We start from the raw sequence: 57671 nt of genomic DNA, 5'->3' as shown, positions 1-57671 counted from the left end.
GGCACTTGTTGCTGCCCCGGTAGAATAAACCGGTGATGCAATCCCCCCTTCCTGTGCGCGACGGCGTCAACGCCACCCGTCTGCGCCTCCCGGACGAGGGGCCTTGGGACACCGCAATGGACTACATGATGCACCGCTGGGGCCATATCGATCCCCAAGGCATCGAGGACAGGTTCGACGCCGGCGAAATCGTCGGCGAAGGCGGCGCGCCCCTTAACCGCGGCACCCCCCTCGAAGAACACACTTTCATTTGGTACTACCGCACCCTCCCGCCGGAGACCCGGATGCCTGTGGAGATCAACATCCTGCACCAGGACGAGCACCTCCTGGTCGTCGACAAGCCCCACTTCTTGCCGACCACCCCGGGCGGGACCTACATCCAGGAATCCGCGCTCGTCCGGCTCCGGAACCAGCTCGACTTGCCGGACCTCATCCCGATGCACCGGCTCGACCGCATGACCGCCGGGGTGTTGCTGCTCTCCACCAACCCGGAGACCCGCGGCAAGTACCAGGTGCTCTTCGAAAAACGGCAGGTGCAAAAGGAGTACGAGTGCGTCTCGGCCGCGGCACCCGCCGCAGGCTTTCCCGCCGTCGGGTTCCCCGCCGTCGTACGCAATCGCATGACCAAATCCCGCAGCTACCTTCTCGCCGAAGTCATCGACGGCGAACCCAACGCTGAAACCCGCATTGAGCTGCTGAGAACGTTCGACGGCGGCACTCATGACGGCGGTGTGGCTCGCCGAGCGCTGTACCGCCTTGAGCCCCACACCGGCAAGACCCACCAGCTCCGCGTGCACATGGCTTCGCTCGGGCTGGGAATCGTCAACGACGCGTTCTACCCCGAACTGCTGGACAAGGCCCCGGACGACTACTCCAAGCCGCTGCAGTTGCTCGCCCGTGGCATCCGATTCGTTGACCCCATCAGCAAGCAGCCCGTGGAATACCGCAGCCGCCTCGAGTTAAGCGAAGCCCACCCCGCCTGACGCTCGCTCACCAATGGGGGCTTTCCCCGGGACGCTCGCTCACCTATGACGGCTTTCCCCGGGACGCCCGCTCACCTATGACGGCTTTCCCCGGGACGCCCGCTCACCAATGACGGCTTTCCCCGGGACGCCCGCTCACCAATGACGGCTTTCCCCTGGACGCCCGCCCACCAAGATTGAGGAACATGTCCACCTTGAGGTCATGTCTGCGGGAGGGCTGGGCAAAAGGGCCACATACGTGAGCGAGCGTCCGGCCAAACACCCACATACGTGAGCGAGCGTCGGGGGACGAGCGTCGAGCGCGGGTTTCCGGCGGCGGGGCGCCGAAACAACGGTCCGGTTCCCCGTCGCGAACCGGCCCGGGCGTATATGCTCAGTTTTGCCGGCTCGCTGACCGCGGGCGGTGTTCGATCTCGCGCAAAGGAACCACATGGCCCACGCTGAAAACGAAGTCTCGATCAACCGCACCGCAAACGACATCTACGCCTTCCTGGCAGACGGGCTGAACAATATGCTGTGGCGTCCGACTGTCAAGACTGTCGCGCTCGCAAGCGGGGAAGCAGGCGACAAGGGTGCCGTGTACTCCCAGACGATGGCTGGCCCTGGAGGCCGCACGATCGCCGGCGACTACGAGATCATCGCAGCCCAGCCGGGCAAACGACTGGATTTCCAGGTCATTGCCGGCCCCGCCCGCCCAACAGGGTCCTTCACTCTGGACGAGAACAACGGCGGAACCACCGTACGCTTTGCCTTGGATCTCCAGCCCAAGGGCTTCATGAAGCTCATGGGCTCAATGATCACCAAGACCATGGAGTCAGAAGTCGGACAGCTCGGGCAGTTGAAGTCCGTGCTTGAGGCGCAGTCCGCCTGAGGCAACGCCGCCCGCGGGCTTCCCTCACCCTTCAGAAGCCGCGAACACGCTCCGGAACACGTCCGTCGTCTCGGCGCTGAACAGCACAAATTCGACGAGTTCCGGCCCGCTGGAGCTTTCGGCGCCGACCCGGCTGACGGCGTCGAGCGCTACTGTGGCGACCTCGCGCGCGTCCCAACCGTAGACCCCAGCGCTGATTGCGGGAAACGCGACGGAACTCGCCCCGAGGGACGCTGCCACTTTCAGGCTTTCGCGGAAACAAGACGCCAGCAGTTCCGGATCGTTCTGGCCTGCATGCCGGTTGGGACCCACGGTGTGGATCACCCATCGGGCAGGCAATTTGAACCCGGGGGTGGCCACGGCTTGGCCCACCGGCAGTCCGTGCGGGTATCGCTCGCGCACCTCCATGCACGCGGCCAGGAGCTCCCGGCCCGCGGCGCGGTGGATCGCGCCGTCCACTCCGCCGCCGCCCATCAACGACGAGTTGGCAGCGTTGACGATCGCATCGACGTCGCGCGCGGTAATGTCACCTTGCAGGATTTCGAGCCGCATGGCGCCAGTCTTGCACGACACTCCGGCCGATGCACCAAAGTGGGGTAATTTGTGCCCATGGACATCACCACGGCCGGAGGCTGGGGAGCCGCGATCTATGTCTGGATCATCCCCATGGTGGTGGGCGACGCGATCTTCCCGCCCATCCCGTCCGAGATGCTCGTGATCACGGGTGGCGCGCTGGCCGCGGAGGGCCGGGTCAACCTGTGGCTGGTGGGTTTGATGGCCGCCGTCGCCTCCTGGCTGGGCGACATCATCGTTTTCCAGCTCTTCAAGCGCCGCTTGGGGCATATCCTGGACCGCTGGGCCTGGGGCCGCAGGGTCCATCAGGGCATCCACAAGGCCATCGCCAGGGCCGGGCGCTCCTCGACGTATGGCGCGATCATAGGCGCCCGGTTCATCCCTGGTGGGCGGCTTGCTGCGTCGGCCGCTTCCGGGATCGCCGAGGTTTCCTCCCGCGGTTTCAGCCTCTGCGCTGGCTTGGGCGGGCTGTTGTGGGCCACGTGGCAAACCGGTCTGGGTTACTTTGCGGGCTCGACGACGAAGCTTCCGTTCTGGGCGAGCTCACTGATCGGCGTCGGCGTGGGGCTGCTGATCGGCGTCGTGGTGGGCGTGATCGTCACTCGTCGCCGGGGCGACCGCTCGCCGGTGGACGAGCCAGGCGAACCGCCGCGCCTTTAGGCGCCCTTTCGGCAGGCAGCGCCGTCACGCCGAGCGGCTTTTTACGGTACCGTCCGTCGTTGTGCCGCGAATTTCAGGGGATGTACGCCGTGGACGTCCGCGAAAAGCTGCCGGGCGCGACGCGTTCCCCGACGTCGGGCTCAAACCGGCGACCATTTCCCCCGTTTGCGGCGCAGCACGTAAAGGTTCCCAGTGAGCGCTACGCGTTCGACGGCGTCGCGCATCATGGCTGCCGACGCGCGGGCCTCGCTGTTCTCACCCGGATAATCGCGCGGCTCCACCAGGAAGCGGAGGCTGATCTGGGCGACGCCGCCAACAATGTCCAGCTGATTGGATTCGACATGATGACGGGTTTCCAAGGCCTCGAGCGCAGCGGCCATTACGGACTCCGGCGGATTGCCTGGCTTGAGCCCGGTGATCTTCAACTTGGTCTGGAACGACGGCATCCATCAACCCTAAACGCTCTCTCACATGAGGCGCTCCTGCCGCACGCTCGCTCACATGATGTGAGCGAGCGTTTCCAAAAACACCCCTATATGTGAGCGCGCATCGTAAGGGAAGGAAGGGGGATGCAGAGGTTATCCCGTATTGCGGAGGCCGGCGGCCACGCCGTTGACGGTGATGAGCATGGCCCTCTGGAGGCGTTCGTCGATCTCGGCGCCGGAAATGGAGGCTTCGCGGACGCGGCGCAACAGCTCCACCTGCAGGTAACTGATGGGGTCGAGGTATTGGTCGCGGATTTCGAGGGAACGCTTGAGCGTCGGCTGGGCTTCCAGGAGCTCGGTTTCCCCGCTCAGGAGTTCCACTTCGGCAACCGTGAGATCGTACTCCGTGCGGATGGCCTTGAACAGGTGGTGCAGCTCTTCCGGAACGAGCGAAGACACGTAGTGCCCGGCAATGTCCATGTCCGTTTTGGCGAGGGTCATCTCGACGTTGGAAATCACGGACTGGAAGAAGTGCCAGCGCTTCATCATCTCCGCAAGCTCGGCGGTGTTGCCTGCCTCGCGGGCGGCCTTCAGTCCTGAGCCCACACCGAACCAACCCGGAACGATCTGCCGAGACTGGGTCCAACCGAACACCCACGGGATGGCCCGAAGACCGCCCAGTCCGGCGCCGGAATCGGGGCGCTTGGAGGGACGCGAGCCGATGTTCAGGGATCCGAGTTGCTCCACCGGCGTCGAGGCCAGGAAGTACGCGGGCAGGTCCGGATCGTCGATCAGCGAACGGTACTGGGCAAACGCGGCGTCGGAAATGATCTCCATGACGTGGCCGTAGCGTTCGCGCTCGTCGTCGGACGTGCGCGGGGTGCGGTGCAGCGCCGAACCCTGCATCACGGCGGCCAGGGAGAGCTCCAGGTTTTCGCGGGCTAGCTCCGGCAGGGAGTACTTGTCCGAGATGACTTCGCCTTGCTCGGTGAACTTGATGGCGCCTTCGAGCACTCCGTTGGGCTGGGCCATGATGGCGTCGTAGGTCGGTCCGCCGCCACGGCCCACGGAACCGCCGCGGCCATGGAACAAGCGGACGTTCACGCCGTGCTTGGCGGCGACGTCGCGCAGCTTGCGCTGGGTCTTATGGATCTCCCACTGGCTGGTCATCACGCCGGATTCCTTGTTGGAGTCCGAGTATCCCAGCATGATCTCCTGGACATCCCCACGCAGCCGTACGAGCGAACGATAGGACGGGTCGGAGAGCAGCAGGTCCACGATTTCGGCCGAAGCGCGCAGCTCCTCCACAGTCTCCAGGAGCGGAGCGAAGCCGATCTTGGCATACGGAGCCGCGCCGAATAGCTCGATCAGTCCAGCTTCGCGGGCCAACACCGCGGCGGCCAGGACATCGTCCGCGCCGCGTGTCATGGAGATGATGTAGGTTTCGACGACGTCCGGTCCGTACGTCTGGAGGGCGTGCCGGATGCTGCGGAAGACGTCGTAGGTGCGGTCGCCGTCGCCGTCGAGCTTGATGGGGTGGCCGGACAGCGGGCGGCGCGAAGCCAGCTCCGCGCTCAGCCGCTCGAAGCGCTCGGCGCGGCTCAACTCTCCGTAGGGAGTTCCGACGCCGATCCGGTCCACGAGCTGCCCGACGGCGTCGTGGTGGTAGTCGGCATGTTCACGGATGTCGAGGGTCGCCAAGTGCAGCCCAAACGAAGCGATCGCGCGGCGGACCCGGGCCAGCGCGCCGTCGGCCACGAGGACAGCCGAGTGCTTCCGCAGCGAGGCTTCCAGCAGCTCGAGCTCGGCCAGCAGCTCCGAGGTTGAGGCGTAGTCACGGCCGGCTTCGTGGTATTTGGACGCAGCCACACGGCGGCCGGTGTTGATCAGCTTGGCCTTGATGCAGGTCAGTTTGAGGCGGTAGGGCTCCTGCGCGTTCAGCTCCAGGATGCGCTTGTCCAAGCCGGGCAGGTTCTTGAGGTCGACGGCGATCGAGTCCAGGAGGTCCTCTTCCGCGTCCACCAGGGCCGTTGAGTTGGAGAGGACGGAGATCAGTTCGTCGATCATCGAGATGCTGATCCGCACGGCGTGCTGGTTCTGCAACTGCAGGATCTCGCGCGTGACGGAAGCGGTGACGTTCGGGTTGCCGTCCCGGTCTCCGCCGATCCAGGAACCGAAGCGGATGGGGGCGTTGTGCGCCGGCAGCACCACGCCGTGCTCGCCCAGCAGTTCGGAGAGGTCCGTGAGCATTTCCGGCATGGCATCGGTCAGGATGCTGCTCAGGTAGTAGATGGCGTTGCGGGCCTCGTCCACGGGAGTGGGGCGGACTTGGCGCAGTTCGTCGGTCTGCCACATCTGATCGATGATCTCGGCGAGCTGGCGGTCTTGTCGACGACGGGCTGCCGTGCCCTCAACAGTGGATTCTGCCAGGACGTCCGAGAGCTTGCGGATCTTGTCGAGCACCGAACGGCGGGAGGCTTCGGTGGGGTGCGCGGTGAAAATAGGACGAACATCCAGCTCATTGACGACGTCCTGCAGGGCCTGTGTTCCGGCCTCGTCGGCGATCTCGGCCACGGCTTTGGCCAGCCAGCCGTCCTTTTCCTGGCGGGTGCGCAGTCCGCGGACGCGGTGCACTTGCTCGGCGGCGTTGGCGAGGTGGAAATAGAAGGCGAAGGCGCGGACCAGCTCAGTGGCTTCCCCAAGGGGCAATGAGGCGAGCAACTCCCGGACCTGGGCGACGACGTCGTGCGCGCTCCACGGACCTGTGGCGTCGGCGCCGCCGCGGGCGGCTTCCTTGGATTCCTTCGTGAGCAGGCGCACCTGCTCGACGAGCTGTAGCAACTCGGGGCCGTGCTGGCGGACCAACGACTCCCCGAGAAGCGTGGAGACGCGGCGGACATCGGCCCGCAGTTCCGCGGCAAGGTCCGTGCTGAGATGTGCAGTGTCAACCATGAAACATACCTTCTGGCGTTGGGTGTGGCCCGTACACTGCGCTGGATACTGTGAGCCGGATTACTAATATTCCTAGGGAATCTTACCCGCAGCTCTTGAGGGGGTGGCAATCCGTCTCAAATGTTGTCGCTGCGTCCGCCTTGGCCGCCCAACTGACTCGCAGTTGATGTCGTTATCAGCCCTCAGAACGACATCTAATGCGAGTCAGTTGGGTTCCGGGAATGGTGGTGACGGGTGCATGGTTAAGCCAACGAACACCGCCCAAGCCGCTGGAGGAACCATGAGCGCAATAGCCCCCGCAAGCAACGCCCAGCTGGAACGCTGGCAGCGTTTCCGCAACGGCCGCAATGCCGCGCTTGCCGCGGACCACGGCTGGCTGACCCTCACCTCCTTCCAGTGGCTCGAATCCGCACCCGCTGCCGTCGAGCTCGTCCCGGGGCTCTGGTCAACGGACGGCACGACGGCGACACTCGCCGCGAGCGCGGCGGACGGGCTCACGCTCGTGGAGACGGGAGCTCCTGTGGACGGCACGATTTCGGCTACCCTCCAGGATGAGGAATCGCTCATGTGGGTGCAGTTCGGCGGCGCGGATGGCACGGAGGTGGTGGTCGAGCTGGCCATGCGCGCGGACAAGTATGCCATCCGCACCAGGGACAACTCCTCGCCGGTGTTGACGGAGTTCGACGCCGTTCCCACCTACGCATACAACCCGGACTGGGTGCTCGAAGGCCGCTTCGAGGAATACCCCGAACCGGTGGATGTTCCGATCGGGACAGCCAACCCCTTGGTGGACGGGGTGCACCGATCCGTCGGCGAGGTGGTTTTCCGGGCGCCGGGCCTCCCCCACGAGATCCGCCTGCACGCCGAGGCAGAGAAGCTCGGAGCCCTCACCATCACTTTCCACGACGAAACGAACGGCAACACCACGGACGAATGGCGCAAGCTGGCCGTCTCGCGCCCCAGGCATGACGGTTCCGTGGTGCTCGACTTCAACCGCGCCATCAACTACCCCAGTGCCTTCACTCCGTACGGAACGTGCCCTATGCCGGTGTCAGGAAACTCGATCGACGTGGCGGTAGAAGCCGGGGAAAAGCTGCCGGCAGGGCGGATCGTCTAAAACCAAGGGCGTTACATCTCCTATAAGGCAAGGTACACTCTTCTTGGAAAGCGCTTACCAAGCGCTCCTGGAACGACACCGACGTCAGCAACCCCGCCCCCGGGGATAGATGAGGAGAGCCATGGGCACCCTGTCCACGCCCGTCCCGGCAGAACGCAAACAGCCCAGCCATGAAGCAAGCCGGGTGGCCCTTGTGGGGGTCCACGGCTTCGGCGCGCACCACCTGCAGAACCTCGAAAGGCTCCAGGCCAACGGCGTCGTGCGCCTTGTTGCCGTAGCGGATCCGAATCCGCCTACCCCCGGCGCCCTCCCGCCCGGAACTGCTGTATTCAGCAACCTGGACGAACTCCTGGCCGGAACCCCAGCACTGGACCTGGTTATCGTGGCCACACCCATCCAGACGCATGCGCAGCTCGCCCTCGCAACGCTCCCCCACGCAGACCTTTACCTCGAAAAACCTCCAGTCGCTTCCCTCGCCGACTTCAATCGTTTGCAGGAAGCCGCCACCGCGGCCGGCAGGAGCGTCCAGGTCGGTTTCCAGAGCCTCGGATCCCGGGCCCTGCTGGCCATTGAGGAACTGCTTGCGGCGGGAGAGATCGGCACGCTTCTGGGCATCTCGGCCACCGGGCGTTGGGTGCGCGACCGCGCCTATTACAAGCGCTCCCGCTGGGCGGGCAAACGCAGCCTGGACGGCGTCGACGTCGTCGACGGGGTAGCAACCAACCCGCTGGCACACGCCATCGCCACCGCGCTGAGGATCGCGGGGGCGCGGACGGTGGAGGATCTTGCCTCTGTGGAAACAGACCTGTATCGCGCCAATGACATCGAATCGGACGACACCTCCGTGATCCGGATCCGCACTGCCGCGGGCCTCCCCATCACGTGTGCGCTCACCCTATGCGCCGCCGAATCCGTGGAACCGTACATCACCTTGCAGGGGAGCGAGGGCACGGCGGTTTTCCACTACACCGAAGACCGCCTCACGGTCAGCTCTGCCACCGGGAAACGCGAGACGGTTTACACCCGGGTGGACCTCACCGAGGACTTGCTGGAGCAGCGTCATCAGCTGCGCTCCGTGGAGGGCCTTGCAACCGGCGCGCCGCTGATCAGTCCGCTCGCGGACAGCGGCGCCTTCATGCAGGTCTTGGAGGCCATCCGCACCGCGGAATCTCCCGCACTGATCCCCGGGCAGTACATCACTTGGGAGGGCGAAGGCGACGCTGCGCGTGCCGTGGTCAACGGAATCGAAGACGCCCTGGAACGCTCGACGGCGGCGCACGCCACCTTCAGCGAACTCGGCGTGCCGTGGGCGCGGCCTGCCGGGGCGGACGTCGAAAGGCCTGTTTTGAGCCTGCCCGACGGCGGCCTACCGGGCGACGGCGGCCTGCCGGGCGCCGCTGCGAATGAAACCGACCAGGCCGCTGTCGTCTTGGCAACCCTGCAGAGCGGTGCCGGCCTTGCCGAGCGGCTCTCCCCGCGTCCCTATCTGCACCCGGTCCGAACACTCGCCGGTGTCACGGTCACCGATCACCTCCCGGCGGACCACCCCTGGCACCTGGGCGCGGGATTCTCGTTGCAGGACGTGAACGGCAGCAATTTCTGGGGCGGCAGGACGTACACGCGCTCTGCAGGCCGATACGAAGAACGGCAAGACCACGGCCGCATCATCGAACGTTCCGCACTGTCCGGGGCAGGCCTGCTGGAGCAGGAACTGAGCTGGCAGGCACCGAACGGTACTGAGTTGCTCCGCGAACGCCGCACCTCCCGCTCCCTGCTGGTTGACCGCCGCACGTGGCAACTCGAGCTACGAACGGGACTGACCGCCGTCGTCGACTCCTCGCTGGGCGGCCCCGGCTCCAACGGCGCCCTCGGAAGCGGCTACGGCGGCTTCTTCTGGCGTTTGCCTGCGTGCACCGAAGCTGAAGTCTTCACGCCGGAAGGTCGCGGTGAACCCGAAGTCCACGGCTCAGCGTCGCCGTGGCTGGCCTGGGCCGCGGACTTCCCCGAAGGCCCCGCCACTCTGGTGTTCGCCGCCCCGGCTGAGGCGCAGGATCCCTGGTTCGTGCGGATGGCGGACTACCCCGCAGTGGGTTCGGCCCTCGCCTGGGACCGGCCAGTGGAGCTTGCCGCGGGCGACTCCTTGGTCCGCACCTTCACCGTATGGATCGTCGACGCCAAGCTGTCTCCGGCCGAGGTCGCCGAGCTGATAGACGGCCGGGTCTCCGCCGTAGGATAGGCATGCAGAAAGGCGGGGCACAGTTCAGTTCAAACTGGTGCCCCGCCTTTTTGCGTTGGGTGTTTACGCGTACGGCAGCACGAGTTCCGCGTAGCGCTGCTTCATGGTTTCCAGGACCGAGTCGCCGTCGGCATCCCAGATGTCCTGGTTGAAGATTTCCACTTCGATGTCGCCCGTGTAACCCGCGTCGCGCACCCAGGTGCCGATCGTCGCGAAGTCGATCACGCCGTCGCCCATCATGCCGCGGGAGAGCAGGGCGTCGGCGGCGATGGGGAGGTTGAAATCGCACACCTGGTAAGAGGCGATCCGGCTTTCCCGGCCGGCCCGCGCGATCTGCTGCTCCAGTTCCGGATCCCACCAGACGTGGAAGGTGTCGACGGCGACGCCGACTGCCCTTGCGTCGTACGGTGCGGCGAGGTCGAGTGCCTGGCGAAGCGTGGAAATAAGCGCCCGGTCTGCCGCGTACATCGGGTGCAACGGCTCAAGGACCAGACGGACGCCGTGCTCGACGGCGAAGGGCACCAGGTCCTCGAGGCGATCGGCCACGCGCTGGCGGGCCGCCACGACGTCCTTCTCCCCCGGCGTGAGCCCGCCGACCACCAGGAAGAGCTCCTGCGTATCCAGCGTCACGGCTTCCAGGATGGCCGCCCGGTTGTCCGCCAGCGCGGCCGCCTGCCCTTCGGCGTCGGCCGCGGTGAGGAAACCTCCCCGGCAGAGGGACGAGACGCGAAGTCCGGCGTCCTTGATCAGCTTGGCGGCCTTGTCCAAGCCGGTGTCGGCGACGATGTCCCGCCACGGCCCGATCGCCGGAATTCCGGCCCGGACGCAACCGTCCACTGCCTGGGCCAGCGTCCATTTCTTCGTGGTGGCAGTGTTCAAGGAAAGCCTGTTCAGTGACAATCTTGAAAAGTCCGACAGTCGCGAAAAGTTGCTCATGCGCCCACTCCGTTGATGCGAAGGTAATCGGACATCCGGAAAGCGGCCAGCGCGGGATCGCGCAGGAGCCCGGCCTGGTCGGCGAGTTCGAACGTGCGTGCCAGGTGGACCACCGAGCGGCCGGAATGCAGTCCGCCGACCATCTGGAATCCGGCCTGCTTGCCATTCAGCCACGACATGAACGCGATCCCGGTCTTGTAGTAGAAGGTCGGCGCGCTGAAGATGTGCTTGCCCAGTTCGCGGGTGGAGTCCAGGATGGCCCGCGCGTCCGCAGCGTCGCCGGCGTCGTACTTCTGCAACGCTACCGACGCCGCAGGGTAGATCGCGGCGAAGATGCCCAGCAGCGCGTCCGAGTGACGGGTCCCGTCGCCGGCGATCAGTTCGGGGTAGTTGAAATCGTCGCCGGTGTAGAGGCGGACGCCTACGGGAAGCGCTGCGCGCAGGGCAACTTCATGCGAAGCGTCGAGCAGCGAGACCTTCACTCCGTCCACTTTGTCCACGTGATCGCGGATGAGGCCAAGGAAGGTTTCGGTTGCTTTGGAAACGTCGCCCGAGCCCCAATAGCCGGCCAATGCGGGGTCAAACATGGTCCCGAGCCAGTGCAGGATGACGGGCTGGTCCACTTCGCTCAGGAGCGTGGAGTAGACGTGCAGGTAGTCCTCCGGGCTGGCTGCCACTTTGGCCAGCGCCCGGGACGCCATGATGATGACCTTCGGTCCGGCTTCACTCACGACGGCGATCTGCTCGCGGTACGCGTCCAGCACGGCTTTGATGCCGGCGGGACCATCGGGAACAGAGTCGAGGTCCAGCTGGTCGGTGCCGGCTCCGCAGGACACGAGGTCCTGGACGGTCTTGCCGGCGGTGGCCGCATTGCCGGACGCCACCACAGAGGCCGCTTCGACGCCGGTTCGCTTGATGAGCTGCTGCGTTGCGGCCCAGTCCAGGCCCATGCCGCGCTGGGCGGTATCCATGGCGTCGGCAACACCCAGGCCGTAGGACCACAGCTCGTGCCGGTACGCCATCGTGGCATCCCAGTCCAAGTGCGCCGGGGCGCCCGGGGTGTTATCGGCCGTCGCTTCCGGAATCACGTGCGCGGCGGCGTAGGCGCGCCTGGACGTCAGCGGCGCCGTCGGCCTGGCCCACGACGTGGCCGGCTGCAACTTGTAAAGGCGGGTCCCGCCGTCGTGGTTTGGGAGGAGAAGGGAAGTCATCAGAGCACAATCTCCGGGATATCGATGGTGCGGCGCTCGTCGTTGGACTGCAGGCCGAGCTCGGCGAGCTGCACGCCGCGGGCTGCGGAAAGCAGGCCGAAGCGGTGTTCCCTGCCGGCGACGACGTCGCGCAGGAATTCTTCCCACTGCAGCTTGAACCCGTTGTCCAGATCGGCGTTGGCGGGGACTTCCTGCCACTGGCTGCGGAAGGACTCCGTGACGGGCAGGTCCGGGTTCCACACGGGCTTGGGCGTGTGGGCGCGCTGCTGCGCAACGCATTTGTTCAAGCCCGCGACGGCGGAACCGTGCGTGCCGTCGATCTGGAACTCCACGAGTTCGTCGCGGTAGACGCGGACGGCCCAGGAGGAATTGATCTGGCCGACGACGTCGTCACCGCCCGGGGTTTCGAGCTCGAAAATGCCGTAGGAGGCATCGTCGGCCGTGGCCCTGTATTCCTTGCCCTGTTCGTCCCAGCGGGCCGGGATGTGGGTGGCGGTCTTGGCGTTGACGCTCTTGACCTTGCCGATGATGCCTTCCAGGACATAGTTCCAGTGGCAGAACATGTCCGTTGTCATGCCGCCGCCGTCTTCCTTGCGGTAGTTCCAGGATGGGCGCTGCGCTGCCTGGACGTCGCCTTCGAACACCCAGTAGCCGAACTCGCCGCGGATGGAGAGGATGCGGCCGAAGAAGCCTTCGTCCACCAAGCGGCGCAGCTTGACCAGGCCCGGCAGGTAAAGCTTGTCGTGCACCACGCCCGCTGTCACGCCGGATTCCTTGCCGATCCGGGCCAGCTCGATGGCTTCTTCCAGCGTCTCCGCCGTCGGCTTTTCAGTGAAAATGTGTTTCCCGGCGCGCATTGCCTTCTTCAGCGTTGCCGCGCGGAGGCTGGTCATCGACGCATCGAAAACGACGTCCACCGTGGGGTCGTTGATGACTGCGTCGAGGTCGGTGGACCACTCGGAGACTTTGTGGAGTTCGGCGAGTTCGCGGATTTTCGCTTCGTTGCGGCCCACCAGGATCGGTTCAACCTGGACGCGGGTGCCGTCTGCCAAGGTGAAGCCGCCGGCGTCCCGGATGGGGAGGATGGAACGCAGCAGGTGCTGGCGGTAGCCCATCCGGCCGGTGATGCCGTTCATGGCGATGCGGATCGTCTTTGTTTCGTAGCCCATGAGTCCTCTTCAATGGAAAGTAAATGAAGTGGGAAAGCGCATTCCCAATGCATTCATGATGACACGCGACTCCAGGTCTGGCAATCGCTTTCCCGAGGCTGGTTAGGACTGCAATAATCGGATGTTGCTGAAAGTGCCCGAGACTGAGGCTTTTGAAGAGGAGTTGTCCGTGACTGCAAGCACGCTGTCCGAAGTGGCCAAACTGGCCGGCGTCTCCCCCGCCACGGCCTCCAGGGTGCTCAATGGCTCTGCCAGGACGCCCGCACCGGAGATCGCCGAGCGCGTCCGGCAGGCGGCCGACACCCTCGGCTACATCGCGAATGCCCAGGCCCAGGGCCTCGCAAAAGCGCGCTCCGGGCTGATCGGGCTGATTGTGCACGACATCGCCGACCCATATTTTTCCGCCATAGCGCAAGGCGTCCAGGCCGCGGCGCGGCAAGAGCGCCGGATGGTGCTCCTCGCCACAACCAACGGCACACCCGCCGAGGAGAAGGAAGCTGTCGCCGCCTTCGCTGCACGGCGGGCCGAGTCGATCGTCATCGCAGGATCGCGCTCAACACGTTCCGAGGACGCCCGCGCGAACACCGACCTAGCCGCCGAATTGGACCGCTACTGCCGCAACGGCGGGCGCGTGGGCGTCGTCGGGCAGGCGATTCTGGGCGTCGCCGAAACGGACAGCTACCGCACCATCGCTGTCCCCAACGAGCAACTTGCGCGGGACCTGGCGCGGGATCTGGCGCGTACCCACAAAGGGCCGTTCGTCATTGTGGCCGGGCCGGAGGGGCTGACCACTTCGGATGAGCGCGTCATGGGATTCCAACGAGGCTTGTCCGACGCCGGCCAGCCCGCCGCGGATATTGTGCACGTTGCGTTCAACCGGAACGGCGGTTTCGACGCCGGCATTGAACTGGCCTGGCGGATCAAGGCGTCCGACCGATCGGCGCCGGATCAACGCTTGTGCATTTTCGGCACGAACGATGTCATGGCTATCGGCGTGGCCGCCGCGTTGAGGGACCAGGGGCTCAGGGTCCCCCACGACGCAAGTCTCGCAGGGTTCGACGACATCGAATGGCTCCGGGACTTCCGGCCAGCGCTCTCCACCGTGAGCCTGCCGCTGGAAGAAATCGGACGGCTTGCAACTATGGCGACCCTTTCCAACGACAACGGCGGTGCGGCCGCCGTCGTCGGGAGCGTCACCCTCCGCAGGAGCACGGGTTCGCCCTAGCTCCCTGGGTTCGGGGCGGCTCCATCGATGACCCGATCACGCCGGGCCGAGAGTCCGCCGGTGTGACCGGCACAACAATTTCCCCTTGACAGCGGGGCCGCAGGGGTGTCTCATGGAAAGCGCTTACCAGTTGGGAAAGCGCATACCAAGCGGAAGTTCAAACCGATTCTTGCGATGGCGCCGCCCTCCTACTGGAAACCAGACCCAAAGACGGGAAGGCCCTTCCAGTGGCCCAAAACGACTTGTCCAAAGGAGGACAATATGAAGATCGACGCGAGCACGCAGCGAAGTTCAACCGGACCGCGACCGTCCAGCACCACGAGGAAAGCGGCAGCCAGCGGCTGGATCGGCAGCGCCCTTGAGTACTACGACTGGTTCATCTACGCGCAGGCCGCAGCGCTCGTCTTCCCGGGCGTCTTCTTCCCCGCTGGAAACCCGACCGTTGCACTGATCGCTTCGCTCGGCACATACGCCGTGGGCTATGTGGCTCGCCCGATTGGTGCGTTCGTCCTCGGACAATGGGGCGACAAGCACGGCCGGAAGAACGTCCTGGTCCTGGCCATGTTGATGATGGGCGCGTCGACCTTCGCCGTCGCTTTGTTGCCGACTTATGGCCAGGTCGGGCTTCTGGCCCCCGTCCTCCTGGTTGCCGTCCGGCTCATCCAGGGCTTCGCGGTGGCCGGCGAGCTGAGCGGCGCCAGCGCCATGATCGTGGAGCACGCACCCTTCGGTCGTCGGGGCTTCTACGCAAGCTTCGCGCTCCAAGGCACCCAGGCCGGGCAGATCATCGCGGCGGCTGTCTTCCTCCCGCTCTCCGCTGTGCTCTCCAACGATGCGTTCAAATCCTGGGGCTGGCGCATTCCCTTCCTCCTCAGCGCCCTTGTGGTGTTCGCCGGGTACATGATCCGCCGCCGGGTCGAAGAAACACCCATCTTTACTGAAGAAAAGGCGCACCGGGAGATCCCGAAGATGCCGATCGTCCGCGTTCTGCGGGAAAGCGGCGTGGACGTGGTCCGGGCAATCTGCATGACCTTGGTCAACGTCGTCGGCGTCACCGTCGCAGTATTCGGCGCGGCGTACGCCACCCAGCCGGGTTACGGCGTCGGGATGAGTACCACTGTCTACCTCTGGATCCCGGTCCTGGCCAACGTCGTCGCACTCGCCCTTATCCCCTTGTTCGGAGATCTGTCGGATCGGTTCGGCCGCCGGCCGTTGATGATCTTCGGCTCGTTGAGCTCCGGCGTGCTGGCCTACGCCTACCTGTACGCGGTGAGCCAGAACAACGTACTGCTCACGATCGTCCTCTCGATCATCATGTGGGGCACGCTGTACCAGGTCTGGAATGCAACCTTCGCCAGCTTCTTCCAGGAGCTCTTCCCCGCCCGCACCCGCGTCACGGGATTCGCCATCTCGCAGAACATCGGCCTCGTCATCACCGCGTTCCTTCCGAGCATCTTCACGGCAATCGCCCCGCCGGGATCGGCGAATGTCCCGCTCATCATCGGGTCCATCTGCTTCGGAATCTGTGTCATCGGCGCCGTTGCCGCCTGGTCGGCCCGTGAAACCTACCGTATCCCGCTCAACCAACTGGGGACGGCGAACGCGACGCCAGTTGCCCGCGAGGAGTACCGCCAGCTCCGGAGCGGCGCCCGGTAACCCAAGCGATTACGACGGCGAATCGCGGCTTTTGAATGAAACGATTCACAGAAGAGGAGAATCCACATGCGCGTCTGCTTCCGTTCCTCGGTCAAACCCAGCCAGATTCCCGAATATCGACGCCGGCACGCGGCTGTGTGGCCGGAGATGCTCCGTGAACTCAAGGCGGCCGGCTGGAGCAATTATTCGTTGTTCCTGGCCGACGACGGGCTGTTGGTGGGATACGTGGAATGCGACGATTTCGACGCCGCACGTGCGCGAATGGCCTTGACCGATGTGAATGCCCGCTGGCAGGCGGAAATGGCGCTCCTGTTCGAAGACGACGAACGGGCGCCGGACCAAGGCTTCGTCCAACTCACGGAAATCTTCAATCTGGAGGACCAATTGTCCGGAGGCTAAGGCCTCAGACTCAGACCGGGGCTTGTTTCCCATCGCCGCGCTTCAAGCTCCGGCCTGGGAAACAAGCCCCGGTTTGGCGCGCCCCTCGCCCGGAATCGATCCCCAGACCGCGCCCGGCCTCCGGCTCCTGCCCCCGACCGCGCCCCTCAAACGATCGCGGAAACTCCTGCCCCCGACCGCGCCCCTCAAACGATCGCGGAAACTCCTGTCACGGCCCGGCCTACGATGAGCGAGTTGATCTCGAACGATCCTTCGTACGTGTAGATCGCCTCGGCATCGGCAAAGATCTTTGCCATCCGGTAATCGGTCACTATGCCGTTCCCGCCCAGGATGGACCGGCCCATCGCCACGGTTTCGCGCATCCGGGCGCTGCAGTACGCCTTGGCCAGGGCCACTTGGGCCATTTGGGCTCCGCCGTGCCGCACTCCCTTGCTGTCCGTGTAGATATCTTCCTGCAGCTGGGCGATCCGCACCATCATGCCCATGCTGGCCACGGCATTTCCGAGCATGTCCACCAATTGCTGCTGGATCAGCTGGAACTTCGCCAGCGGGCGGCCGAACTGCTGGCGTTCGAGGGCGTACTTCCGGGCGACGTCGAACGCCGCCAACTGCTGTCCCACAGCCTGCCAGGCCACCATGAGCCTGGACCCTCGCAGCAGGTGGTTGGTGTCGGCGAAACTGTTGATCCCGGAAAAGCGATCCGCCTCGGCAATCCGCACGTCCTTGAGGACAATGTCGGCGTTTTGCACGGTGCGCAGGGCGATCTTGTTCTCGATCTTGCTCCGTGTCACCCCGGGCAGCGTGGCGTCCACGATGAAGCCTCGGACGGCGCCGTCAGCTTCGTCCCGGGCCCACACCAGCATGTGATCGCAGAACGTCCCGTTGCCGATCCAGCGCTTGGCGCCGTTCAGCACCCAGTAGTCGCCGCCGTCGTCGGCTCCCCCTGCGACCCGGCGAGCCACCGTCTGCAAGCCGCCGGCCACGTCGGACCCGTGATCCGGTTCCGTGAGCGCAAACGCTCCCGTGGTCCGCAGATTGGAGGCGTCGTCCAGGTAGCGGTCCTGCTGGTCCTTGGAGCCGAACTCGTAGAGCGCCTCGATGAAAAGGTCGTGGTGGACCATGAAGAACGTGGCTATGGAGGTGTCCACGCGGGTCATTTCAGCGATCACCAACCCGGCGAACAGGTTGCTGTAACCGCGGTGCGTCGGGGTGCTCAGGCGAAGCGCGGCGAGCTTGGGCAGGATGTGCGCCGGGAACTCGGCCTTGTCCCACCAGTCCTTGGCATAGGGCGCGATTTCCGCGGCCAGGAATTCCCGGAGCTCGTTGAGCTTGCGCTGTTCCTGCACGCTGAGGAGCGATTCGAAATCGAAAAAATCCGCCGAAGGCAGAGAACCAGCCGGGTGTTCGACGGCGGCCGCCAGCTTGTGCGCCTGGCTCACTTCGGTGCCATCCGGATGGCGCCGTCGAGGCGGATGGTTTCGCCGTTGAGCATGGCGTTTTCCACGATGTGCGCCACGAGGTTGGCGTACTCGGCGGGACGGCCAAGACGTGCGGGGTGCGGTACCTGCTGGCCAAGGGAGAGCTGCGCGTCCTGGGGCAGGCCTGCCAGCATGGGGGTTTCGAAAATGCCCGGTGCGATGGCCATGACACGCACCAGCGAGCGCGCAAATTCACGGGCCAGGGGCAACGTCATCGCGGCCACGGCACCCTTGGACGCGGCGTACGCGGGCTGCCCGATCTGGCCGTCGAAAGCCGCCACGGAGGCCGTGTTGATGATGACGCCGCGTTCCTCCCCGCCGAGTTCGGTAGACGCGGGCTCGTTCCGGGCCATCGCGGCGGCAGCCAGGCGGATCACGTTGAATGTGCCCACGAGGTTGATCTGGATGACCCTGTTGAAGTTCTCGAGTGGGAGCACGCCGTCCTTGCCGAGCACTTTGCCCGGGGTAGCGACGCCGGCGCAGTTGACCAGGATCCGGAGCGGACCCAGCGCGACGGCGGCCTCGACGGCGGCTTGCACTTGCTCTTCATTGGTGACGTCGGCTGGGACGAACACGGCCCTGCCGTCGGCTCCCGAGGCATTGAGTTCGCTGGCGAGAGCCTCACCGGGAGAGGAATGAAGGTCAAGCAGCACTACCGATGCTCCGGCGTCGAGCAATCGCCTTGCTGTTGCGGCCCCCAGTCCCGAAGCCCCGCCGGTTATCAACGCAACTGCGCCCTTGATGTCCATCCATCCTCCTTGATGCAGAACCAAAATCCGTTAATGAATGTTAACTGAATCACTTTGATTGTGCACCGGGGAGGGGCCTGCGGCCAAGCGCGCAGCGTTAGGCTGTCACCATGTCCGCCCCCGACACCCCGCAGGGCACCTCCGGAACACCGGATTGGGCCGCGCGAGCCGACCGCGCCGCACGTTCGGTCACCCGGCATTTCGGACGGCGCCTCCTCTTCCTTCCCGGAACCCACCTCGCGGCGTCGACCCGGCCCTCCAGGCGGTTTCCGTTCCAACCATGGAACTACTGGTGGCAGGCGCACTACGTCGATTGCCTGGTGGACGCCGGGTTGCGCGAACTGGCCTCGGGAGCAAGGTTCGACGGCGGTGATCGCCCGAGCGCGGGCCGGTTGGCTTCACACCTGGTCACCACCATCCGGCTGCGCAACTTCCTGCGCTACGTCAACAGCTACTACGACGACATGGCATGGCTGGCCCTCGCCGCCCTGCGCTTGGACGCCCTGGCCGAAAACGCGCACCAGCCCGGCCGCCCGCGCAACGCCCGCTTGCAGAGAAGACTTTCTCCGCAGTTCGAATCGGCCTCCACCGAACACATGGGCGGCGGCACCTTCTGGAGCACCACACGCGACTTCAAGAACACTCCCGCCACGGGCCCGGTGGCCCTGCACTTCGCACGGACCGGCAACCCGGAGCGGGCCCAACGGCTCCTGGACTGGCTCGACGTCACCCTCTTCGAACCCACCCGGGGCCTATACCTCGACGGCGCTTGGATCAAGGAAGGCAAGCTCGTCCTCGCGGACGAGGTCTACACCTACAACCAGGGCCCAGTGCTCGGTGCCTTGTTGGAGTTGGGTGGAGATGCGAACCTGGCACGCGCGGCCGCCTTGGTGGACTCGGTGGCCGAACATCTGACCGTCTGTGGGCCTGACACTCAGGGGAGGCTCGTTCTTCGCGGTGAAGGCACCGGCGACGGCGGACTCTTCAGCGGAATCCTCGTCCGGTACCTGGCCCTCGCCGCCGGGGACGTTCGCTTGCCCGCGCCCACCCGCGCTACCGCCGGACAACTAGTGCTCGAGACCGCGGAGGCGCTGTGGGCGGGGCGGACCGTGCGCACCGACGCTGCCCGCGGGACGTCCGGAAAGTACGACGACGACTGGCTCATCTTCTCGAAGGAACCACAGCGTCCGGCCGCCGAAACGTACCCGCAGGGCACCGCCGTCGAACTCTCCACCCAACTGCAGGCGTGGATGGTGCTGGAAGCCGCCGCGCGCGTCCGGAAATTGTCAGTGCCGAGGCCTAGTCTGGAGCTGTGAACCCGTCCCCGAGTCCGTTGCCTGTCACCGTGGTCGCTCCGCCGGCGGAATGGTGGCAGATCCTTGGCGCGCTCAGCCCGCTCGCTGTCCTTGTCGCGGCGATCGTTGCCGCAATCGTGGGGCTCCTGTCCCTGCGGCAGAAGGCGCGGTCGGATAACAAGTCCGAGTGGTGGCGCCGTGCACAGTGGGCGCTGGATGCGTCCCTGTCCCGCAGCCGCTCCGAGGCCGAAATGGGCCAGAAGGCCATCGAGATCCTGGGCCGAAGCGAACTCGCGTCGCAGGAGGAACTAGCGCTCCTCAAAGTCGGCACTGAGGATGAACTCCTTGCAGCCGCCACAGCATCCGAAACCCGCGCGCTCGCCCCCTCGCAGCGTCCCGCCTCGGCGAGCGCTGAAGACCGCAAAGTGCGGATCGCCGCAGCAAAGGCCAGGGTCGTGTTGGACCAGCGGCTCGGTGAGGACACTCCGGGCTGGATCGTCGCGCTGTCCGCCGAGAATCCCGAAAAGCCCGAGAACCCCGAGTAGGGCTACTCCGCCTCAGGCGCCGGCTTTTTCTTCTGCGGATACGGAGTCTCCTGCCGTGCCAACATCTCGACAAAACCAGCAATCTTCCTGGCCCGCGTTTCCGGCTTCTTCACCGAGTTGGTCCTGTAAATCAGGGCATAGCGGTTGACCGACGTCAGCACGTCAAACATCGCCTGCGCTTCGGGAACCGCTGCGATTGCCGCGGCAAGGTCCTCCGGAACTTCCGCGTCCGCTTGGCCCACGTAGGCAGATTCCCAACGCCCGTCCGCCTTGGCGCTGTCGACGGCGGCCCATCCGGCCGGGGTCATCTTGCCTTCAGCCTCCAAACGGGCAACATGCCCCACGTTCCGTTTGGACCATGGGCTTTTGGGGCCGCGGCGGGTCATGCGCTGGAAGACGCTCTCGTCGTCGCGCCTTCTGCCCTGGCCGTCGATCCAACCGAAACAAAGGGCCTCATCCAAGGCAGCGGCGTAATCCAGTTCCGTCACGTTGCCTCCCTTCTTGTGCAGCACGAGCCACACGCCAGGGCTATCGGCGCCGTTCATTTCGAGCCAGGAACGCCATTCGGCAGCGTCTTTGACGATCAGTTCTTCAAGTTCAACAGCCATGGCCCCATTCTGGTGCCAGCTAGGCTGTGGCGAAAGCCCACGAGTTGTCCCGGAGGATCCATGCTGCGCGTCCGCCCCATCCAGTTCACGTCCGATGTCGCCGCCTGGAAGCACCTTCTTACGATGCTAGGCCTCGTGTGCATCGAGGACCACGGCGACTGGGTCGAGTTCGACGCAGGCTCGGGCCGGGTGGCCTTGCACCGTACGGCCACTGACTCGCCCGACGACGGCACTACGGTATTCGGCGTCGAGGTCGGGGACCTGGCCGAGTTCGCCCGACGCACCGTTGCGGACGGAACCCGCGCCGAACTCTTCGATGCCGATCACGGGCAGGCCGTGCGTATTACCGCCCGGGACGGCTTCGCGTTCCTTGCCGATAAGGCGAGCAGCCGCACCACCAGCCCCGAAGCGGATCCGGACCTCGCCGTCGTCGGGACATGGCTCACGCCGGATGTGCCCGGGGCTGCACAGGAGTTGCGCAACATCGGCGCGCGGTCGCGGCAGGTGTCCTCGAAGTTCGCGGATTTCAGCACGAGGAACGGCGGCATCCTGCTGGTTCGGGAGTCTTCGGAGCCGGCTGGGGGAGGCCTCTCTTTCGAGTACGACGGCGACCTCGCAGCTCTGGAGGCCCGGCTCGCCGCCGCAGGACTCTCCGCCGCCCGGACCGGCTCGATACTCACGATCCAGGCCCCGCGCGGCGGGACCATCAGTGTGGCCGGGCCTGCATAGCCGAACGCCCGCTCACCTTCCCCCAACGCCCGCTCACCTATATCGGTCTTTCCCCCAACGCCCGCTCACCTATATCGGTCTTTCCCCCAACGCTCGCTCACCTATATCGGTCTTTTCCCCAACGCTCGCTCAGATCATCTGCAGAAGGGATCCCGATATTGGCCACATACGTGAGCGAGCGTCGCCCGATTGGACGATATAGGTGAGCGGGCGTTTGGCTAGTCCTCCAGCGCTCCGTTGCAGAGCCGGTTGACCACTTCGGTGAGCATCGCCAGGCCAGCTACGATGTCCTCGTCCTTGGTGTATTCGTGCTCGTTGTGGGAGATGCCGTCCACGCTGGGAACAAAGAGCATTACCGTGGGAACGATGTCCTTCATGTTGATGGAATCGTGCCCGGCCAAAGTCATGACTTCCTTGTTGGACAGCCCCAGATCGGCGGCCACCTTGGCGGCGAGTTCCACCCCCTCGGGCTGGTAAGGAGTGACCGGCCACGAGTGCGAATGGTGTTGTTCCACCGAAACGTTGGCCAGCCCCTCGATTTCCGCAATGCGTTCGTGCAGCAGGGCATCGGCTTGGGCGAGTACGGATTCGTCCGCACTGCGCAGGTCCAGCAGCAAGTTGACCCGGGATGGCACCACAACGGGCGAATTCGGGTAGACGTTCAGCTGTCCCACCGAAGTGTGCAACGCTCCGGGGAAGCGGTTGGCGATGTCCCGTGCGGCAACCACCAGCATCGAGGCTCCCAGCAGGGCGTCCTTGCGGTCCGCGATGACTGTGGAGCCCGTGTGTGCCTGCTCGCCGTGGACCACGAATTCGTACTTGTTGGCTGCCCAGTTGGACGACACCAGGCCGATCGTGATGCCTTCCCGTTCCATGCTGCGGCCCTGTTCGATGTGGATCTCCGCGCAGTATGCCGCCTCGGGTCCGTCGAATGAACCACGGCAAGCGATGGCGTCCAGGGCGTCCTGCACGGAAATCCCAGCGGCATCCGTGGTGGCCAACGCCGCCTCCAGCGGGAGCTTTCCGGTGTACACGGAAGACCCCATCATCGAGGGCTTGAAGCGGCTGCCTTCCTCGTTGAACCAGTTCACGACGGCGACGTTGAACTTGGGTGCCTCAGCTCCGGGCGCGTTCCACTTGTCAACCAGCCGGAAGGCCGCATGCACGGCGGCCAGGACACCATAGGCACCGTCATAACGTCCCGCCGTCGGCTGGGAATCCATGTGCGAGCCAACCACAACGAACGGAGCTCCCGGCACGGCCTCATAGAGACCCCATTGGTTGCCGACACGGTCGAAACGGACGGTGAAGCCGCGGGCTTCGAGCAAGCCGGTGAGCCAGTGGCGCTGTTCGCCGTCGGGCTGGCTGGCGGCCTGCCGGTCCACGCCGCCGTTTGCGGTGGCGCCGAACGCGCTCATGGTGTGGAAGTCGTGGACGAAGGCCGTGTCCTGGGCGGTGAAGCTGGTGGTGGACGTCATTGGTTCCCCTATGAACTGTGTTGAATCTATGAACTGTGTTGGAGCGAGGTCAAAGTGTTGTGCGTGAAACGGCCGCCGACGGCCGTGGCCAGGACTTCCAACTCCGCGATTCTGTGGGCGCGGAGCGGTGAGCCGGACAGGACGGTGAAATCGGCAAGCTTGCCCGGAGCCAGTGAGCCCTTCACGGCCGACATTCCCGTGGCCGCGGCCGCTCCCGTTGTGTAGGCGGCTAGCGCCTCATGCGGACTGAGCCGCTCGGACGGGTTGCCGAACACCGCGCCGGTCGAGGTTCTCCGGTCCACGAAGGCCTGCATGCCGCGCAGAACGTTTCCGTCCGCAACGGGACGGTCGGAGCTTCCGGCCAGCGTCACTCCTGCGGACAGGAACGACGACGCGCGGTAGGCCCAGCGCAGTCGCTCCGGACCGAGCGACGCGGCCATGCTGTCGCCGCCGTCGTGGAAGAAGCTGGACTGAGGAGTCACTGCGATCCCCGCCGCGGCGAGCCGCCGGAGCTGTTCCGGTCTGGTCATGGAGGCGTGCTCGATCCGGTTCGGCATGCTGCGCGGGCCGTAGGTGGCGTCGCAATCCGCAAGAATGTCGATCGCGAGGTCAACGGCCCGGTCTCCGATGGCGTGCGCCGCTATGGACCATCCCGAGGCATAGGCAGCCTCGATCCGTTCCCGCAGGAGAGCGGGTTCGGCTTGGAAGTAGCCCGTGTTGCCGGTGTTGTCCTTCTGCCCGTGGCTGCAGAATTCGTGGCTGACCGCGGCGGTTTCGCCGAGGAGCGAGCCGTCAAGGAAAACCTTGGCCGGGCCAAGGGAGAGGTACTCGTTGCCGAAGCCGCTCGTGATGCCCAGGTCCAAGCCTGCCGCAGCGGGACCGTCGCCCGGACCGTCGTCGCCATGGCCGTCAACCCGGTGCAAAACGTCCAGCACGGGCATGACCTGGGCGCGGGCGTGGAGCCTTCCGTTGGCGGCTGCCCGCTGGTATGCCGCGATTTCCACCGGGCTGTGGCCAATCCAGCCGCCGCCCACGCCCGCCTCGGTGAAGCTGGTGATGCCTTCGGAGGCGTAGTGCCGCGTGGCCCGCTCCAACGCCGCCGCGATCTGATCGATCGAGTACGGCAGGATCAGCTGCTGGATCAGTGCCTGTGCCGTTTCCTGCACGAGTCCCGTGGGCCTCCCCGCGGAGTCGCGGACGATCACGCCGCCGTCGGGATCTGCGTACGACGGCGATTCGGCACCAGCCAGCCGCAGTGCGGCTGAGTTGACCACGGCCATGTGCCCGGAGTTGTGCCGCATGAACAGCGGCCGCTCCCCCGTGATGCGGTCAAGTTCGCGGATGTCCGGGAACTCGCCGCCGTGCCGCTGCTGGCTGAAGCCCGTGGCCATGAGCCAAGACTCCGCCTTGACGCCAGCGCCGGCGTCGGTCCCGGAAGCCGGGCCGGCAGCTTCCAACAGCCCGTACAACTCCTCCAGCCCCCGCGCCTTCGACACATCCAGCTCGGCCAGGCCCAGCCCGAACCACGTGGTGTGGCAATGTGCGTCAATGAAGCCGGGCGTGACGGTGGCGCCCCCGAGATCGAGGATCTCTGCGGCGGCAAGGTCATCCACGTCTTCATCGAGTCCCACCACGAGGCCCCGCCAAACTCCCAGCGAGCGGGCGCTGGGACGGTCCGGGTCCATGGTGATGATGTCCGCGTTGCGCAGCAGCAGGTCGAGTTTCATACCAATGGCCTAGCGGTGCGAGGTGGTGACGGACTTGATCCGGGTGTAGTCCTCCAGCCCGAAGACGGAGAGGTCCTTGCCCGTGCCGGAGTGCTTGAAACCACCATGCGGCGCCTCGGCCGGAATGACCTGATGGCAATTGATCCACACCGCGCCGAAGTCGAGCTCATTGGACACGCGAGTGACCACGCCGTGGTTGTTGGACCAAACGCTGGAGGCCAGGGCGTACTTCGTCCCGTTGGCCAGCTCAAGCGCCTCCTCTTCGGTGGAGAAAGGCTGGACCGTGACCACGGGGCCGAAGATCTCGTCGCACACCACCTCGTCAGTCTGGAAGACGCCGTCGATCACTGTCGGTTCGAAGTAGTACCCGGCCCCGGTGCGCTTGCCGCCCGACAGGACGGTGGCGTTCGCCGGAAGCCGGGTCATGAAGCCTTCCACGCGCTCAAGCTGCCCGGCACTGTTCAGCGGCCCGAGATCCGAGGCGTCATCCCCGAGGGTCAGCGCGGTGGCCGCAGCGCCGAGGGCCTTGGCGAACTCGTCGTGAATGTCCTCGTGAACCAGCACCCGGGTCACGGCTGTGCAGTCCTGGCCCGCGTTGAAGAACGCGCTCAGCGCAATTTCCTGCGCTGTGCGGGCGATATCAACGTCGGCGAAAACGATCGCCGGCGCCTTTCCGCCAAGCTCCAAGTGGACATCCTTCAGCGTCTTGGACGCAGCGGACATGACTTGGGCGCCCGCCCGGGTGGAACCAGTGATGGACACCATCTCCGGGATCTCGTGGTCCACCATCGCGGCACCGGCTTCACGGCCTCCGCAGACGATGTTCACGACGCCGGCCGGGTATACCTCCTGGGCCAGCTCGCCCAGGATCACGGTGGACCAGGGGGTGGTGTCCGCGGGCTTCAAAACCAGCGTGTTTCCCGCCGCCAGCGCCGGCCCGATCTTCCAGATGGCCATCATGAACGGGTAGTTCCACGGAGTAATCTGCGCGACCACACCCAGCGGTTCGCGTCGGATGGTGGACGTGAAGCCCTGCACGTACTCTGTGGACGCGGTGCCGGACACGACGCGGCAAGCTCCGGCGAAGAAGCGCAATTGGTCGGCGCCGCGCAGGATCTCCAGTTCGCGGGTCACGGCCCGCGGCTTGCCCGTGCACGCCACCTCGGCGTCCAGAAGCCGGTCCACGTTGGCTTCGATGAGGTCAGCGAGCCGCAACAGCAGCGCCTGGCGCTCGCCCGGCGTCGTGCGCTTGTAGCTCTTGAAAGCGGCGGCAGCGGACTGGAAGGCGAGGTCGACGGCGACTGCGTCACTATCCGGGGCCGTGCCGATCTGGATACCTCTCCGGGGATCGAAGAAGGGCAGGCTCGCCGGGGCGTCCATCGCTTGGCCGTTGATGATGTTCTTGAGCGTGATCACGTGAGGCTCCAGTCAGTTGCTCTTGGGGGAACGGGTGGTGGGGTCCTGCGGGAGGTGCAATACGGCCGGGAGGCCGGAGTCGACCGCGCGGCGGAACGCTGCAGCGAAGTCCTCCGCCCTGTCCACGCGCTCGCCGTAGCCGCCGTAGGAGCGGGCCAGGGCCGCGAAGTCCGGATTGGTCATGTGCGTGCCGGACGGGCGGCCCGGGTAGTGGGCTTCCTGGTGCTCGCGGATGGTGGCGAAGATGCCGTTGTCCACCACCAGTACGACGAACTGCGCGCCGTGGCCCATCGCCGTCGCGATTTCCTGGCCGTTCATCATGAAGCAGCCGTCGCCGGCCACCGAGATGACCTGTCGGCCAGGGTAGGCCAGGGACGCAGCAACGGCGGCCGGGATTCCCATGCCCATGGCTCCGTTGCGCGGAGCGGCCAGGGAGTTGGCGCTGTTGTGCTTCAGGTAGCGGGCAGGCCACAGGGCGTGGTTGCCCGCACCGAAGGTGAGGACGGCATCGTCGTCCATTTCTTGCTTGAGGATCTCCATGACGACGCCGAGATCCACTGTGTTTGTGTCCGCTCCGTGGACGCCGTCAGGTTGGGCCGAGGAGAACTTGAGGTAATTTGCCCGGGCATCCTGGAACCAGCCTGCGGCGGGCCGCACGGCCGATTCCGTGTCCGCGATGGCCAGAGAGGACGCCGAGACGTCGGCGGTCATGTGCTGGTCCACCCGGCCGAAGTGGCCGAGGAGGTCAGGATCCGGGTTGATCACGACTGTGGCGGCATTAAGGCCGCGGGTATAGCCGTCGGAGAGGACGTCGCCGCGGACGCAACCGAGGAAAATGAGCAGGTCGGCGTCGTCCAGGAGCGCCGCGGTGGCGTCGCTGCGGCCGTAGCCCAAGAAGCCTGCGTAGGACTCGCTGCTGTGCGGGACGGCGTCGTAGGCGCGGAAATCGGCCACGACCGGAATGCTGTGGCGTGCCGCCCAGGCGGCTAGCGCGTCCCCGGATTCCTGTGTCCAACCTTCGCCACCCACCACAATGAGCGGCTTGGCGGCTCCGGCGAGACGCGTTTCCAGTTCGGCCAAGGCCGAGGCTGAGGGACCGGGACGGGCGACCCTGCGCGGCTCCACGGTGCCTTCATCAATAGTGTGCACCAGCACATCCTCGGGCAGCCCGATCACTACGGGACCAGGACGTCCGCTGAGCGACGTGAAGATCGCGTCGTCCACCACGCGGGCGGCGGAAGCGGCGTCGTCGAGAGTCACGACCTTCTTGGCGGTGCTGCCGAACCAGGCGTTGATGTCGAATTCCTGGAAGGATTCACGTCCGCGGTCAGCCACGGGGATGAGGCCCACGAACAGGATCATGGGCGTGGCGTCCTGGTGCGCCGTATGGATAGCGATGAAAGCGTTGGCTGCGCCGGGGCCGCGCGTCACCATGGCGACGCCGGGGAGTTCCGTGAGGCGGCCTTCGGCCAGCGCCATGAAACCTGCTCCGCCTTCATGGCGGGTGACGATGGTCTCGATCGAGGAGTCGTGGAGTCCGTCCAGGACGTCCAGGTAGCTCTCGCCAGGGACGCCGTAGACCCGCTTGATGCCTGCGCGTTCAAGCTGCTCGACGATGAGGTGGCCTGCTGTAGTGGTGCTCAATGCTTCATTCCTTCTTCTTTGATGCTCAAGCCGGGCAGGAAGATGCCGGACAGAGCGGTCAGTACGGAAACAATCAGGAGAATGATGGCGCCCGGCCAATATGAGTTGCCGTTGGCGGCCACAAGCGCCGTGGCGATCAGCGGCACGAAGCCGGAGATGACGCCGGCGGTATTGGAAGTGATGGCGACGCCGGTGTAGCGGACCTTGGTGGCGAACAATGCCGTCAGTGCCGTGCCCGAGACGGCATACGGAATTGACAGGACGGCAACGCCGATCATCATGCCGACGACCACCAGGACGGGGTTGCGGCTGTCAATGGCAAGGAAGACGGGCACCGCAACGATGGCCGAGGCCACGCCACCCCACAAGATGACTTTGCTGGCACCGAACTTTTCGCCCATTCTGCCAGCCCAGACCAAGGCCCCGATTTCGAGTGCGGCCGCGAGGAGCGTGCCCAGGAGAAGCAGCTCGGACGGCAGTTTCAGGACCTTGGTGCCGTAGAAGACCACGAAACTGGTAATGAGGTAGAAGCCGCCGATGCCGAGCAGCGCCGAGCACATGCCCACCAGGATTTGGCGCCAGCTGTTCTTCAGCACGCCGCGGATGGGGGCATGCTCGGTCTCGCCGGATTCCATGAGTGCCTCGAATTCAGGCGACTCGCTGAGCCTGCTGCGGATCCACATGGAGATGGCCAGGAGCGGGATTGCTGCAATGAACGGGATGCGCCAGCCCCACGCATCGAAGTTGTTCTGGCCCACCAGGAAGAGCATGCCGAAGAAGCCTCCCGAGGACAGGATGGTCCCGATCGGAGAGCCGATCTGCGGCAGCGCCGCGTAGCGGGCGCGCTTGGCAACCGGGGCGTTTTCGACGGCGATGATCACCGCGCCACTCCATTCGCCACCGACGGCGAGCCCCTGGACGATCCGCAGGGCCACCAGGAGGATGGGGGCGGCCAGGCCAATGGTCATGTAGTTCGGCAGCAAGCCGATCAGGCCAGTGACGACGCCGATTCCGACGATGGTGACCATGAGGATCTTCTTGCGGCCCACTTTGTCGCCGAGGGCGCCGAAGATGAATCCACCAATGGGACGTGCGACGAACCCGACGGCGAGGGTGGCGAAGGAGCCCATCGCCGCCACAAACGGATCCTGCGAGACGAAGAATTGGGCGTTGAACACCAGGGCGGCTGCGGTGGTGAAGAGGAAGAAGTCATACCACTCCAACGCCGTGCCTACGAGGGCGGCGAGGGCGACCTTCCTGGTAACCCTCTCATCGACTGTGCGGGGCATCCCGGGAGTCAGATCCGCGGGGGCGCTGCCTGCGCTGCTGGCCATGATTACTCCAAAAGATTCGAACTATGCCGTGAAAACCGGGGAACTGCCGGTTGTGATTGGTCTCACTCGGCAGTGACTACTCCCATAGTGCCAGTAGATCCGCCCAAAAAGACTAGCTCTGTGCCACGGAATATTGGCCATAGAATGTGTAAATGCACAATGTAGAGAATGCCGGCGACGCCGCGCGATGGGGTGAGCTCGTGGAAGGGCTGCACGGGCGGCTGGAGGAACTAGTCGAGCTCTTCGTGACACGTGTCCAGGAGATCCCCGAATATGCCGACAATAGGGTGAGCCTCCCGGAACTGCGGAACACGGCACGTGAAACTTTCCGGCGCCTCATAGACGGACTGCGGGACGAGAGGTTCCGCCATTCGAACTCCCACGGCAGCCAGGATTCACTGGCGCGCTTCTCTTCGGAACTGGGCGCCAAACGGGCCCGTGCCGGAATTTCGCCCGAGGCCCTGATTTCAGCCGTGCGCCTCGATTTCAGCATTCTCTGGGCAGATCTCCTGCAAATCTCCGACACGGAGGACGCAGTGCTCCTGACATCCCATGTAGACCAGGTGTGGCGCGTGGTCGATGAGTTTGCCACCCAAACCCACTCGAGCTATTCGAGCGAACGGGTCCGCATGGCCCAGGAGGAATCGAACATCCGCCGGGAGTTCATCGCCCGGTTGTTCAGCAAGTCCGAGCTATCGGCAGACACCATCAGCCAGGCCGCGGCAGCCCTGGTCACGGACCCGGAAGCAAGGTTCTCCATCGTCGCCGCGAGTGGGGACGCGGCTTCCAAACTACGGACTATTGCCACCCAAGGGGGCTGGCTCCAACCGTCCCAACGCCTCTACGTCCACGAATTCGGCGGCAGCACCTACGTGTTCTGGGCGTTGCCCCGAGCCCAGGGCGCCGGGTCCGGATCCGGCGGCACCGCCCGGGCATATGGCGCAAGCTACAGCGGCGCAGCCCGGCAAGACGAAGGACCCGCCTACATTCCAGCTGCCATCACTGGAATACCTTGCGGTTATGTCGAGGGATTTTCCGGTCTGCGCGCCCTGCCCTCCGCAGCGCGGACGGCGGAGCGCCTCGCTTTGCTGCTCCAGCCCGCGGACCGAGGTCCATTGACCGCCGCAGCAGCGTGGGCCCGGCTCGCCAAGCAGCAACTTCAGGACGCGGGCCTGGACCTCTGGGCCGATCTTGAGTCCGCCCTTGCGGAGTGCCGCGACGGCGAGCGCGAGCGACTGACCGAGACGGTGCGCAATTTCCTCCACACGGGCAACATCACCACCACGGCGCAGGAATTGTTTTGCCACCGCAACACCATCCTCAACCGGCTCAACCGTTTCCAGGAGCTCACGGGCATCGATCTGGCCGTGCCGGCGCAAGCGGCCCGGCTGGTAGTGGCCTGGGCCTGAGGCCTGACGACTGCAAACAGAGGAGAGCGGCCGTTGTGTGAACACACATTTTCTGCCGTTTTTTGCTGGAAATTCAGCCATTGAAGTGTGGTACGCAACACAGGATAGTTATCTGCATCCTCACCCGGGCACTCGCCCCCACACTCATCTGGAGCTTCTCATGGCCCAAACGGTAAATGCCGCCTCCGCGTCCGCAGCCAGGCTTGACCTGGCCAAGATGCGCAAAATTGCCCTCGCCAGCGTCATCGGCACCACTGTCGAGTGGTACGACCTGTTCGTGTTCGGAACAGCCTCCGCCTTGGTGTTCAACAAGATCTTCTTCCCCAGCTTCGACCCGATCGTCGGCACCATGCTGGCCTTCGGCACTTTCGCCTCCGCCTACATTGCCCGCATGGTGGGCGCCATCATCTTTGGCCACTTCGGTGACCGGCTCGGCCGCAAATCCATGCTCCTGATCTCCTTGCTGACCATGGGCGCGGCAACTTTCGCCATCGGCTTGCTGCCTGACTACAACAGCATCGGCATCATGGCGCCGCTGTTGCTGCTCTTGCTGCGCGTCATCCAAGGCCTGGCATTGGGCGGCGAATGGGGCGGCGCGGTACTCATGACCGTTGAGCATGCTCCCTCCGCCCGCCGTGGCTTCTACGGCTCCCTCGTCCAGGTTGGCGTTCCTGCTGGCACCCTGATCGCCAACGTCGCGTTCCTCATTGTCGCTTCCACCGTCAGCTCGGACGCGCTGCTCAGCTGGGGTTGGCGCATCCCGTTCCTGGCATCCTGCCTGCTGGTGGCTGTCGGCATCTACATCCGCCTCCACATCGAGGAAACCCCGTCATTCCAGGCCGTCAAGACCGCCGGTGCCAAGGCAAAAATGCCCTTTGCCGCCCTCATGGCCAAGTACTGGAAGCAAGTTGTCCTCGGCGGCATCGCCACCCTGTCTACCGGCAGCACCTTCACTCTGTTGGTTGCCTCCGGCGTTTCCTACGGCAAGAAGGACCTCGGCCACTCGGAGAGCCTCATGCTCTGGGTTGTCCTGGCTTCCTGCGCACTATGCTTTGTGCTCATCCCCTTCTTCGGAAAGCTCTCGGACAAGTACGGCCGCAAGCCGATCATCTACGCCGGCGTTGCAGCGGAGGCTCTCTTCGCCTTCCCAATGTTCTGGCTCATGGACACCAAGTCCGTACCCCTGCTGTTCGTCGCCTACCTCGGAATGATGACGGCCTTCGCAGCCAACTATGGTCCTATCGCCACGTTCCTGGCCGAACTCTTCGGTTCCAAGGTCCGCTACTCGGGATTGTCCGTGGCCTACATGCTCTCCGGTCTCCTCGGAAGCGCCGCTACCCCGTTCATCACCACCTGGCTCCTGGGCCTGACGCACCAGAGCTCCTCCATTGCCTGGTACATCACAGCCGCTGCCTTGATCTCCCTGGCTGCGCTGTTCGTCCTGACGGAAACCCGTCACGGCAACATCGACGCCGTCGACGAGGCCCCCGTGGATGCAGTGGAAGCGGCCGCGAAATGAGCGATTCCCTACCGACTAACGCGGCCGAGATCACCGCGAATCCGCCCAGCACCTCGCTGACAGGGATCACACGGCTCGCCCAGATCCCTGGCCAGGCGGCCGCCGTCGGGCCTTTCTCCCACGCGGTCATCGCCAACGGTTTCGTCTTCACCTCCGGACAGATCCCGGCCATCACGGGCCTGGATGACCAAGCGGAGACCTTCGAAGGGCAAGTCCGGCAGACCATCGAAAACCTGCGTGCGGTATTGGAAGCAGCCGGTTCCAGCCTGGCACACGTGGTCAAGGTCAACACCTACTTGACCAGCAAGGACCAACTCGACGAGTACAACCGCGTCTACACGGAGTACTTCGGCTCGGCGAAGCCCGCGCGCACTTCGGTGTGCGTGAGCCTCTGGGGAGTCTCCCTTGAGATTGAGTGCGTGGCGGTGCTCGCATGAGCCAGGCTTCCACGGCGGAGCTTCTGTCCTCGGCAGGCCTGTTGGCCCGGCTTGCCGAGGTCAGCTACCCCACTATCGGTCACTTCCTGGAGGACGGATTTGTCGATCCGGCCATCCAATCGTTGCTGGACCCCTCGCTGACGGAGGACGGGTTCGACGCCGTCAAGATCGCCGGCCCCGCCGTCACCGTCCGGATCGTCGACAACGACGCCATCGCCATGAACCGCGCGCTGCTCGCCCTGACTCCGGGCAGCGTGCTGGTGGTGGACATGTCCGGCGACCACCGCCATGCACCGGTGGGGGCCGTCACGGCCGCCGCGGCGAAAGCGCAAGGCGCCGCCGGCGTCGTCGTGGATGGTGTGGCGACCGATCTGCTGGAACTGCGGCAGACGGCGCTCCCCGTCTTTGCCCGCGGTACCTCGTCCCTCACCACGAAGCGCGTCTACGGCACTGGTTCTGCCGTGAACGTACCGGTCAGTTTCGGCGGCGTCACAGTCAATCCCGGTGATTTGGTGCTCGCGGACAGCAACGGCGTTCTGGTGCTGAGCGCAGAAGCCGCCAGCGCCGTCGTGGACCGGGCCGCAGCCTCGGATGCTGCCGAACCGGCAATCCTGGCCCGCATCGCCTCCGGCGATTCGCTCGACGCAATCCTGGCTCTCTGATTCGTACGGCATGGAACGCGATCGGATGGGGTAGAACTTAACCATGAGTGTTCGTACCCCTGACCCCTACTCCGGCTGGCTTTCCGATGAAGACCTCTTCGAAGCCCGCGGCCGCCTCCCCATGGTTTACGTGGAGGCGGTTCCCGTGCGTCTGGATCCGCTCGGATTCGTCAACGAGGTAGGAACCCTGCTGCAGGGCGATGCCGACGGCACCATGGTCCGCTCCTTCGTGTCCGGCCGCGTGCTGTACCGCGAAACCATCCGGGCCGCGCTGTTGCGGCACATGGAAAAGGACCTCGGGCCGCTGGCCTTCCCCCAGTTGCCCGTCAGTCCCGTGCCGTTCACGGTGGCCGAGTACTTCCCGGCGCCGTCGCAGACCGGCTTCACGGACGACCGCCAACACGCCGTGTCCCTTGTCTACGTGATCCCCGTGACAGGCGAGTGCGAACCGCGCCAGGACGCGCTTGAGCTGACGTGGATGACTCCGCAGGAAATCCTCAGCGACGACGTGCAGCAGGAATTCAGCGGCGGCCGCGGCAATCTGGTACGCCAGGCTTTGGCCTTCGCCGGCGTCGGCCAGTAGCCAGCGCGGTCAGTAGCCACCTCCCCGATTTGCTCGGTGGGGTTTTATAGACTGTTGGGCGGACCCCAAGAGAACCAAAGGACTTCCGATGACTCACAGCCCAGCCGACCAGCAATACCGTGAAAAGCAGGCTGGGGCCCTGCAAATCGGGGACTACCTGTACCTCCCCGGGGATGGTCCCGCGGAGGAAATCACGCACATCGAGCTCCAACACGACGACTTTGGCGCGCCCGCACTCATCCTGGTGACCACGCTCGACGGCGGGAACGTGCGGATCGCGATCGGGTCCAGCGTTCCGGTGGGCGAAGCGGCTGTCATTTCCGACGACGTCGACACGCTGGCGGAGGAAGATCCAGCCCCGGCGGCGGAGCCGATTCCCGGCGGCGAGCCCGACGGCGGTACCCCGGACGGCGCCAGCTCCACCGGCGGCGACGAGCCCGCAGAAGCCGTTCCCGCCGTCGTCGTACCTCCTTTGCCCACGGTGGCACCGACTGTCAGCGGACCTCTTGTGCCCTCGGCGACGCCGGATCCCGCGCAGCTCGCACTGATCCCCGAACCGACAGACTCGCCCGAGGACGTCGTGGCCGCCGCTGCCGAAGCGCACCCCGGCAGGAACGGCGTCGCGGTGTTGAGTGAACGCCTCGTGAAGGGCATCAATACGAAGTCGGGAAGCTGCCTGCGGGATCTGAGCGACCTGGCCCACGATCTTTTCATCGAGCTGCGGGATCCGGACCACGCCCTCGCGGTGGCCGATATTCTCAACGTGCTCCCCTACGACGGAAACCGCGACCGGTGGATGTCCGTTGAGCGTTCCCTGGCCCTTTCCAGCTTCATTTGCCGTGAGCTCGGCCAAACGGAACGCGGGGAAGTCTACGATCAACTCCTGCAAGCGCCGGACACTGTGGAGACAGACCCTTTCAAGGCCCGGATCGCCGCCAAGGTCCGGCAGCGCGGGCTCAATGAACCGAACCTGTACGACAAGGAAATCTTCCGCTCCATCGACAACGGCAACCGAGACGCCGAGCGTGAATGGCGGCTGCTCCGGCTCGAAACCCTGCTGTTCCTGCGCTCGCACGGCGGCTCGAACACCCTTGGCGTAGGTGAACTCGATCACCGGATCGCGAACGAACTCGAGGCCGTGCGGGCCTAGGCGCTATCGGAGGATTCCGCAAGACCTGTCGCGTTCGCTCCAGCGGCGGTAGATTCGGGCCATGACGAACAATCTGAGCGTTGTTGTTAATGCCGACGCGCAGCAAGTTTGGACTTCGCTGCGCGAACCGTCGCTCGTGGCTCAATGGCACGGCTGGGAGGCCGATGAGCTTGGCGACGAAATCAACCAAATCTACTTCAGTACCGCCGTGGTCGAGGGTCCCGACCACACAAGCCTCACGGTAAACGGCGGGGACGTCTTCGAACTCACCCCGGTCAGCGGAGGCACCGAGGTCCGCGTGACGAGGGCTGCCTTGGACCACGATTCCGAATGGGCCGCGTGGGACGAGGACATCACCCAAGGCTGGCTGACCTTCCTGCACCAACTCCGGTTCGCCCTGGAACGGCATCCGCACGGGCACCGGCGCACGCATTTTGTCTCCCTGCCCGGCGGTAGCGGCTCAGGGATCCAGAAACTCGGCTTGGCCGACGTCCCGGCTCCTGGGGAGGAATACTCGCTCACGCTCCCCACGGGCGAGGCCCTCTCCGGCAAGGTCTGGTTCCGCAGCAACCACCAAGTGGGCCTCACCGTGCATAGTTACGCGGAACACGGTGACGGGCTGCTGATTGTGGCTGACCAGCCGGTGATTCCGGAGAAGAGGCCCGACGGCGGCACTATCGTGATCGCTTCGACCTACGACCTGGGTGCCGCCAGCCTCGACTCGATCCGCTCCCGCTGGGACGGCTGGAAGGCTGAGAACTACCCCACAGAGGTGCATTCGCACTGACGATTCACGCTCAGGGGCTGGCAGACTGTAACGGTGCCAGCCGATTCTTCCCTGCCTCGTTCCGGGTCTAGCTCCGAGTCCGATCCTTCCGCACTCGCGGCTGCCCAGCAGTCCGCGTTTTCCTTCGAGGTGGGTGCGAGGCTCAGCGAAACGCGCCCGTCGTCGGGCCTTTTGAACGCCGACGGCGGCAGCCGTCACGGCGGCGGAGGCGAGTTCCTGGGCCGCACCGGAACCATCACCACGCCCCACGGGGAGATCCAGACGCCGGCATTCATCGCCGTCGGGACCAAAGCGACGGTCAAAGCCGTGCTGCCCGAATCCATGAAGGAGCTCGGCGCGCAGGCTCTGCTGGCCAACGCCTACCACCTGTATCTGCAGCCGGGACCGGAGATCCTGGACGCGGCCGGAGGGCTCGGGGCGTTCATGAACTGGGACGGGCCGACGTTCACGGACTCAGGCGGATTCCAAGTGATGAGCCTCGGTTCGGGGTTCAAAAAGGTCATCGACATGACATCCGTGGACACTTCAGGGCCTGACGACGCCGTGGCCCCAGGCAAGGAGCGGCTGGCGCACGTGGACGAAGACGGCGTCTGGTTCAAGTCGCATTTGAACGGGGACCGGCACCGTTTCTCGCCGGAGATCTCCATGCGGGTGCAGCACCAGATCGGCGCCGACATCATGTTCGCCTTCGACGAGCTGACCACCCTGCAGAACTCCCGCGGCTACCAAGAGGAATCACTGGAGCGCACGCGTCGCTGGGCCGAGCGCTGCGTGGTGGAGCATGAGCGCCTGACGGCTTCCCGGGTGGGCAAGCCCTATCAAGCCTTGTTCGGCGTCATCCAGGGGGCGCAGTACGAGGACCTACGCCGCAAGGCCTGCCGGGACCTGGGCGGGATGCCCTTCGATGGTTTCGGCATCGGCGGCGCCCTGGAGAAGGAGAACCTCGGCACCATTGTGCGTTGGTGCAACGAGGAACTTCCCGAGAACAAACCCCGCCACCTCCTGGGCATCTCCGAGCCGGACGACATCTTCACGGCCATCGAAAACGGCGCCGACACCTTCGATTGCGTCTCCCCCACCCGTGTGGCCCGCAACTCGGCCTTTTACACTCCGTCCGGTCGGTACAACCTGTCCGGGGCACGCTACAAATCGGATTTCGGACCCTTGCAGGATGGTTGCGATTGCTACACCTGCGCCAACTATTCGCGCGCGTACATCCACCACCTGTACAAGGCCCATGAGATGGTCTCGGCCACGCTCATCTCCATCCACAACGAACGCTTCGTGGTGAAGATGGTGGACGACGCCCGCTTGGCCATCGAATCCGGGGACTTCTTCGAGTTCAAGGCCGAGACCTTGGGGCAGTACTACTCGTAGCTTCCCGTCCGCCGGGCCCGCCGAGCTCGCCGAGCTCGCCGGAACGGTGCCGGTTCGCCGGAGTCTTCGGGCGAACCGGCACCGTTCCAGCGACCCCACGTTTTCCACATAGGCGAGCAGGTGGCTTCCGCGGGCCACGGCCTCCAGCGAGGCTGGATCAATGACGCGTTCCCAGCCACCTTCGCCCCCGGAAAAGGGCAACCTTTGGCGCACCGATCAACTCCACGCGCACGGGCTCAATTCCCGTGCAATCCAGCTCTTGGTGCGTCGCGGCAAGCTTGTCCGGCTACGGTACGGCTGCTATATCCGGGCCGCGCTCTGGGAGAAGCAATCCGCTTGGCTCCGAAGCACCCAACGAATCTACGCGCATGCGCATGGAACGCTCACGACGTCGGCGGGAGACTTCGTATACAGCCACACCTCGGCGGCGCGGCTGCACCGCCTCTTCCTCTGGAATGTCGACGACGTCATCCACATACTGCTGCGGGTCCGGCCGTCCAGCGAGCGCCTTGGCAAGGAGTCCGCGGTCACACCAGGCCTTTCGATGAGAGGGACGTTGTGACAATCGGGAACTTGCGGGTCACGTCCTTGGAGCGGACAGTGGTGGATTGCGCCATGCTACTCAGCTACAAGCAGGCGCTGGTGCTCATGGACCACGGACTCAGGCTTGGCGCTGATCGTGCGGTTTTGCAGGCCATGGCCGACGCGTTGGATGGCCGACGCGGTGTCAGGAACCTTCGAAAGGCCCTCGTCAACGCTGATGCACGATCCGAGTCGGCCGGCGAAACCTTGTGCCGAGAACTCATCTCGCGGCTGAAGTTGCCGATGCCTGAACCGCAGGTTGAGGTGCAGAGCCGGGCAGGTCGGCATCGGCTCGACTTTGCCTGGCGGCAGGCAAAGGTCGCTTTGGAATTCGATGGCGAGATCAAGTACTTCGATTTCAAGCCAACAGCCGAGGTGATTTTCCAGGAGCGGCGCCGGGAGAAGGCCCTTAGCGAGGACGGTTGGCGCTTCGTCCGCGTGGAGTGGAAGCACCTCTTTCGCGAGCAGGAATTCAAGAGCCGGATACTGAACGCCCTCCGTCGTTAGCCTGCCGCCGTCGGCCGCCAAGCCGCGCCCGCCGTCGAGATCGCCGGAACGCGCCCCGGTCGCCGAAAGGCTCCGGCGAGCCGGCACCGTTCCGGCGAGCTCGCGATCCGGGAGACCTCAGGGGCGGTCCGCCATCGTCACGCCGATCACCAGGAGCACCACATTGAGCACGACGGCGGGTACCACCAGCAGTTCGGGGGCGTTGAACAGCATGCCCAAAGCCAGGGGCACCAAGGCGAAGAGGCTCAGCACGTAGCCCCGGATCCGGGTTCCCAGCATGGCGGGTCCGCTCCGTCCAAGCTGCATCAAGTACACCAGCTTGGTCAGGTCTTCCTGCTGGCGGAAGGCTCGCCGCAGCATTCCCGCGCCCAAACCGCCGCCCGCCGCCGCGCCCAGGACGAGGAGCTCCACCCGGAAGCCGCCAGCCAGCACGAAGAATCCGGCAGCCGCCGTCGTCCACAACCCCATCAGCATGACCGGCAGCGCGACGTGGACCCAGCGCGAGGCCGTCCTGGAAATCGGGAGAAGGGCATCGAGGCTGGGGGCCATGCGCAACTGCCAAAGGGGACCGGCCGCCGCTGTGGAAGAGAAGATCGCAGCGGCCAGCAGTACGGGAAGCAGGATGATCGGTGAATCGAACGTCCGGACCAGCCCGGTCAAGGGGACGACAGCGAGACCCAGGCCCCAGCGCCACAGCCGGCCGGGTTGTCGGGCGAGCACGGTTGCCTCCGCATGGAAGAGTGCGCCCGCTGCGGTGCGGGGCGTGCCCGGGAGCTTCACCCGGCTCCGCTTGCCGCCGCTGGAAAGCGAGGCGCTGAGCTCTCCGGTGTCCATGAGTGTCAGCGCAGCCTGGACATGTCCCCTCGCGGATCCTGCCTTGAGCAGCGATGTCGTGCGGACGCTGGAGAGCTTGTTTCGCATGCCGAGCGCCGCGGCAATCAAGGCGCCAGCAGGGGCGACGGCGAAGATCCAGTTGCCCTGCAGCGTCCCGAACAGCATCGCGCCGAGTGCCCCCGAAGCAGTCGCCAGGAGCCACGAGGTTGCCCGGCCTTGCTGTCGAGCCGGACGCAGGGCCGGCCTCTGGGGCCGGGCAGATGCTGCCATCCGCGTCTGGGCGAACGCGGCCAGCGCGAGAATAGCCGCGCCGGTCAGTGCTCCGGCCAGGACCCGCCCGGCGAAGACCACCGCGTCCGAGCCGCTGATGACTGCTACTGGAATCGTGGTGAGGGCCCCGACGACGGCGGAAGCCCAGACTGCCCGTCGCAGGCCCCGGGCTAGAAGGGGTTCGCGGTTGATAGCAAGCGAGTACCACCAGTGCCGCTGATTCGCCGTGATAGCCAGCGGCCCGAGCCTGGCCGACACCCAAAAGGCCGCCAGACCCAAGAGCCCGAACCCGGCCACTAGACCATATTCAACAGGGACGACACCGTAGCTGGCCGAAATCAGGTGGCCGCCGAAGCCGTGCTCTGCTGCGGCAGTGAGGCCGTTGAGGAGGCCTGTCGCGTAGATCAGGCCGACGCCGAACGTCAGGAACTGGATGTACAGCTCGTTGAGCCTGGAGAGCAAGGACTGGCCGCGCGGGCGAATGACCCTGCGTGTGGCACGCTCGGGGTCGAAGTCCACGAACTCCGGATGCGCTACGGCAGCAGTGGACATGCTCACCGGCGAATCCTCGCCACGGCCTCGTCGGTGCTAACCACGCGCGCACCGCCGTCGTCGACTATTACCGCCCGGGTACACGCCGCTTGGGCGACGTCCGCATCGTGCGTGACCATGACGACGGCGGCACTCTTCTTGGCGGTCCGGGCGATCCGCTGCGCGAGCAGGCCTCGCATGCGGGTATCGAGCCGCTGCTCGGGTTCGTCCAGGACCAGCAGATCGAAGGGCCGGATGAACGCCGAGGCCAGGAGGAGCTTGCGGCGCTGCCCGGAGGAAAGCTGATCGGGAAACGCATCCGCCGCCGTTTGAAGCTCGAAGAAGTCGATCTCTCCCTCCACGGCCGCATCGGGGTTGGCGAGGCCATGCCCACGGGCCACCAAGGAAAGGTGCTCACGCACCGTGAGCGAATCGAAGTAGGCATCCTCATCCAGCAGCACCGAGACCTTGCTGCGGAAGAGGGCCGAGCGGTCGTCCGGCATCAAGCCAAGAACATGGGCATCGCCCTCGATGGCGGCCTGCGCGCCAATCATGGTGCGCAGCAAAGTGGACTTGCCGGCACCGTTTTCGCCCACCATCCCGAGTACCTGCCCGGAGAAAACCTCGACGTCGAGGGGCCCACACACTGCATGGTCGCCATAGCCTGCAACAAGATTCTCGGCCGTGAGCACGGCGTTTCCCAGCTTCATCCTCTGAAACTACCGGACTTCCCTGCGGTTCCCCTGAGCCGACAATGCCCGCTCACATATACGGCGTTCCGGGCCAACGCTCGCTCACATACATCGTGTCCCGGGCCAACGCCCGCTCACATACATCGCGTCCCGGCCCAACGCTCGCTCACACCCAGTAGCTGGGCTCGCGCTTCTTGATCCAGCCAATGACCAAGGACGTCACCGGCACAAGGATGTATTGGACACCGACCTTGTACACAAAGCCAACCAGCACGTAATTGACGAAGCTTCCGGAGTCCGTAATGCCGATGACCGAGGCCGCGATGCTGCAGAAGATGAGCGTGTCCACGAATTCCCCCACCCCGGATGAACCCATGAGCCGAGCCCAGAGGGTTCTCTCACCCGAACGGGCTTTCATCTTGACCAGGATCAGGGAGTTGATGGTCTGACCGGCCAGGAACGCGAGAAGCGAAGCCAGGACGATCTGAGGAACCGGGCCCAGTGCGCCTTCGATGGCAGCCTGCTTGGCGTTGCCGTAATCGTCATTGAAGCCGGGCAGCGCGATGATGATCCAGTAGCAGAGCGATGCGAATGCTGACAGTGCGAACGAAGTGATGATTGCTTTGCGGGCAACCTTGAATCCATAGATCTCGCTCATCACATCGCCAAGAATGTAGGCAAGCGGGAAGAGGAAGAATCCGCCATCAGTGATGATCGGACCGAAGACGACCCCTTTGGCAGCGCCGATGTTGGACAGGATCAGCACGACGGCCATGCATGCCAGCATGATGCCAAAGTATGGGGAGCCTATTGACGCGAAGCGCGGTGCGGGTTTATTCAGGGTCTGGGATTCTGATGCTGACGTCATCGCTTGTCCGTTCGTAGTGGTTCGCGCAGGCGGCCGGAGTTAGCACGGCGCCCCGCTGTATTAGCACTTGTGGAGGACCCGCTTGCAAAACCGCGGAGCCTCCCCCATTCTCGCATCGAGGAATCGATAATTGTCCGGAAAACTCGCCACCGCCCAGAACACTCCATCACATCAAGTGAGCGAGCGTCCCGCCAAAACACCATACAAGTGAGCGAGCGTCGGAGTCGCGCCGAGCCTGCACGGCGCCTCTGGCAGGGCTGCGAGCGCTAAGGCAAGCTTGGTCCAAGACCGGCTGAACAGCAGGGCACGGGACGGAACGGGGGAAGCGCATGGTGGAACATTTTGACACGGTGGACGAATACATCGCGTCGCGCCCTCACGAGGTGCGAACCATCCTCCAGGAGATCCGACGGCGGACCCTGGCGACGGTGCCCGGTGCCGAGGACAGGATCAGTTACGGAATCCCCACGATCACCCTCGACGGCCACTACGTGGTGTATTTCGCGGCCTGGAAGCACCATATTTCCGTCTATCCAGTGCCCGACGGCGACGGGGACTTCGAGCGGGAAATCGCTCCTTTCCGGGCGGCGAAGGGCACGTTGAAGTTCCCTCTGGGGAAGCCGATGCCTTATGAGCTCATCGAAAAAGTGGCGACGCTGCTGGCTGGGCGTGAGCGGCAGCGGGGTGGCTACTGACAATCGGCCTGCGCGGGGGTACGGTACAGCCATGCGCCGCGATGAGCTTGAGCACGCCATCCGGGCCGCTACGGACATCATCCACGGCGACCGGGTGATCGTGATCGGCAGCCAGTCAATTCTGGGATCGTTCACGGAGGACCAGCTACCTGCGGCAATGACCATGTCCGACGCGGTCGACATAGCCCCGTTTTCCGACGACGACGCCGGCACGCTTGCGGACAGCATCGATTCGGCGCTTGGTGAGTGGTCGCCTTTCCACAAGGAGTTCGGCTTCTACGTCCAGGCGGCCGAAAGGGAGACTGCGGTGCTCCCGGCGGATTGGGAGTACCGCCTTGTCGGTGTGCGCAATGAGCGGACCCGGAACAGCACCGGACTTTGCCTGGATCCCTACGATCTCTGCGCGGCGAAGCTCATTGCGGCACGCCCCAAGGACCATGCGTTCGTTCTGGCACTCGTCGAGTCATCCCTCATCGACCGCGCCCGGCTCGTAGACAGAATCAGGCTGATAGACCCATCCGAGCCTCGCCGCGATGCGGCTTTGTCTTGGGCCATGTCCGTTTGACCTGCACCCCGCCAGCCGGCCCCCGCCAAAACCCCGTCCGAATCTGAAGGAGCAAGGTAATGACCAAGGTAGTGGCGTTCATGTCGATGTCCCTCGACGGATACGTGGCGGATCTCGAGGACGGCGTCGACGAGGTCTTCGACTGGTACTTCGCAGGAGACGTCGACGTCCCCACGTTCAACCCGGCCTTTACGTTCCATGTCTCCGAAGCGAGTGCCGAACACCTACGGGCCTTGATGGGCGAGGTGGGCGCAATGCTTACCGGGCGACGCACCTCCGACCGCGCCGACGCTTGGGGCGGCCAGCACCCGTTCGGCGTGCCCGCGTACGTCGTGACTCATCAGATGCCCGAGGGGTGGCCCCGCTCCGATTCCGCGGTGCATTTCGTCACCGACGGGCTGGAAAGCGCTGTCGGGCAGGCAAAGGCGGCGGCTGGCGACAAGATCGTCGGCATGCACGGGCCGGACACCATTCGGCAGTGCCTCGACGCCGGTCTACTCGACGAGATCCGCGTCGACCTGGTTCCGCTGCTGCTCGGATCCGGTATCCGGCTTTTCGATCGCATCGAGAACGCGCCGGTCACTTTGGGCAACCCGACCGTCGTCGAGGGCGTGGGCGTCACTCACTTGAGCTATCCGGTCCTCAACTCGTAGCCCCTTGGCGGCGTCGGCGTCACGCCGGACGGGTTTTTGGGTCCGCGTCATGGGCCAAGCCGCGGAATGCCGGGGTGGTCCAACCCGCGGGCCCCCAAAAAGGTGCGTGGCGTGACGCGTCCACCCAAGCCCCTGCACAAAAACTACCCCGAGTGCGCCTCCAGGAACGCGTACACCTCGGTCTCGTCGACGCCGGGGAACGCACCCGGCGGCATGGCGGCCAGCAGGTGCGAGTGGGCGCGGGCGGACGGCCAGGCGTTGCCTGCCCAGGATGAAGCCAACGACGCCGGCGGCCGCTTGCAGCAGTTCGGGTCCGGACACGTCGAGGTAGCCCGCGCCGTCGTCTCCCTCCCACGGAACCACTTCACGTGCTGGTACGGCACGCCGATGCTCAGCGAAAATTCCCCCGCAGCCGAGCGCTCGGTTCGGGCCGTGCACCAATAGGTGCCGGAGACGGTGTCGGTGTATTGGCTGTAGGCGCTGAACTTGTCCGGAACGTCGAACACGGCACGCGAAGTCCACGCTTTGCACGCCGGCTGGCCCTCGATGGCGCCGGTATGGTCCTGGGGGAAGGCGACGCCGTCGTTCTCGTAGGCCTTGTAGATGATGCCGCTCTGGTGGGTCTTCTGGAAGTGGGTGGTGATGCCCAGGTGCTTCGTGGCGAGGTTGGTGAAGCGGTGCGCCGCGGTTTCGTAGGAGACGGCGAAGGCGTCCCGGATATCCTCGACGGCGATCTCCTTGGCGGCTTTCGCCTTCTGCAGGAATTCAAGGGTGGCGTGTTCGGGCAGGAGGAGCGCCGCGGCGAAGTAGTTCGTTGCGACGCGCTGCGCCAGGAAGTCGCCGTAGTTCTTGGGCGTTTCGTGGCCAAGGACGTAGTGGCCCAGGGCCTGCAGGAGGACCGAACGGGGATCGTGGTCCTGCCGCTGGCTCTGCGTGAGATAAATTCGGTGATTCTTTAGATCGGTCACTGAACGGGTGGAATGGGGCAGGTCGCCCACGTGGTGAAGCGTGAATCCGAGGTGGTCCGCGATGTCCGCAATGACGTGCTGGCTCAAGGGACCGGTCGTGTATCCAACGCCTTTGAGGACCTTCTGCGCTTCGGCCTCGTACTCCGGAAAATAGTTGCCGCGCTCGCGCATCATGGCACGAAGTTCACCGTTCGCGCGCCGGGCTTCTTCCGGCGTCGCGACCTGCTCGTTGAGCCTGCGCTCAAGCTCCTGCAGGAGACCTATTTGAGACTCCAGCACATCGAGCGGCAGCCGCGCGCTGACGCGGATTTTCGGCAAGTTCAGGGACTCATAGAGGGGCCCGCGCTGGTACCGTTCCAGCTCGATTTCCAGGGCGGCGCGGCGGCTGGGCGGTTCCGCTCCGAGCAGCTGGTCGATGCCCACATTCAAGGCGGCCGCGAGTTGCTTCAACAAACCCAGCTTGGGTTCCCGCTTGCCGTTCTCAATGAGGCTCAGCTGGCTAGGGGCAGTCCCGACGGCGGCGCTCACGTCGTCGAGGGTCAGCCCGGCCTGCTTGCGCAGGTACCGCACGCGGCGGCCCAGGCTGATGACGTCCAGTTCGGCGTCAGAGGCAGAGGACGACGGCGGCGGTACTTCGCGGTTCCAGCTCACAGGTGACATTTCTTGAGGATACGCGAAGAAGTGCATTTCTTTCTATGGTTTTCCCCTAGAAAGTCCCTTGGAAGTACTGAAAAGTAAGAACTACGGAAACCCCGGCCGGCCTGGACTGCAAAGGCGCAGCGAAGATCGGCCGGGGCTACATACACAGCAACACGCCAAAGTAGCGTCAAAGGAGACAGACCATGACCGCAGCATTTGAACCAGGACAGCCCGCCGCTCAGCAGACAGCAACCGAGCAGGCCGCCGCACTGGAGCTCGAATGGGCTGCCAACCCGCGTTGGGAAGGCGTCACCCGCGATTACTCGGCCACCGACGTCGTCCGCCTCCGCGGCCGCGTCTCCGAAGAACACACCCTGGCCAAGCGCGGCTCCGAGAAGCTGTGGAAGCAGCTCAGCGAGGAACACAAGGAAGGCAAGTACACCAACGCCCTCGGTGCGCTGACCGGCAACCAGGCCGTGCAGCAGGTCAAGGCGGGGCTGCGGGCCATCTACCTGTCCGGCTGGCAGGTCGCCGCCGACGCCAACAACTCCGGCCACACCTACCCGGACCAGTCGCTCTACCCGGCCAACTCGGTCCCCACGGTGGTCCGCCGCATCAACAACGCCCTGCTCCGGGCCGACCAGATCGAGTTCTCCGAGGGCATCCAGACCGTTGAGGACTGGCTGGTCCCGATCGTCGCCGACGCCGAAGCCGGCTTCGGCGGACCCCTGAACGCCTACGAACTCATGAAATCCATGATCCAGGCAGGCGCAGCAGGCGTGCACTGGGAAGACCAGCTCGCCTCGGAAAAGAAGTGCGGCCACCTCGGCGGCAAGGTGCTCATCCCCACCCAGCAGCACGTCCGGACCTTGAACGCCGCCCGCCTCGCGGCCGACGTCGCGGGCACCCCTTCGGTGATCATCGCCCGCACCGACGCCGAGGCAGCCACCCTGATCACCTCCGACGTCGACGAGCGCGACCAGGAATTCATCACCGGTGAACGCACGGCGGAGGGCTTCTACAAGGTCCGCAACGGCATCGAACCCTGCATCGCACGTGCCAAGGCCTACGCTCCGTACTCCGACCTCATCTGGATGGAAACGGGCACCCCGGACCTCGAGCTCGCCCGCAAGTTCGCCGAGTCCGTCAAGTCCGAATTTCCGGACCAGATGCTCTCCTACAACTGCTCGCCGTCCTTCAACTGGCGCAAGCACCTGGACGACGCCACCATCGCGAAGTTCCAGCGTGAGCTCGGCGCCATGGGCTTCACCTTCCAGTTCATCACCCTGGCCGGCTTCCATGCCCTGAACTACTCGATGTTCGACCTCGCCCACGGCTACGCCCGCGAGGGCATGAGCGCCTACGTCGAACTCCAGGAAAAGGAATTCGCCTCCGAGTCCCGCGGCTACACCGCAACCAAGCACCAGCGCGAAGTCGGCACCGGCTACTTCGACGACATCGCAACTGCGCTCAACCCGAACGCATCCACCCTGGCCCTGGTGGGATCCACCGAAGAAGGCCAGTTCCACTAAAACTTCCCGTTCGACGGCGAGCTGGTCACCTGCGGACCGGCACCCGCGCAGCCAGCGGTTGGGGCCGGCAAAGGCAATCCTCCGCGTGCTATTCCCCATCCCCGTCCTATGGCCTCGCAAAGCTCGGCCGAGGACGGGGACAGGGCCCCTTTTACGCACGCTTCCGGATCACCTTTCCCGGCCGTTCTGCGCTCGGCGACTCGCGCACCAGGCCGGAGGAGCCGGTATCGCGGCAGCCTGCGTAAAAGGGGCCCTGCGTCCCGGTCCGTCCTCGCTCAGCGAGGTCGAAACCGGGACGTGGGGAATAGCAGGCAGAGCGGTGCCGGTCCGAAGGGCCGGACGCAACCACCGCAGGCACCCAGCCAAAGCCACGCACCGAACCCAGCACCCGCCGTCGAACATTTGCTTCTCTGAGGAGAGATTGAAATGAACAGTTTCACCGACAATTACACGATCAACGGCATCACGCTGACCGCCCAGCCCATCCACCGGCAGAACGAGGTTCTTACTCCGGATGCCTTGGAGTTCGTGGCAACGCTGCACCGCGCGACGGCGGAGCGCCGCCAGGAGCTGATGCAGGCGCGGCACACCCGCCGCGGGCAGATCGCGAGCGGCCAGGATCCGCGGTTCCTCCCGGAGACCGCGGAAATCCGCAACGATCCGAACTGGCGAGTCGCTCCCCCGGCCCCGGGCCTGGAAGACCGCCGCGTGGAGATCACCGGGCCTGTTGACCGGAAGATGACCATCAACGCGCTGAACTCCGGCGCCAAGGTGTGGCTGGCCGACATGGAAGACTCCTCCACCCCCACGTGGCGCAACGTCATCCAGGGCCAGCTGAACCTCACCGATGCCCTGGAACGCCGGATCGACTTCACGTCTCCCGAGGGCAAGGAGTACAAGCTCCGTGCCGCCGAGGATCTGCCGACCATCGTGGTGCGGCCCCGCGGCTGGCACCTGCCGGAGAAGCACATGCTCATCGACGGGAAGCCCGTTGCCGGCGGCGTGGTGGACTTCGGTTTGTTCTTCTTCCACAACGCCCGCCGCCTGCTCGCACAGGGCAAGGGCCCGTACTTCTACCTGCCCAAGATCGAGAACCGCCTCGAAGCGCGCCTCTGGAACGACATCTTCGTCCTGGCCCAGGACCTGCTCGGCATCCCGCAGGGCACCATCCGTGCCACGGTGCTGATCGAGACCATCACCGCGGCATTCGAGATGGAGGAGATCCTCTTCGAGCTGCGCGATCACGCTTCGGGCCTGAACGCCGGCCGCTGGGACTACATCTTCTCCGTGATCAAGAACTTCCGCACCCGGGGCCCCCGCTTCGTGTTGCCGGACCGCGCCCAGGTGTCCATGACCCAGCCGTTCATGCGCTCCTACACCGAGCAACTGGTCCGGGCCTGCCACCGCCGCGGCGCCATGGCGATCGGCGGCATGGCCGCCGCCGTTCCCAACCGCAAGGACGAAGCCGCCAACACGGCAGCGTTCGAGAAGGTCCGCGCGGACAAGACCCGCGAAGCCGGCGACGGCTTCGACGGTTCCTGGGTCGCACACCCGGACCTGGTTCCGGTGTGCCGCGAAGTGTTCGACGGCGTCCTCGGCGACCGTCCGAACCAGCTGGACCGCTCACGCGAGGACGTCACCCCCGACGACCGTGCCCTGATCGACATCGCCTCCACCGAGGGCACCATCACCGAAACCGGCATCCGGAACAACATCGAAGTGGGCATCCGCTACATCGAGTCCTGGCTGCGCGGCAACGGCGCCGTGGCCATCCACAACCTCATGGAAGACGCGGCAACGGCGGAGATCTCCCGTTCGCAGCTGTGGCAGTGGATCTACTCCCACGCAATCACCGACACCGGAGAACTCATCACCCGCGAATGGGTCACCGACTTGCTGGACGAGGAGTTCGCACGCCTTGAACGCTTCGACGACGACCGCTTCAACGATGCCCGCAGCATCTTCGAGGAGGTCACCCTCGCCGAGGAGTTCCCCACCTTCCTGACCATCCCGGCCTATGCCCGCTACCTCACGGAAGCCCGCGAGGAAGCGACCAAGGAAGAACTCGTCGCCGCCTAAACCCCCGCCGCTGGGCTGCCTGCACTCTTCGCAACAAGTGACCCCGATGGCCGGGGAGGCAGCCCAGCGACGGAACCCCTCCATCAACACGCGCGAGCTGGCAGCAGATGACCCCAAGACGCTTGGGAAGGGTCATCTACTGCCAGTTCGCGCGAGGTTAAGGAGACCTAGCGTTGCCGGGCCACCCAGCGCACTGAGAGGGTGGTGCAGACGCAGAACGCGGCGACCGAGCCAAGGATCACCAGGAGCGGCACGGTCCAACTGCCGGAGATACCGTGCACGTAACCGATGATGGTGGGAGCCAGGGCCGCGAAGCAATAACCGACCCCTTGCACGACGGCGGACATCTTGCCTGCCGAGGCTTGGTCGCGGGCGAACTTGATGATGGCGATGAAGATGACCGTGATGCCGCCACCCTGCGCGACTCCGCCCAGGGACGACCACAGCCACCACCAGCCCGGGGCCAGCAACAAGCCCAGGGGCACGGTGAGCCACAAGGCACCCAAGGTGGCCGCCACCGCCGTCGTACTCGCGAAACGGGCGAGCAGCGGTACACCGAGCCCGCCCACAATCGCGAAAATCTGGAAGAGCGACGATCCCGCGCCGGCTTGTGCGGTGCCCATGCCCAGCTCGTCGGCCAGGAAGCTCGGAAGCCACGCGGTCACGCCGTAGTACGAAAATGCCTGGCCGGCGAAGCCGAGCGTCAGGCCAACGGTCAGCCAGCCAACATCGGAGGCGTTGCCGGACCGCGACCCTTCGGCGGCCGGAACGGGTGCCGGAACGAACGCGCTGCGGGCACCGACGGTGGGGATCCAGAACAAGATGGCGGCCAGCGCCAGGAGGGCACTTGCCGCGAGGGCAAGCCGCCAGCCCACGAGTTCGGTGAGCGGGGCGGTGGCCACCGAGGTCAGGAAGGACCCGATGTTCAGCGCCGCCGTGTACACACCCATCGCGGTTGCCTGGCGTCGCGGCACGAAGTCCCGGCGGATGATGAGTGGCACTGCGATGTTGCCGATAGTGATGGCGAGGCCGATGAGGACGGTGCCCACCATGACCGGAACACCACCGCCGCTGGAGCGGATCACGACGCCGGCCAGCACACCCACCAGCGTGAGCATCACCGCGAACTCGGCGCCGAACCTGCGTCCGGCCATCGAAGCCAGCGGCGCGGCGAGCGAGAAGCAGAGCACGGGAATGCCCGTCAGCAGCCCGAGTTCCACGGGCGAGAATCCTAGATCCCGTTTCAGGGAATCCACCACCGGCGCCTCCGCGACGAAGGGTCCCCGCATGTTGAGGGCGATGAGGCCGATGCACGCGAGGATCAGCCAGCCGCGTGGGACCTTGGCGAGGAATTGGCCGGTCATGGAGCGCAGTGAAGGGCGGGGAAAGTAGGCATCACCTTCATTGCTATCACGGCGTGCCGCGGCGGAACGCCATAAGACCCTCGTCAGCCGGTTGCTTGGAGCGTGGCTTCGATCACGGCCGGAGACAAAACGTGCTGGGTGACCATCTGGCTCGCACCGAGGATCGCGGCCTGGTCGCCAGCCATCGAGATGCCGATGCGCAGATGCGAGGTGGCCAATGGAAGGGAGCGCCGGTAGACAACTTCGCGGATGCCGGCCACGAGGTGCTCGCCGGCCTCCCCCACACTGCCGCCGATGACGATCATGGAGGGGTTAAGCAGATTGACAACAGTTGCCAGGACATCGCCGACGTCGCGCCCCGCCTGCCGCAGCGCTTGGATGGCCTGCAGGTTTCCCTCGGCTACGAGTCGCAACACTTCGCCGCCGTTGGTCGCCGCGAGTCCTTGGGCGTGCAGTTGGCGCGCGATGGCGGGCCCGGAGGCGAGTGCTTCAAGGCAGCCGTAGTTCCCGCAACGGCAGAGGACGTCGTCGCCGCGGGGAACCCGGACATGGCCGAGGTCCCCGGCAGTGCCGTTGGCGCCGCGCTGGAGCTCGCCGCTACTGATGATGCCGGCGCCGATGCCCGTGGCGATTTTGATGAAGAGCAAATTGTCGTGATCCGGCCAAAACGCCGTGCGTTCGCCCAGGGCCATGATGTTGACGTCGTTGTCCACCAGGACCGGAACCGGCAGCGAGCGCTGCATGTAACGGACCACGTCGAATCCGTCCCAGCCGGGCATGATGGGAGGCTTGACCGGCCGGCCCGTATCGTGTTCCACCGGGCCGGGCAGTCCGATGCCGATCCCGGCAAGGTCCTCGAGGTTGCGGCCGGATTCGGCGAGCAGTTCCCGCCCTGCCGCGACCACCCTGCCGAGCACCACATCGGGACCGTCAGCGACTTCCTGCGCGAGGCGGCGCTCGGCCAGGACTGTTCCACCGAGATCGGTGACCGCGACGATCACGTGCGTCGCTCCGACGTCGACCGCCAAGACAACACGGGCCGCAGGATTGAAGGCAAAGCGCGACGGCGGCCTGCCGCCACTGGAACTCGCCTCACCGGCAGGGCCCACGAGTCCGGAGTTTATGAGGGCGTCGATGCGCGACGCGACCGTGGAGCGGGCCAGTCCGGTGGTGAGGGCGAGTTCGGCCCGGGTTCGTGCCTGGCCGTCGCGAAGAAGCTGGAACAGATCTCCCGCACGCGAAAGGCTTCCGGCGTCCTGTACGGAACCGTCCTTGCCGGGCTCTTTTCCGGGTGCTGAGGTCATGCATCAGTGATAGCACGATTGCTTATGCGTGTCACGCAGCAAAAGATTGTCGATTGATTTTCAACTTTTGCTTGCTCATCGACAAAAGTCGTCGTAGGTTGTTTGTGAGAAGGGTCACGCAGCCCACGAAGCCGCGCTGAAACTCCAGAGACTCCGTTTACGAAGAGGTAACTGATCTTGTCCAGCCACCCACAGGCAACACCCTTAGGATCACCACGGCCCCTCGGCGTCGGCATCCTTGGCGCCGGCCCGGTCACCCAAGCAATCCATCTTCCTTCCCTCGCCCGGCTCCGGAACATCCTGGAAGTCCGCCACATCATGGACGTCGACTCCGCGGTTGCCGAATCGGTCGCAGCCCGCGTCGGCGCCAACTACAGCACGAGCATGGATGCGCTCCTGGGCGATCCCGACGTCGACATCGTGGCCATCTGCAGCCCGCACCAATTCCACGCGGACCAAGTCATCGCCGCGTGCCGTGCGGGAAAGAAGGCCGTCCTCTGCGAAAAGCCCTTCGCCATGAGCGGCGAAGAAGCGGCCCGGATTTCGGCGGTCAGCGAGGAAACCAGCGTGCCGATCATCGTGGGCGCCATGCACACCTTCGATCCAGGCTGGCTCGCAGCCGAAGCCAACTGGGGCGATCTCTCCGAGAACGTCCACACCATCCGCTCTTCCATCGTCCTCCCGCCCAATGCCCGCTTCGAAGACTTCGCCACCGAAATCATCACCCGGCCCGCAGGCGGCACCCCTGACTACAGCGACGTCGAGGTCATCAAAAACGCCCTCCGAGGCGGCATCATGGGACTCGCCATCCACGACCTTCCCCTCGTCCGCCGCTTCACCCCGGATTTCGAAGACCTCGAGGTGCTGCAGGCACGCCACGTGCGCCCCTTCGGTTACGTGATTTCCCTTCGTTCCGGAAACCGGATCATCGAGCTCCGGGCAGCCATGAACAAGACGTGGAAGCCGGAATGGGTTTTCGAAGCGATCTCGGACGACGCAGCGCTTCGCGTGGACTTCACCCCTTCCTATGTGCAGGCTGGGTCCGCCGTCGCAACCATCACCCGCGGCACCACCAGCACCACCTACGGGCCGTACGAGCACAACGGCTACGAGGGCGAATGGCGCGAACTCGCCCAACTGGCCCTCAGAACCAAGCAACCGCCGTCGGCCGAAAGCCTCATCAATGACCTCACCTTCGCGATAGCCATTGCCGACGCCACAGTGGATGTTGCGGCCGCGGAACACGCGAACAGCCATGCAGGAGCCCGCTCATGAGCACCCAGTACACGGTCACTTCCACCCCGCGGGCCGAAGAGAGCGGCGCGGTGGCACTCGCGGTCGCTTCGCTTCCGGCGAGCTTCGGCCCGGTAGCAACCGGGGAGGCCGCGCGGATCTCCGCCATCGAGGGCGCTCCTCGCTGGACCACGGAGGCCATCAAGGCGATCGACGGCGGGGCGTCGGGCATCGTCGTCGTCAATCCTGTCCCGGAAAGCACCGCCGCCCTGCTCGACGCCGCTGAAGTGTCCGGCGTCGCGGTTGTCCTGGACCAGCGCTGGGCATCGAACCCCGGTCTCGCAGGAGCCGAAGACGCCGCCCGCTTGGTGGCCGGCCGGGCCGCCATGCTGGACTCGGTCGCAACGGCCGCGGCGGGCTCGGATCCGGAGCGGCTGCTCACCGAGCATCTCGCCGCCGTCGTGCGCGTCACCGGTGGGCTGGACGCGGTTCGCGTCCTCCGCCGCGGCACACACGGCTACACGGTTTCCGGGCGGCTGGCCAACGGAGCTCCGGTTTCGCTCCAGGGCGTGCTGAGCAACTCCCGGCCCGCCGGCGTCGACTTCCGCCTCTATACCGACGACGGCGGTGTCAGCATCACGGTTCCGGAGCCGCTTGCCGCCTGGCCGGCGGAGGTCCGGGCCACTGGACCCCAAGGAGAAATCCTCCTGCCCACGCTTTACGAATCCGCCCACCGCACCACTTGGCGCCGGCTCAAGGAACACCTCGACGCCGGCACTCTCCCCTCCGATCTGGCTGGCTTTGCGCGGCTGACGGAATCCATCGCGCACCTGACCTGAACCTCCAATTCTCCTCAAACACGCAACCATCGAGCAAACCAGAGCACCAAAGCAATCATTCACCTTCTCGAAGACGAGCCGGACCGCACCAAACGCGAAGACCACGCAGCGGTCCCGAAAGGAATCATCATGAATGTTAAATCCGAAGCTAGCCGTAATTTCTCCCGCAGGGGTTTCCTCGGCCTCACGGCGGCAGCAGCGGCTGTCCCTCTGCTCGCAGCCTGTGGAGGCGGCTCCAGCTCGAGCTCCGGCGCCGGTGGCGCGATCAAGTTCTGGGACATGCCGTGGGGCACCCCGGCCTACAACGACGCCGCCAAGAAGATCGCAGAGAGCTACGTACCCACAGGCAGCGACGGCAAGGCCAGCTACCAGATCATCCAGTGGAACAACTTCTACCAGACCTTCTCCTCGGCCATCGCGTCCAAGACCGGGCCTGCGGTATCGACCGGTGGCGGTTTCCAGGCCTTCCAGTTCGAGCAGCAGGGCCAGATCGCTTACGCGGACAAGGTCATCGACGCGCTGAAGAAGAACGGCCAGTTCGACGACTTCCTGCCGGGAGTGCTGGAGCCTTTCAAGACGGACAAGGGCTACGTCTCCGTTCCGTGGCAGCTGGACATGCGCCCGTTGTGGTACCGCAAGTCCCTCTTCGACCAGGCCGGCGTGGCAGTTCCGACCGACTGGCCCAGCCTGCTCGAGGCAGGCAAGAAGCTCAAGTCCATCGGTGCGGTTGGCTTCGCTACGGGTTCGGGCGCGGGCAACAACATCGGCAACCACTTGATGATCATGATGATGATCAACAATGGCGGTGGCGTCTTCACCAAGGACGGCCAGCTGGACGTCATGAACGAGCGCAACGTCGAAGCCATTGAGTTCCTGCTCGAGCTGGTCTCCAACGGCGTCGTCGACCCCGCGGCGGTCAGCTACACCACGGACAACCTCGACGCGCAGTGGAAGAACAAGAAGGCGGCCTTCGGCATGTATGTGCTGGGCCTGCCGCAGCGCGTGGGCGACACCTCCGGAGACCTCCTAGTGGCGAGCCCGATGGCAGGTCCGCACGGCGACAAAGCCGCACTGGTGTTCCCGAACAACATCATGATGTACAAGAACACTCCCTCCCAGGAGTCTTCCGAGGCCTTCCTGACCTACTACATGGGCCAACTGAAGGAGCTGTGGCGGCAGAAGCTGATGAACGGACTGCCGGTCTTCAAGTCCATCACCGAACTTCCCGAGTTTGCCGGCGATCCCAACAACGTCAAGATCGTCAAGGAATACCAGCCGATCGCGAAGACCTTCGCCGCGCAAGGCACCTCGCTCAACGCCAACCTCGCTGTCCTGGACGGCGGCCAGGCACTCAACCAGTTCACCCAGACCATCCTTACCGGAAAGACCGACGCCAAGACGGCACTCACGGCCTTCAAGACCGGCCTCGAATCCGTGATCAAGAAGTAAAGCGGCCCCTGCCATGTCATCAACCACCGCACAGTCCGGCCTGGCCCGGGCCCGTCGGGGGCTCGCTCCCGGCGGGCCCGGCGGCGGGTCCCATCACCGCACCGGTGAATTGAACCGCAAGAGCAAACTTTCGGGCCAGACCCGCCGGACTTTTTTCTGGCTCCTGCTGCCCTCCATCGTCCTGCTCATCCTGATCAACGGCTACCCGCTGATCTACGCCGGCGTCCAGGCGACCCACGACGGTTCCCTCATCGACACCGGCAACTTCGTCGGCGTCGACAACTTCGCCACCGTCCTGTCCTCGCCCGCTTTCTGGAAGGCCGCCCAGTTCACGCTGTGGTTCACCATCGTCGGTGTCTTCGGTTCCTGGCTGGTGGGCTTGGGCCTGGCTCTGCTCCTGCGCACCAGGATTCCGGCCGGGGGCACTTTCAAGGTCCTGCTCCTGCTGCCCTGGGTGGTGCCGATCGTGGTGTCCTCCACCGCCTGGAACTGGCTCGTCGCCACGCCGGACAGCCTCATCCCTTCCATCTTCCGCAACCTTGGTTTGGGCACCCCGCTGTTCCTGGCCGACCCGCACCTCGCCGCCGTCATGGTCATGGTCTTCAAGGTCTGGGTCAGCTTTCCCTTCATGATGATGATGATCTCCGCCGCACTGGCTTCCGTGGACACCACCGTCTACGAAGCGGCCAGCATGGACGGCGCCAGCAAGTGGCAGCAGTTCACCCAGATCACTTTGCCGATGATCGCCCGCTCCACCTACATCAGCTGGATCCTGATGACGATCTTCTGCGTCAACGACTTCCCCACCATCTACCTGCTCACCGGCGGCGGCCCCGTCGACGCCACCACCTCCCTCGTGGTCCTGGCCTACCGCAGCGTCTTCCAGGACTTCCAGACCGGACCCGGCGTCGCCATCGCCTTCCTCATGACCCTCACCCTCGTCGTCGTGTCGGTCTTCCTGTACCGCCAGATCCGAAAGTCGAGCGTCGAATAATGAGCGCAGTACTCCACGCCCACCCCGAATCCGGACCCGCACTCGGCGTCGCGAGACCCGAAAAGGCGCGCCGCGTCCTCTCCGAAGCAGGCATGCGAGGACGCTGGTGGCGGTTCGTCCTGATCCTGGCCATCACCGCGATCGTCCTCGTCCCGATCATGGTCACCGTGGTCCTGGCTCTCACTCCAGGCCCGAACAGCACCGCCACCGGCCTGACCTTGGAAAACATCACCGGTGTCTTCTCCAAGACCCTCGCAAGCACTTGGCTGACCAACAGCCTCGTCACCACTCTTTCCACGGTGATCGTCTCGGTCGCTGTCGCCGCACCCGCCGGCTACGTCCTCTCCCGCGGCCGCTCAAAAGCCGTCTCCGGCTACTCCCTGCTGCTGTTCGTCATGCAGTCCCTGCCGATCATCACGTCCGTAGTGCCGCTGTTCATCCTCTTCGCGGGGATGGGACTTGTGGATAACCTGCTCGGCCTGATCATCATTTACGTCGGCTCGACAATGACAGTGGCCACGTGGATGATGGCGGCATACTTCGACTCCATCCCGGTCAGTCTCGAGGAAGCCTCCTGGATCGACGGCTGCTCGGTCTTCGGTTCGTTCACGAAGGTGGTGCTGCGCAATTCCCTGCCGGGCATCCTGTCCACGGCGATCTTCGCCTTCCTCCTGGCCTGGAACGACTACCTCGTCGCGATCGTGTTCCTGCGCTCCAACGAGATCTTCACCCTGCCGGTAGGCGTGCAGTCCTTCTTCCAGCAAAACATGACCGACTGGTCCGGCGTCATGGCACTTGCCGTCGTGATGATGCTCCCGCCCATCATCGTTTTCGCCACGCTGAACAAGTACTTCAGCGTCGGCGGCATCGGCGGATCCCTCGCCGGCCGCTAATCGAACTTTTTTCACGCAACTGACAAACGCAAAGGAAAACCATGTCTTACTCCATCCAGCTGTACACCCTGCGCAATGCCATGCAGGAAGACCTGCCGGGCACCATCAAGAAGGTTGCCGAGATCGGTTTCACGCAGGTTGAACCCTACAATTTCGTGGCCACGGCGAAGGAGCTGGGCGCTGCCTTGAAGGAGAACGGCCTGACTGCTCCGTCGGGTCACGCGCCGCTGCTGAGCCAGGACCAGGACGAGATCTTCGCGGCCGCGAAGGAACTGGGCATCAGCACTGTCATCGACCCGTACCTGCCTGCCGAGCACTGGCAGAACGCCGAGGACATCCAGGCCACGGCGGCAAAGCTCAACGCCGCAGCCAAGAAGGGTGCCGAATACGGCATCCGCGTCGGCTACCACAACCACGCCTGGGAACTCGAGTCCAGCATCGAAGGCCAGACAGCCCTGGAATACTTCGAAGGCCTCCTTGACCCGGAACTGGTCCTGGAAGTGGACACCTACTGGGCCGCCGTCGGTGGCCAGAATCCAGTGGAACTGCTCGCCCGCCTCGGCGACCGCGTGAAGTTCATCCACATCAAGGACGGCCCCGGCACCACTGACACCAAAGCCCAGCAGCCCGCCGGCCAAGGCACCATCCCGGTGCTCGACGTCGTTGCTGCCGCCAAGTCCCTCGAAGTAGGTGTCGTGGAGTTCGACGACTACGCCGGAGACATCTTCGAAGGCATCGCCGAAAGCCTCGCCTTCCTTCAGAACAACGCAGCACAGGACGTGAACGCATGAGCGCCGCTACGCACCAGACCACCCCGTCCACCCGCCGGGGTCCGGTCGG

The 57671-nt window shown here is 65.0% G+C and carries 50 protein-coding genes and 1 pseudogene; 31 read left to right on the top strand and 20 right to left on the bottom strand.

Annotation, left to right across the window (positions count from 1 at the left end):
* Positions 1-35: 35 nt before the first annotated feature.
* Together QRN59_RS02230 and QRN59_RS02225 are read left to right on the top strand one after the other, a co-directional pair.
* Positions 36-983, top strand: a complete 948-nt coding sequence (locus tag QRN59_RS02230) for an RluA family pseudouridine synthase (RefSeq protein ID WP_284980950.1) — start codon at positions 36-38, stop codon at positions 981-983.
* Positions 984-1413: 430 nt separating this feature from the next.
* On the top strand, positions 1414-1854 hold the full coding sequence (locus QRN59_RS02225) for an SRPBCC family protein (RefSeq protein WP_284980884.1): 441 nt from the start codon (positions 1414-1416) through the stop codon (positions 1852-1854).
* Between the two features lie 24 nt (positions 1855-1878).
* On the opposite strand, the gene QRN59_RS02220 is transcribed toward QRN59_RS02225, so the two are convergent.
* A complete protein-coding gene (locus QRN59_RS02220) occupies positions 1879-2406 on the bottom strand; it encodes an O-acetyl-ADP-ribose deacetylase (protein WP_284980883.1) in 528 nt (175 codons plus the stop codon).
* Positions 2407-2463: 57 nt separating this feature from the next.
* Here QRN59_RS02220 and QRN59_RS02215 point away from each other — a divergent pair, with 57 nt between their 5' ends.
* Positions 2464-3087, top strand: coding sequence for a DedA family protein (locus QRN59_RS02215; RefSeq protein WP_284980882.1), 624 nt, complete (start codon positions 2464-2466; stop codon positions 3085-3087).
* A gap of 140 nt (positions 3088-3227) precedes the next feature.
* Here QRN59_RS02215 and QRN59_RS02210 read toward each other — a convergent pair whose 3' ends face one another.
* Both QRN59_RS02210 and ppc read right to left on the bottom strand, forming a co-directional pair.
* Positions 3228-3533 (bottom strand): hypothetical protein, encoded by a 306-nt coding sequence (locus tag QRN59_RS02210; protein WP_059388561.1) that lies wholly within the window; start codon positions 3531-3533, stop codon positions 3228-3230.
* A gap of 132 nt (positions 3534-3665) precedes the next feature.
* Positions 3666-6464, bottom strand: coding sequence for a phosphoenolpyruvate carboxylase (gene ppc / locus QRN59_RS02205; RefSeq protein ID WP_284980881.1), 2799 nt, complete (start codon positions 6462-6464; stop codon positions 3666-3668).
* A gap of 280 nt (positions 6465-6744) precedes the next feature.
* On the opposite strand from ppc, the gene QRN59_RS02200 reads away from it, so the two are divergent.
* Both QRN59_RS02200 and QRN59_RS02195 read left to right on the top strand, forming a co-directional pair.
* Positions 6745-7581, top strand: coding sequence for a DUF1684 domain-containing protein (locus QRN59_RS02200; protein WP_284980880.1), 837 nt, complete (start codon positions 6745-6747; stop codon positions 7579-7581).
* Positions 7582-7702: 121 nt separating this feature from the next.
* Entirely contained in the window at positions 7703-9817 is a 2115-nt protein-coding gene (locus QRN59_RS02195) for a DUF6807 family protein (RefSeq protein WP_284980879.1), read from the top strand.
* Positions 9818-9880: 63 nt separating this feature from the next.
* Here QRN59_RS02195 and QRN59_RS02190 read toward each other — a convergent pair whose 3' ends face one another.
* Genes QRN59_RS02190 through QRN59_RS02180 form a run of 3 tightly spaced genes read right to left on the bottom strand, consistent with a single transcriptional unit; the run spans position 9881 to position 13133 of the window.
* A complete protein-coding gene (locus tag QRN59_RS02190) occupies positions 9881-10753 on the bottom strand; it encodes a sugar phosphate isomerase/epimerase family protein (RefSeq protein ID WP_284980878.1) in 873 nt (290 codons plus the stop codon).
* Positions 10750-11964: a dihydrodipicolinate synthase family protein gene (locus tag QRN59_RS02185; protein ID WP_284980877.1), complete on the bottom strand. Its 1215-nt coding sequence runs from the start codon at positions 11962-11964 to the stop codon at positions 10750-10752. Before QRN59_RS02185 ends, QRN59_RS02190 begins: the two co-directional genes overlap by 4 nt.
* Entirely contained in the window at positions 11964-13133 is a 1170-nt protein-coding gene (locus QRN59_RS02180; protein ID WP_284980876.1) for a Gfo/Idh/MocA family protein, read from the bottom strand. The genes QRN59_RS02185 and QRN59_RS02180 overlap by 1 nt, the downstream gene beginning before the upstream one ends.
* A 169-nt stretch (positions 13134-13302) precedes the next feature.
* Here QRN59_RS02180 and QRN59_RS02175 point away from each other — a divergent pair, with 169 nt between their 5' ends.
* The 3 genes from QRN59_RS02175 to QRN59_RS02165 all read left to right on the top strand — a co-directional run bounded on the left by QRN59_RS02175 (position 13303) and on the right by QRN59_RS02165 (position 16413).
* Positions 13303-14358 carry a LacI family DNA-binding transcriptional regulator gene (locus tag QRN59_RS02175; RefSeq protein WP_284980875.1) on the top strand — a complete coding sequence of 352 codons (1056 nt, stop codon included), beginning with the start codon at positions 13303-13305 and terminating at the stop codon, positions 14356-14358.
* Positions 14359-14619: 261 nt separating this feature from the next.
* Positions 14620-16014: an MFS transporter gene (locus QRN59_RS02170; RefSeq protein ID WP_284980874.1), complete on the top strand. Its 1395-nt coding sequence runs from the start codon at positions 14620-14622 to the stop codon at positions 16012-16014.
* Positions 16015-16080: 66 nt separating this feature from the next.
* The gene (locus tag QRN59_RS02165) at positions 16081-16413 is read left to right on the top strand and encodes an L-rhamnose mutarotase (protein WP_284980873.1); all 333 of its coding nucleotides are present in this window, start codon (positions 16081-16083) and stop codon (positions 16411-16413) included.
* 185 nt (positions 16414-16598) lie between these two features.
* On the opposite strand, the gene QRN59_RS02160 is transcribed toward QRN59_RS02165, so the two are convergent.
* Together QRN59_RS02160 and QRN59_RS02155 are read right to left on the bottom strand one after the other, a co-directional pair.
* Complete coding sequence (locus tag QRN59_RS02160; RefSeq protein ID WP_284980872.1) at positions 16599-17852, bottom strand: acyl-CoA dehydrogenase family protein; 1254 nt, start codon at positions 17850-17852, stop codon at positions 16599-16601.
* Positions 17849-18640 (bottom strand): SDR family NAD(P)-dependent oxidoreductase, encoded by a 792-nt coding sequence (locus tag QRN59_RS02155; RefSeq protein ID WP_284980871.1) that lies wholly within the window; start codon positions 18638-18640, stop codon positions 17849-17851. Before QRN59_RS02155 ends, QRN59_RS02160 begins: the two co-directional genes overlap by 4 nt.
* 110 nt (positions 18641-18750) lie before the next feature.
* Between QRN59_RS02155 and QRN59_RS02150 the strand changes: the two genes are divergently transcribed.
* Positions 18751-19956: a glycoside hydrolase family 76 protein gene (locus QRN59_RS02150; protein ID WP_284980870.1), complete on the top strand. Its 1206-nt coding sequence runs from the start codon at positions 18751-18753 to the stop codon at positions 19954-19956.
* Positions 19953-20480: a hypothetical protein gene (locus QRN59_RS02145; protein ID WP_284980869.1), complete on the top strand. Its 528-nt coding sequence runs from the start codon at positions 19953-19955 to the stop codon at positions 20478-20480. Before QRN59_RS02150 ends, QRN59_RS02145 begins: the two co-directional genes overlap by 4 nt.
* Positions 20481-20482: 2 nt before the next feature.
* Here QRN59_RS02145 and QRN59_RS02140 read toward each other — a convergent pair whose 3' ends face one another.
* The gene (locus tag QRN59_RS02140; protein WP_284980868.1) at positions 20483-21088 is read right to left on the bottom strand and encodes a YdeI/OmpD-associated family protein; all 606 of its coding nucleotides are present in this window, start codon (positions 21086-21088) and stop codon (positions 20483-20485) included.
* 60 nt (positions 21089-21148) lie between these two features.
* On the opposite strand from QRN59_RS02140, the gene QRN59_RS02135 reads away from it, so the two are divergent.
* Positions 21149-21817, top strand: a complete 669-nt coding sequence (locus QRN59_RS02135; protein WP_284980867.1) for a VOC family protein — start codon at positions 21149-21151, stop codon at positions 21815-21817.
* Between the two features lie 218 nt (positions 21818-22035).
* Here the strand turns inward: QRN59_RS02135 and QRN59_RS02130 are convergent, their stop codons facing one another.
* From QRN59_RS02130 to QRN59_RS02110, 5 genes are read right to left on the bottom strand one after another with little or no spacing between them, the layout of a single operon-like run.
* On the bottom strand, positions 22036-23295 hold the full coding sequence (locus QRN59_RS02130; protein WP_284980866.1) for a M20 family metallo-hydrolase: 1260 nt from the start codon (positions 23293-23295) through the stop codon (positions 22036-22038).
* A 26-nt stretch (positions 23296-23321) separates the two neighbouring features.
* Complete coding sequence (locus tag QRN59_RS02125) at positions 23322-25022, bottom strand: amidohydrolase (protein ID WP_284980865.1); 1701 nt, start codon at positions 25020-25022, stop codon at positions 23322-23324.
* A 9-nt stretch (positions 25023-25031) separates the two neighbouring features.
* Positions 25032-26438 carry a gamma-aminobutyraldehyde dehydrogenase gene (locus tag QRN59_RS02120; protein ID WP_284980864.1) on the bottom strand — a complete coding sequence of 469 codons (1407 nt, stop codon included), beginning with the start codon at positions 26436-26438 and terminating at the stop codon, positions 25032-25034.
* Positions 26439-26450: 12 nt separating this feature from the next.
* The gene (locus tag QRN59_RS02115) at positions 26451-28082 is read right to left on the bottom strand and encodes a thiamine pyrophosphate-dependent enzyme (RefSeq protein ID WP_284980863.1); all 1632 of its coding nucleotides are present in this window, start codon (positions 28080-28082) and stop codon (positions 26451-26453) included.
* Complete coding sequence (locus QRN59_RS02110) at positions 28079-29416, bottom strand: MFS transporter (RefSeq protein ID WP_284980862.1); 1338 nt, start codon at positions 29414-29416, stop codon at positions 28079-28081. The genes QRN59_RS02115 and QRN59_RS02110 overlap by 4 nt, the downstream gene beginning before the upstream one ends.
* A 152-nt stretch (positions 29417-29568) precedes the next feature.
* Here QRN59_RS02110 and QRN59_RS02105 point away from each other — a divergent pair, with 152 nt between their 5' ends.
* The 9 genes and pseudogenes from QRN59_RS02105 (at position 29569) to QRN59_RS02065 (ending at position 38429) form a co-directional block, all read left to right on the top strand.
* Entirely contained in the window at positions 29569-30825 is a 1257-nt protein-coding gene (locus tag QRN59_RS02105; protein WP_284980861.1) for an RsbRD N-terminal domain-containing protein, read from the top strand.
* Positions 30826-30985: 160 nt separating this feature from the next.
* A complete protein-coding gene (locus QRN59_RS02100) occupies positions 30986-32344 on the top strand; it encodes an MFS transporter (RefSeq protein WP_284980860.1) in 1359 nt (452 codons plus the stop codon).
* Positions 32341-32781, top strand: coding sequence for a RidA family protein (locus QRN59_RS02095; RefSeq protein ID WP_284980859.1), 441 nt, complete (start codon positions 32341-32343; stop codon positions 32779-32781). Before QRN59_RS02100 ends, QRN59_RS02095 begins: the two co-directional genes overlap by 4 nt.
* Entirely contained in the window at positions 32778-33443 is a 666-nt protein-coding gene (locus tag QRN59_RS02090; RefSeq protein WP_284980858.1) for an RraA family protein, read from the top strand. Before QRN59_RS02095 ends, QRN59_RS02090 begins: the two co-directional genes overlap by 4 nt.
* A 43-nt stretch (positions 33444-33486) precedes the next feature.
* Positions 33487-34026: an NUDIX hydrolase family protein gene (locus tag QRN59_RS02085; protein ID WP_059388553.1), complete on the top strand. Its 540-nt coding sequence runs from the start codon at positions 33487-33489 to the stop codon at positions 34024-34026.
* An 88-nt stretch (positions 34027-34114) separates the two neighbouring features.
* The gene (locus QRN59_RS02080) at positions 34115-35176 is read left to right on the top strand and encodes a DUF6707 family protein (RefSeq protein ID WP_284980857.1); all 1062 of its coding nucleotides are present in this window, start codon (positions 34115-34117) and stop codon (positions 35174-35176) included.
* Between the two features lie 61 nt (positions 35177-35237).
* Positions 35238-35963, top strand: coding sequence for an SRPBCC family protein (locus QRN59_RS02075; protein WP_284980856.1), 726 nt, complete (start codon positions 35238-35240; stop codon positions 35961-35963).
* A gap of 129 nt (positions 35964-36092) precedes the next feature.
* Positions 36093-37340 (top strand): tRNA guanosine(34) transglycosylase Tgt, encoded by a 1248-nt coding sequence (gene tgt / locus QRN59_RS02070; protein WP_502871012.1) that lies wholly within the window; start codon positions 36093-36095, stop codon positions 37338-37340.
* A 160-nt stretch (positions 37341-37500) separates the two neighbouring features.
* Positions 37501-38429: pseudogene (locus QRN59_RS02065) on the top strand (type IV toxin-antitoxin system AbiEi family antitoxin domain-containing protein).
* A gap of 117 nt (positions 38430-38546) precedes the next feature.
* On the opposite strand, the gene QRN59_RS02060 reads toward QRN59_RS02065, so the two are convergent.
* The 3 genes from QRN59_RS02060 to QRN59_RS02050 form a co-directional block, all read right to left on the bottom strand.
* Complete coding sequence (locus tag QRN59_RS02060) at positions 38547-40085, bottom strand: DUF6297 family protein (protein ID WP_284980948.1); 1539 nt, start codon at positions 40083-40085, stop codon at positions 38547-38549.
* Between the two features lie 2 nt (positions 40086-40087).
* Positions 40088-40774 (bottom strand): ABC transporter ATP-binding protein, encoded by a 687-nt coding sequence (locus tag QRN59_RS02055; protein ID WP_284980855.1) that lies wholly within the window; start codon positions 40772-40774, stop codon positions 40088-40090.
* Between the two features lie 148 nt (positions 40775-40922).
* Positions 40923-41624: a queuosine precursor transporter gene (locus QRN59_RS02050; protein ID WP_284980854.1), complete on the bottom strand. Its 702-nt coding sequence runs from the start codon at positions 41622-41624 to the stop codon at positions 40923-40925.
* Positions 41625-41953: 329 nt separating this feature from the next.
* Between QRN59_RS02050 and QRN59_RS02045 the strand changes: the two genes are divergently transcribed.
* Genes QRN59_RS02045 through QRN59_RS02035 form a run of 3 tightly spaced genes read left to right on the top strand, consistent with a single transcriptional unit; the run spans position 41954 to position 43537 of the window.
* Positions 41954-42319, top strand: coding sequence for an iron chaperone (locus QRN59_RS02045; protein ID WP_284980853.1), 366 nt, complete (start codon positions 41954-41956; stop codon positions 42317-42319).
* A gap of 31 nt (positions 42320-42350) precedes the next feature.
* Positions 42351-42884 carry a DUF6036 family nucleotidyltransferase gene (locus QRN59_RS02040; RefSeq protein WP_284980852.1) on the top strand — a complete coding sequence of 178 codons (534 nt, stop codon included), beginning with the start codon at positions 42351-42353 and terminating at the stop codon, positions 42882-42884.
* A 59-nt stretch (positions 42885-42943) separates the two neighbouring features.
* Positions 42944-43537: a dihydrofolate reductase family protein gene (locus tag QRN59_RS02035; RefSeq protein WP_284980851.1), complete on the top strand. Its 594-nt coding sequence runs from the start codon at positions 42944-42946 to the stop codon at positions 43535-43537.
* Between the two features lie 143 nt (positions 43538-43680).
* On the opposite strand, the gene QRN59_RS02030 is transcribed toward QRN59_RS02035, so the two are convergent.
* Positions 43681-45192: an XRE family transcriptional regulator gene (locus QRN59_RS02030; protein ID WP_284980850.1), complete on the bottom strand. Its 1512-nt coding sequence runs from the start codon at positions 45190-45192 to the stop codon at positions 43681-43683.
* Positions 45193-45347: 155 nt separating this feature from the next.
* Here QRN59_RS02030 and aceA point away from each other — a divergent pair, with 155 nt between their 5' ends.
* Both aceA and aceB read left to right on the top strand, forming a co-directional pair.
* Positions 45348-46676: an isocitrate lyase gene (gene aceA, locus QRN59_RS02025; protein ID WP_284980849.1), complete on the top strand. Its 1329-nt coding sequence runs from the start codon at positions 45348-45350 to the stop codon at positions 46674-46676.
* 426 nt (positions 46677-47102) lie between these two features.
* Positions 47103-48755 carry a malate synthase A gene (gene aceB, locus QRN59_RS02020; RefSeq protein ID WP_284980848.1) on the top strand — a complete coding sequence of 551 codons (1653 nt, stop codon included), beginning with the start codon at positions 47103-47105 and terminating at the stop codon, positions 48753-48755.
* A gap of 167 nt (positions 48756-48922) precedes the next feature.
* On the opposite strand, the gene QRN59_RS02015 is transcribed toward aceB, so the two are convergent.
* Both QRN59_RS02015 and QRN59_RS02010 read right to left on the bottom strand, forming a co-directional pair.
* Positions 48923-50119, bottom strand: a complete 1197-nt coding sequence (locus QRN59_RS02015; RefSeq protein WP_284980847.1) for an MFS transporter — start codon at positions 50117-50119, stop codon at positions 48923-48925.
* A gap of 83 nt (positions 50120-50202) precedes the next feature.
* On the bottom strand, positions 50203-51423 hold the full coding sequence (locus QRN59_RS02010) for an ROK family transcriptional regulator (RefSeq protein ID WP_284980846.1): 1221 nt from the start codon (positions 51421-51423) through the stop codon (positions 50203-50205).
* A 177-nt stretch (positions 51424-51600) separates the two neighbouring features.
* On the opposite strand from QRN59_RS02010, the gene QRN59_RS02005 reads away from it, so the two are divergent.
* The 6 genes from QRN59_RS02005 (at position 51601) to QRN59_RS01980 (ending at position 57622) form a co-directional block, all read left to right on the top strand.
* Positions 51601-52698 (top strand): Gfo/Idh/MocA family protein, encoded by a 1098-nt coding sequence (locus QRN59_RS02005; protein ID WP_284980845.1) that lies wholly within the window; start codon positions 51601-51603, stop codon positions 52696-52698.
* Positions 52695-53495 carry a hypothetical protein gene (locus QRN59_RS02000; protein ID WP_284980844.1) on the top strand — a complete coding sequence of 267 codons (801 nt, stop codon included), beginning with the start codon at positions 52695-52697 and terminating at the stop codon, positions 53493-53495. Before QRN59_RS02005 ends, QRN59_RS02000 begins: the two co-directional genes overlap by 4 nt.
* 129 nt (positions 53496-53624) lie before the next feature.
* Positions 53625-54944 carry an ABC transporter substrate-binding protein gene (locus QRN59_RS01995; protein ID WP_284980843.1) on the top strand — a complete coding sequence of 440 codons (1320 nt, stop codon included), beginning with the start codon at positions 53625-53627 and terminating at the stop codon, positions 54942-54944.
* A 13-nt stretch (positions 54945-54957) separates the two neighbouring features.
* Complete coding sequence (locus QRN59_RS01990) at positions 54958-55938, top strand: carbohydrate ABC transporter permease (RefSeq protein WP_284980842.1); 981 nt, start codon at positions 54958-54960, stop codon at positions 55936-55938.
* Positions 55938-56831 (top strand): carbohydrate ABC transporter permease, encoded by an 894-nt coding sequence (locus QRN59_RS01985; RefSeq protein ID WP_284980841.1) that lies wholly within the window; start codon positions 55938-55940, stop codon positions 56829-56831. The genes QRN59_RS01990 and QRN59_RS01985 overlap by 1 nt, the downstream gene beginning before the upstream one ends.
* A gap of 41 nt (positions 56832-56872) precedes the next feature.
* Positions 56873-57622, top strand: a complete 750-nt coding sequence (locus QRN59_RS01980) for a sugar phosphate isomerase/epimerase family protein (RefSeq protein ID WP_284980840.1) — start codon at positions 56873-56875, stop codon at positions 57620-57622.
* Positions 57623-57671 lie beyond the last annotated feature (49 nt).

This window comes from Arthrobacter sp. efr-133-TYG-118, assembly GCF_030209755.1.
In the GTDB taxonomy this organism is placed as follows: domain Bacteria; phylum Actinomycetota; class Actinomycetes; order Actinomycetales; family Micrococcaceae; genus Arthrobacter.
The sequence above is the reverse complement of the archived record's forward strand: the minus strand, read 5'-3'. Positions and strand labels throughout refer to the sequence as shown.

Coding starts and splice junctions, on each gene's coding strand:
- QRN59_RS02165 (WP_284980873.1), top strand. CDS start 16,081: ATGCGCGTCTGCTTCCGTTCCTCGGTCAAACCCAGCCAGATTCCCGAA.
- QRN59_RS01990 (WP_284980842.1), top strand. CDS start 54,958: ATGTCATCAACCACCGCACAGTCCGGCCTGGCCCGGGCCCGTCGGGGG.
- aceA (WP_284980849.1), top strand. CDS start 45,348: ATGACCGCAGCATTTGAACCAGGACAGCCCGCCGCTCAGCAGACAGCA.
- QRN59_RS02055 (WP_284980855.1), bottom strand. CDS start 40,774: ATGAAGCTGGGAAACGCCGTGCTCACGGCCGAGAATCTTGTTGCAGGC.
- ppc (WP_284980881.1), bottom strand. CDS start 6,464: ATGGTTGACACTGCACATCTCAGCACGGACCTTGCCGCGGAACTGCGG.
- QRN59_RS02085 (WP_059388553.1), top strand. CDS start 33,487: ATGAGTGTTCGTACCCCTGACCCCTACTCCGGCTGGCTTTCCGATGAA.
- QRN59_RS02080 (WP_284980857.1), top strand. CDS start 34,115: ATGACTCACAGCCCAGCCGACCAGCAATACCGTGAAAAGCAGGCTGGG.
- QRN59_RS02015 (WP_284980847.1), bottom strand. CDS start 50,119: ATGACCGGCCAATTCCTCGCCAAGGTCCCACGCGGCTGGCTGATCCTC.
- QRN59_RS02000 (WP_284980844.1), top strand. CDS start 52,695: ATGAGCACCCAGTACACGGTCACTTCCACCCCGCGGGCCGAAGAGAGC.
- QRN59_RS02195 (WP_284980879.1), top strand. CDS start 7,703: ATGGGCACCCTGTCCACGCCCGTCCCGGCAGAACGCAAACAGCCCAGC.
- QRN59_RS02045 (WP_284980853.1), top strand. CDS start 41,954: ATGGTGGAACATTTTGACACGGTGGACGAATACATCGCGTCGCGCCCT.
- QRN59_RS02125 (WP_284980865.1), bottom strand. CDS start 25,022: ATGAAACTCGACCTGCTGCTGCGCAACGCGGACATCATCACCATGGAC.
- QRN59_RS02220 (WP_284980883.1), bottom strand. CDS start 2,406: ATGCGGCTCGAAATCCTGCAAGGTGACATTACCGCGCGCGACGTCGAT.
- QRN59_RS02090 (WP_284980858.1), top strand. CDS start 32,778: ATGAGCCAGGCTTCCACGGCGGAGCTTCTGTCCTCGGCAGGCCTGTTG.
- QRN59_RS01985 (WP_284980841.1), top strand. CDS start 55,938: ATGAGCGCAGTACTCCACGCCCACCCCGAATCCGGACCCGCACTCGGC.
- QRN59_RS02140 (WP_284980868.1), bottom strand. CDS start 21,088: ATGGCTGTTGAACTTGAAGAACTGATCGTCAAAGACGCTGCCGAATGG.
- QRN59_RS02230 (WP_284980950.1), top strand. CDS start 36: ATGCAATCCCCCCTTCCTGTGCGCGACGGCGTCAACGCCACCCGTCTG.
- QRN59_RS02150 (WP_284980870.1), top strand. CDS start 18,751: ATGTCCGCCCCCGACACCCCGCAGGGCACCTCCGGAACACCGGATTGG.
- QRN59_RS02225 (WP_284980884.1), top strand. CDS start 1,414: ATGGCCCACGCTGAAAACGAAGTCTCGATCAACCGCACCGCAAACGAC.
- QRN59_RS02170 (WP_284980874.1), top strand. CDS start 14,620: ATGAAGATCGACGCGAGCACGCAGCGAAGTTCAACCGGACCGCGACCG.
- QRN59_RS02060 (WP_284980948.1), bottom strand. CDS start 40,085: ATGTCCACTGCTGCCGTAGCGCATCCGGAGTTCGTGGACTTCGACCCC.
- QRN59_RS02180 (WP_284980876.1), bottom strand. CDS start 13,133: ATGGGCTACGAAACAAAGACGATCCGCATCGCCATGAACGGCATCACC.
- QRN59_RS02210 (WP_059388561.1), bottom strand. CDS start 3,533: ATGCCGTCGTTCCAGACCAAGTTGAAGATCACCGGGCTCAAGCCAGGC.
- QRN59_RS02035 (WP_284980851.1), top strand. CDS start 42,944: ATGACCAAGGTAGTGGCGTTCATGTCGATGTCCCTCGACGGATACGTG.
- QRN59_RS02100 (WP_284980860.1), top strand. CDS start 30,986: ATGGCCCAAACGGTAAATGCCGCCTCCGCGTCCGCAGCCAGGCTTGAC.
- QRN59_RS02155 (WP_284980871.1), bottom strand. CDS start 18,640: ATGGACATCAAGGGCGCAGTTGCGTTGATAACCGGCGGGGCTTCGGGA.
- QRN59_RS02030 (WP_284980850.1), bottom strand. CDS start 45,192: ATGCACTTCTTCGCGTATCCTCAAGAAATGTCACCTGTGAGCTGGAAC.
- QRN59_RS02040 (WP_284980852.1), top strand. CDS start 42,351: ATGCGCCGCGATGAGCTTGAGCACGCCATCCGGGCCGCTACGGACATC.
- QRN59_RS02185 (WP_284980877.1), bottom strand. CDS start 11,964: ATGACTTCCCTTCTCCTCCCAAACCACGACGGCGGGACCCGCCTTTAC.
- QRN59_RS02215 (WP_284980882.1), top strand. CDS start 2,464: ATGGACATCACCACGGCCGGAGGCTGGGGAGCCGCGATCTATGTCTGG.
- QRN59_RS02010 (WP_284980846.1), bottom strand. CDS start 51,423: ATGACCTCAGCACCCGGAAAAGAGCCCGGCAAGGACGGTTCCGTACAG.
- QRN59_RS01980 (WP_284980840.1), top strand. CDS start 56,873: ATGTCTTACTCCATCCAGCTGTACACCCTGCGCAATGCCATGCAGGAA.
- QRN59_RS02110 (WP_284980862.1), bottom strand. CDS start 29,416: ATGGCCAGCAGCGCAGGCAGCGCCCCCGCGGATCTGACTCCCGGGATG.
- aceB (WP_284980848.1), top strand. CDS start 47,103: ATGAACAGTTTCACCGACAATTACACGATCAACGGCATCACGCTGACC.
- QRN59_RS02135 (WP_284980867.1), top strand. CDS start 21,149: ATGCTGCGCGTCCGCCCCATCCAGTTCACGTCCGATGTCGCCGCCTGG.
- QRN59_RS02105 (WP_284980861.1), top strand. CDS start 29,569: ATGCACAATGTAGAGAATGCCGGCGACGCCGCGCGATGGGGTGAGCTC.
- QRN59_RS02200 (WP_284980880.1), top strand. CDS start 6,745: ATGAGCGCAATAGCCCCCGCAAGCAACGCCCAGCTGGAACGCTGGCAG.
- QRN59_RS02095 (WP_284980859.1), top strand. CDS start 32,341: ATGAGCGATTCCCTACCGACTAACGCGGCCGAGATCACCGCGAATCCG.
- QRN59_RS01995 (WP_284980843.1), top strand. CDS start 53,625: ATGAATGTTAAATCCGAAGCTAGCCGTAATTTCTCCCGCAGGGGTTTC.
- QRN59_RS02130 (WP_284980866.1), bottom strand. CDS start 23,295: ATGACGTCCACCACCAGCTTCACCGCCCAGGACACGGCCTTCGTCCAC.
- QRN59_RS02075 (WP_284980856.1), top strand. CDS start 35,238: ATGACGAACAATCTGAGCGTTGTTGTTAATGCCGACGCGCAGCAAGTT.
- QRN59_RS02050 (WP_284980854.1), bottom strand. CDS start 41,624: ATGACGTCAGCATCAGAATCCCAGACCCTGAATAAACCCGCACCGCGC.
- QRN59_RS02190 (WP_284980878.1), bottom strand. CDS start 10,753: ATGAGCAACTTTTCGCGACTGTCGGACTTTTCAAGATTGTCACTGAAC.